The 53,744-nt window shown below is 68.2% G+C and carries 45 protein-coding genes; 26 read left to right on the forward strand and 19 right to left on the reverse strand.

From position 1 onward, the window contains the following. The 5 genes from F3J15_RS23265 to F3J15_RS23285 form a co-directional block, all read left to right on the forward strand. The coding region (locus F3J15_RS23265; protein ID WP_166894289.1) for a DUF3108 domain-containing protein at positions 1-935 on the forward strand (935 nt) is incomplete at its 5' end. Positions 936-1,189: 254 nt separating this feature from the next. Continuing rightward, positions 1,190-1,447 carry a DUF3567 domain-containing protein gene (locus F3J15_RS23270; RefSeq protein WP_006477667.1) on the forward strand — a complete coding sequence of 86 codons (258 nt, stop codon included), beginning with the start codon at positions 1,190-1,192 and terminating at the stop codon, positions 1,445-1,447. Positions 1,448-1,648: 201 nt separating this feature from the next. Next, positions 1,649-2,716: a homocysteine S-methyltransferase family protein gene (locus tag F3J15_RS23275; RefSeq protein WP_089446708.1), complete on the forward strand. Its 1,068-nt coding sequence runs from the start codon at positions 1,649-1,651 to the stop codon at positions 2,714-2,716. A gap of 42 nt (positions 2,717-2,758) precedes the next feature. After that, positions 2,759-5,476 (forward strand): methionine synthase, encoded by a 2,718-nt coding sequence (gene metH, locus F3J15_RS23280; RefSeq protein WP_166894291.1) that lies wholly within the window; start codon positions 2,759-2,761, stop codon positions 5,474-5,476. Between the two features lie 187 nt (positions 5,477-5,663). After that, positions 5,664-6,251, forward strand: a complete 588-nt coding sequence (locus tag F3J15_RS23285) for a hypothetical protein (protein WP_166894294.1) — start codon at positions 5,664-5,666, stop codon at positions 6,249-6,251. A 306-nt stretch (positions 6,252-6,557) separates the two neighbouring features. Here the strand turns inward: F3J15_RS23285 and F3J15_RS23290 are convergent, their stop codons facing one another. Beyond that, a complete protein-coding gene (locus F3J15_RS23290) occupies positions 6,558-6,881 on the reverse strand; it encodes a DUF1840 domain-containing protein (RefSeq protein WP_166894296.1) in 324 nt (107 codons plus the stop codon). A gap of 200 nt (positions 6,882-7,081) precedes the next feature. Between F3J15_RS23290 and argS the strand changes: the two genes are divergently transcribed. The 6 genes from argS to F3J15_RS23320 all read left to right on the forward strand — a co-directional run bounded on the left by argS (position 7,082) and on the right by F3J15_RS23320 (position 15,215). Then, positions 7,082-8,863, forward strand: coding sequence for an arginine--tRNA ligase (argS, locus tag F3J15_RS23295; protein WP_069248984.1), 1,782 nt, complete (start codon positions 7,082-7,084; stop codon positions 8,861-8,863). Between the two features lie 134 nt (positions 8,864-8,997). Beyond that, complete coding sequence (locus tag F3J15_RS23300) at positions 8,998-9,900, forward strand: SPOR domain-containing protein (RefSeq protein WP_166894298.1); 903 nt, start codon at positions 8,998-9,000, stop codon at positions 9,898-9,900. A gap of 69 nt (positions 9,901-9,969) precedes the next feature. Continuing rightward, entirely contained in the window at positions 9,970-10,608 is a 639-nt protein-coding gene (locus F3J15_RS23305; RefSeq protein WP_039346369.1) for a thiol:disulfide interchange protein DsbA/DsbL, read from the forward strand. A 19-nt stretch (positions 10,609-10,627) separates the two neighbouring features. Next, entirely contained in the window at positions 10,628-11,401 is a 774-nt protein-coding gene (locus tag F3J15_RS23310) for an SDR family oxidoreductase (RefSeq protein ID WP_089446520.1), read from the forward strand. 375 nt (positions 11,402-11,776) lie between these two features. Beyond that, on the forward strand, positions 11,777-13,372 hold the full coding sequence (locus F3J15_RS23315) for an ABC transporter substrate-binding protein (protein WP_069248988.1): 1,596 nt from the start codon (positions 11,777-11,779) through the stop codon (positions 13,370-13,372). Between the two features lie 199 nt (positions 13,373-13,571). Then, a complete protein-coding gene (locus tag F3J15_RS23320) occupies positions 13,572-15,215 on the forward strand; it encodes an ABC-F family ATP-binding cassette domain-containing protein (protein ID WP_166894300.1) in 1,644 nt (547 codons plus the stop codon). Between the two features lie 16 nt (positions 15,216-15,231). On the opposite strand, the gene F3J15_RS23325 is transcribed toward F3J15_RS23320, so the two are convergent. After that, positions 15,232-16,311 carry an MBL fold metallo-hydrolase gene (locus tag F3J15_RS23325; protein ID WP_166894302.1) on the reverse strand — a complete coding sequence of 360 codons (1,080 nt, stop codon included), beginning with the start codon at positions 16,309-16,311 and terminating at the stop codon, positions 15,232-15,234. A 304-nt stretch (positions 16,312-16,615) separates the two neighbouring features. Here F3J15_RS23325 and aceK point away from each other — a divergent pair, with 304 nt between their 5' ends. From aceK to bioB, 9 genes are all read left to right on the forward strand, one after another. Then, a complete protein-coding gene (gene aceK / locus F3J15_RS23330; protein ID WP_166894305.1) occupies positions 16,616-18,433 on the forward strand; it encodes a bifunctional isocitrate dehydrogenase kinase/phosphatase in 1,818 nt (605 codons plus the stop codon). Between the two features lie 55 nt (positions 18,434-18,488). Then, on the forward strand, positions 18,489-19,256 hold the full coding sequence (gene can / locus F3J15_RS23335) for a carbonate dehydratase (RefSeq protein WP_069248994.1): 768 nt from the start codon (positions 18,489-18,491) through the stop codon (positions 19,254-19,256). 111 nt (positions 19,257-19,367) lie between these two features. Next, positions 19,368-20,045: an SDR family oxidoreductase gene (locus tag F3J15_RS23340; RefSeq protein ID WP_069248995.1), complete on the forward strand. Its 678-nt coding sequence runs from the start codon at positions 19,368-19,370 to the stop codon at positions 20,043-20,045. Between the two features lie 37 nt (positions 20,046-20,082). Continuing rightward, entirely contained in the window at positions 20,083-20,520 is a 438-nt protein-coding gene (locus F3J15_RS23345; RefSeq protein WP_069248996.1) for a YchJ family protein, read from the forward strand. A gap of 106 nt (positions 20,521-20,626) precedes the next feature. Next, complete coding sequence (locus F3J15_RS23350; RefSeq protein WP_166894307.1) at positions 20,627-21,901, forward strand: CocE/NonD family hydrolase; 1,275 nt, start codon at positions 20,627-20,629, stop codon at positions 21,899-21,901. A 508-nt stretch (positions 21,902-22,409) separates the two neighbouring features. Beyond that, entirely contained in the window at positions 22,410-23,756 is a 1,347-nt protein-coding gene (bioA, locus tag F3J15_RS23355; RefSeq protein WP_166894309.1) for an adenosylmethionine--8-amino-7-oxononanoate transaminase, read from the forward strand. Further along, entirely contained in the window at positions 23,753-24,961 is a 1,209-nt protein-coding gene (gene bioF, locus F3J15_RS23360; protein ID WP_166894311.1) for an 8-amino-7-oxononanoate synthase, read from the forward strand. Before bioA ends, bioF begins: the two co-directional genes overlap by 4 nt. Further along, positions 24,958-25,677 carry a dethiobiotin synthase gene (gene bioD, locus F3J15_RS23365; RefSeq protein WP_166894313.1) on the forward strand — a complete coding sequence of 240 codons (720 nt, stop codon included), beginning with the start codon at positions 24,958-24,960 and terminating at the stop codon, positions 25,675-25,677. Before bioF ends, bioD begins: the two co-directional genes overlap by 4 nt. A gap of 55 nt (positions 25,678-25,732) precedes the next feature. Next, positions 25,733-26,752 carry a biotin synthase BioB gene (gene bioB, locus F3J15_RS23370; protein ID WP_069249002.1) on the forward strand — a complete coding sequence of 340 codons (1,020 nt, stop codon included), beginning with the start codon at positions 25,733-25,735 and terminating at the stop codon, positions 26,750-26,752. A gap of 50 nt (positions 26,753-26,802) precedes the next feature. Here the strand turns inward: bioB and F3J15_RS23375 are convergent, their stop codons facing one another. The 5 genes from F3J15_RS23375 to F3J15_RS23395 form a co-directional block, all read right to left on the reverse strand. Next, a complete protein-coding gene (locus F3J15_RS23375; protein ID WP_166894315.1) occupies positions 26,803-27,891 on the reverse strand; it encodes a suppressor of fused domain protein in 1,089 nt (362 codons plus the stop codon). A gap of 77 nt (positions 27,892-27,968) precedes the next feature. Further along, entirely contained in the window at positions 27,969-28,694 is a 726-nt protein-coding gene (locus tag F3J15_RS23380) for a copper homeostasis protein CutC (protein ID WP_166894317.1), read from the reverse strand. 122 nt (positions 28,695-28,816) lie between these two features. Beyond that, positions 28,817-29,221 (reverse strand): hypothetical protein, encoded by a 405-nt coding sequence (locus tag F3J15_RS23385; protein ID WP_166894319.1) that lies wholly within the window; start codon positions 29,219-29,221, stop codon positions 28,817-28,819. Continuing rightward, positions 29,218-29,601, reverse strand: coding sequence for a hypothetical protein (locus F3J15_RS23390; RefSeq protein WP_166894321.1), 384 nt, complete (start codon positions 29,599-29,601; stop codon positions 29,218-29,220). The genes F3J15_RS23385 and F3J15_RS23390 overlap by 4 nt, the downstream gene beginning before the upstream one ends. A 160-nt stretch (positions 29,602-29,761) precedes the next feature. Beyond that, entirely contained in the window at positions 29,762-31,048 is a 1,287-nt protein-coding gene (locus tag F3J15_RS23395) for an EAL domain-containing protein (protein ID WP_166894323.1), read from the reverse strand. A gap of 300 nt (positions 31,049-31,348) precedes the next feature. On the opposite strand from F3J15_RS23395, the gene F3J15_RS23400 reads away from it, so the two are divergent. After that, positions 31,349-33,016, forward strand: a complete 1,668-nt coding sequence (locus F3J15_RS23400; RefSeq protein ID WP_089446535.1) for a Na+/H+ antiporter — start codon at positions 31,349-31,351, stop codon at positions 33,014-33,016. A 92-nt stretch (positions 33,017-33,108) separates the two neighbouring features. Here F3J15_RS23400 and F3J15_RS23405 read toward each other — a convergent pair whose 3' ends face one another. From F3J15_RS23405 to F3J15_RS23415, 3 genes are all read right to left on the reverse strand, one after another. Then, positions 33,109-36,681 carry an indolepyruvate ferredoxin oxidoreductase family protein gene (locus F3J15_RS23405; protein ID WP_166894325.1) on the reverse strand — a complete coding sequence of 1,191 codons (3,573 nt, stop codon included), beginning with the start codon at positions 36,679-36,681 and terminating at the stop codon, positions 33,109-33,111. A gap of 960 nt (positions 36,682-37,641) precedes the next feature. Next, positions 37,642-37,866, reverse strand: coding sequence for a hypothetical protein (locus F3J15_RS23410; RefSeq protein WP_166894327.1), 225 nt, complete (start codon positions 37,864-37,866; stop codon positions 37,642-37,644). A gap of 819 nt (positions 37,867-38,685) precedes the next feature. Beyond that, positions 38,686-39,243, reverse strand: coding sequence for a sugar O-acetyltransferase (locus F3J15_RS23415; RefSeq protein ID WP_166894345.1), 558 nt, complete (start codon positions 39,241-39,243; stop codon positions 38,686-38,688). A 371-nt stretch (positions 39,244-39,614) separates the two neighbouring features. Here F3J15_RS23415 and F3J15_RS23420 point away from each other — a divergent pair, with 371 nt between their 5' ends. Then, complete coding sequence (locus F3J15_RS23420) at positions 39,615-40,229, forward strand: glutathione S-transferase (protein ID WP_089446538.1); 615 nt, start codon at positions 39,615-39,617, stop codon at positions 40,227-40,229. A 51-nt stretch (positions 40,230-40,280) separates the two neighbouring features. Here F3J15_RS23420 and F3J15_RS23425 read toward each other — a convergent pair whose 3' ends face one another. Together F3J15_RS23425 and F3J15_RS23430 are read right to left on the reverse strand one after the other, a co-directional pair. Beyond that, entirely contained in the window at positions 40,281-41,243 is a 963-nt protein-coding gene (locus F3J15_RS23425) for an ion channel (RefSeq protein WP_089446539.1), read from the reverse strand. Between the two features lie 204 nt (positions 41,244-41,447). Beyond that, on the reverse strand, positions 41,448-42,467 hold the full coding sequence (locus tag F3J15_RS23430; protein ID WP_069249019.1) for a sulfate ABC transporter substrate-binding protein: 1,020 nt from the start codon (positions 42,465-42,467) through the stop codon (positions 41,448-41,450). A gap of 452 nt (positions 42,468-42,919) precedes the next feature. Here F3J15_RS23430 and dapA point away from each other — a divergent pair, with 452 nt between their 5' ends. Next, positions 42,920-43,813, forward strand: coding sequence for a 4-hydroxy-tetrahydrodipicolinate synthase (gene dapA / locus F3J15_RS23440; RefSeq protein WP_166894329.1), 894 nt, complete (start codon positions 42,920-42,922; stop codon positions 43,811-43,813). Between the two features lie 21 nt (positions 43,814-43,834). Here dapA and F3J15_RS23445 read toward each other — a convergent pair whose 3' ends face one another. The 3 genes from F3J15_RS23445 to F3J15_RS23455 form a co-directional block, all read right to left on the reverse strand. Beyond that, complete coding sequence (locus tag F3J15_RS23445) at positions 43,835-44,215, reverse strand: type II toxin-antitoxin system VapC family toxin (RefSeq protein WP_166894331.1); 381 nt, start codon at positions 44,213-44,215, stop codon at positions 43,835-43,837. Further along, positions 44,215-44,442 (reverse strand): prevent-host-death protein, encoded by a 228-nt coding sequence (locus F3J15_RS23450; protein ID WP_240159248.1) that lies wholly within the window; start codon positions 44,440-44,442, stop codon positions 44,215-44,217. Before F3J15_RS23450 ends, F3J15_RS23445 begins: the two co-directional genes overlap by 1 nt. 96 nt (positions 44,443-44,538) lie before the next feature. Continuing rightward, positions 44,539-45,591, reverse strand: a complete 1,053-nt coding sequence (locus tag F3J15_RS23455; RefSeq protein ID WP_166894335.1) for a LysR substrate-binding domain-containing protein — start codon at positions 45,589-45,591, stop codon at positions 44,539-44,541. Between the two features lie 106 nt (positions 45,592-45,697). Here F3J15_RS23455 and F3J15_RS23460 point away from each other — a divergent pair, with 106 nt between their 5' ends. Next, entirely contained in the window at positions 45,698-46,969 is a 1,272-nt protein-coding gene (locus F3J15_RS23460; RefSeq protein ID WP_166894337.1) for an MFS transporter, read from the forward strand. Positions 46,970-47,023: 54 nt separating this feature from the next. Here the strand turns inward: F3J15_RS23460 and F3J15_RS23465 are convergent, their stop codons facing one another. After that, positions 47,024-47,662 carry a glutathione S-transferase N-terminal domain-containing protein gene (locus tag F3J15_RS23465; RefSeq protein ID WP_166894339.1) on the reverse strand — a complete coding sequence of 213 codons (639 nt, stop codon included), beginning with the start codon at positions 47,660-47,662 and terminating at the stop codon, positions 47,024-47,026. 112 nt (positions 47,663-47,774) lie between these two features. Here F3J15_RS23465 and F3J15_RS23470 point away from each other — a divergent pair, with 112 nt between their 5' ends. Then, positions 47,775-48,695: a LysR substrate-binding domain-containing protein gene (locus F3J15_RS23470; RefSeq protein WP_069249025.1), complete on the forward strand. Its 921-nt coding sequence runs from the start codon at positions 47,775-47,777 to the stop codon at positions 48,693-48,695. A gap of 9 nt (positions 48,696-48,704) precedes the next feature. On the opposite strand, the gene F3J15_RS23475 is transcribed toward F3J15_RS23470, so the two are convergent. The 3 genes from F3J15_RS23475 to F3J15_RS23485 are packed head-to-tail and all read right to left on the reverse strand — an operon-like array spanning position 48,705 to position 52,702. Beyond that, positions 48,705-50,930 carry a xanthine dehydrogenase family protein molybdopterin-binding subunit gene (locus F3J15_RS23475; RefSeq protein WP_166894340.1) on the reverse strand — a complete coding sequence of 742 codons (2,226 nt, stop codon included), beginning with the start codon at positions 50,928-50,930 and terminating at the stop codon, positions 48,705-48,707. Further along, a complete protein-coding gene (locus F3J15_RS23480; protein ID WP_166894342.1) occupies positions 50,927-51,928 on the reverse strand; it encodes a xanthine dehydrogenase family protein subunit M in 1,002 nt (333 codons plus the stop codon). The genes F3J15_RS23475 and F3J15_RS23480 overlap by 4 nt, the downstream gene beginning before the upstream one ends. Before the next feature lie 18 nt (positions 51,929-51,946). Next, positions 51,947-52,702, reverse strand: a complete 756-nt coding sequence (locus tag F3J15_RS23485) for a 2Fe-2S iron-sulfur cluster-binding protein (RefSeq protein WP_166894344.1) — start codon at positions 52,700-52,702, stop codon at positions 51,947-51,949. Between the two features lie 554 nt (positions 52,703-53,256). Here F3J15_RS23485 and F3J15_RS23490 point away from each other — a divergent pair. Further along, a complete protein-coding gene (locus F3J15_RS23490; protein ID WP_089446550.1) occupies positions 53,257-53,544 on the forward strand; it encodes a hypothetical protein in 288 nt (95 codons plus the stop codon). Positions 53,545-53,744 lie beyond the last annotated feature (200 nt).

Raw genomic sequence — 53,744 nt, forward strand, 5'->3', positions numbered from 1 at the left:
CCGCGTCCGCGGCAAGTGGCGTGCCGGCCGCATCGGGCGCACATGCCGCGTCGGCCGCCGGCGCCGCCAGCGCCGCGACGCCGGGCCCCGCGACGAACGGTGTGAAGTTCATCGCGCCGCCGTCCGGCGATCTCCAGTACGACACGTTCTACAACGGCATGCAGAACATGATCGGCACGATCCACTGGCGCACCGACGGGCACACCTACGACCTGTCGGTGGCGATGCCCGTGCCGTTCGTCGGCCCGTTCACCTATCGCAGCGAAGGCCGCATCGACGCGTTCGGCGTCGCACCCGACCGCTATGTCGAGAAGCGCGGCAAGCGGCCGGAAGACATCGCGATCTTCAACCGCGAGATCCGGCAGGTCGTGTTCACGCGCACGCCGAACAACGCGCCGCTGTCCGACGGCGTGCAGGACCGCTTCAGCATGCTGATGCAGCTGTCGGGGCTCGTGCGCGGCAATCCGTCCGCGTACAAGCCGGGCGTCACGCAGCAGTTCTTCGTGATCGACAACAACAGCGGCGAAACCTGGCCGATCACCGTGATCGGCGACGAGCAGGTGCAGACGCAGGCCGGCATCATCGGGGCGCGGCACTTCATGCGCCTGCCGCGGCGCGACGGCGACACGCGCCGCATCGACATGTGGCTCGCACCGTCGCTCGGCTGGCTGCCCGCGCGGCTCGTGCAGACCGAACCGAACGGCGCGCAGATCGAGCTGTTGTGGCATGGCCGGCTCGCGGCGCCGGGCGTGCCGTCCGACGAAGCACCGGCAAGCGGCGCAACGCATGCGCCCGCCGGTGCACCGACGCCCGACGCATCGGCCGCTCCCGCCGCGGAACCGGCACAACCCGCGCCGCCGGCCACCGTGCAACCGCCGGCACAACCGGCTGCACCGCCCGCGCCCTCGCCTGTCACATCGCCTGTCACACAGTGAACTCGCGCGCGAATGCACGCGATTCGGCAATTTCGACCGATTACAGATTTCCGTGAAATGGCCGATGACACTCTTTAACAACTATTTCCGTCCACCGGCAGACAATGGGAAACGTTTCATAGACATCGGCTTCTAACCGATACACCCCATGCAGACGGGAACGGGGTGTGCAGCGCAAGCCCCTTGAAACCGGCAAGGCTCGCCCCACCTAGGGGACAACAAGGCCAGATGCCACTGCGAAGAGGAGTGCCGCCATGCAAATGATCTACAACAGCCCCAACTACTGCGTCGTCGAATTCGCGCCGCAGGCCGGCCACCACCTGATGAATGCCGGCGGATATGAAATCGTCGACAAGAACGCGCAGCGCGAAATCTTCATCGACGGCGAACTTGCCGAACGATTCCGCGCGCACGTGAAGCAGTTGATCGAGGATGAACCGTCGCTCGATGAAGTCGACGAATTCCTCGGACAATTCGACAGCCTGATGATGATGCCCGTCGTGCTGCACTGACGACCGCGGCCCGGCGCCTCGTGCGCCCGGGCCATTCGCCGCGCATCGACGCGGCGCCGCGAGCACTCCGATCATGCCCCCGCCCGGTTCGCCGGCGGGGGTTTTTCATTTGGCGGCCCGGCCGGCGCGGCGCAAGGCCGGGCGGCGCCCATGCGCACCGGCTACAATGACGGTTTTCCCGTCTTCGCCGGTCTTTCGCCCATGTCTGCGACTCCTCTCGCCGCTTCCGTCCCGCTCGACGCGCCCTACACGCGCGGCGCCGCACTGCCTGCGCTGCTCAAATCGCGCATCCTGATCCTCGACGGCGCGATGGGCACGATGATCCAGCGCTACAAGCTCGACGAAGCCGCGTATCGCGGCGAGCGCTTCAAGGATTTCCCGCGCGACATCAAGGGCAACAACGAACTGCTGTCGATCACGCAGCCGCAGATCATCCGCGAGATCCACGACCAGTACTTCGCGGCCGGCGCCGACATCGTCGAGACCAACACGTTCGGCGCGACGACCGTCGCGCAGTCCGACTACGAAATGGAAGATCTCGTCGTCGAGATGAACATCGAATCGGCGAAGCTCGCGCGCGAAGCGGCCGAGAAATACGCGACGCCCGACAAGCCGCGCTTCGTCGCGGGCGCGATCGGGCCGACGCCGAAGACGGCCAGCATCTCGCCGGACGTCAACGATCCGGGCGCGCGCAACGTCACGTTCGACGAGCTGCGCGCGTCGTACTACCAGCAGGCGAAGGCGCTGCTCGACGGCGGCGTCGACCTGTTCCTCGTCGAGACGATCTTCGACACGCTGAACGCAAAGGCCGCGCTGTTCGCGCTCGACGAGCTGTTCGAGGACACCGGCGAGCGCCTGCCGATCATGATCTCGGGCACCGTCACCGATGCGTCGGGCCGGATCCTGTCGGGCCAGACGGTCGAGGCGTTCTGGAATTCGCTGCGTCATGCGAAGCCGCTCACGTTCGGCCTGAACTGCGCGCTCGGCGCGGCGCTCATGCGCCCGTACATCGCCGAGCTCGCGAAGCTGTGCGACACGTACGTGTCGTGCTACCCGAACGCGGGCCTGCCGAACCCGATGGCCGAGACGGGCTTCGACGAGACGCCGGACGTCACGTCGGGCCTCCTGAAGGAATTCGCGCAAGCCGGGCTCGTGAACCTCGCGGGCGGCTGCTGCGGCACGACGCCCGAACACATCGCCGAGATCGCGAAGGCGCTCGCCGACGTGAAGCCGCGCCGCTGGCCGAACCAGTACAGCGACAACGCCTGACCCGACCGCCCCACGTCCTTCATCACCAGAATTCGCACCGCCATGACCGATCACATGATGCGCCTTGCCGGCCTCGAGCCGTTCAACGTCACGCCCGGGACGCTCTTCATCAACGTCGGTGAACGCACCAACGTCACCGGCTCGAAGGCGTTCGCACGGATGATCCTCAACGGCCAGTTCGACGAGGCGCTCGCGGTCGCGCGCCAGCAGGTCGAGAACGGCGCGCAGGTGATCGACATCAACATGGACGAGGCGATGCTCGATTCGAAGGCGGCGATGGTGCGCTTCCTGAACCTGATCGCATCGGAGCCGGACATCGCGCGCGTGCCGATCATGATCGACTCGTCGAAGTGGGAAGTGATCGAGGCGGGCCTGAAGTGCGTGCAGGGCAAGGCGATCGTCAACTCGATCTCGCTGAAGGAAGGCGAGGACGCGTTCCGCCACCACGCGCACCTGATCCGCCGCTACGGCGCGGCGGCCGTGGTGATGGCATTCGACGAGCAAGGCCAGGCCGATACGTTCGCGCGCAAGACCGAGATCTGCAAGCGCTCGTATGACTTCCTCGTGAACGAAGTCGGCTTCCCGCCGGAAGACATCATCTTCGACCCGAACATCTTCGCGGTCGCGACCGGCATCGAGGAGCACAACAACTACGCGGTCGACTTCATCGAGGCGACCCGCTGGATCAAGCAGAACCTGCCGTACGCGAAGGTGAGCGGCGGCGTGTCGAACGTGTCGTTCTCGTTCCGCGGCAACGACCCGGTGCGCGAGGCGATCCACACCGTGTTCCTGTACCACGCGATCCAGGCGGGGATGGACATGGGCATCGTCAACGCGGGCCAGCTCGGCGTGTACGCCGATCTCGACGCGGAGCTGCGCGAGCGTGTCGAGGACGTGATCCTGAACCGCCGCGACGATTCGACCGACCGCCTGCTCGAGATCGCCGACAAGTTCAAGGCGGGGGGCGCGAAGAAGGAAGAGAACCTCGAGTGGCGCAACCAGCCGGTCGAGAAACGGCTCTCGCATGCGCTGGTGCACGGCATCACGAACTTCATCGTCGAGGATACCGAAGAAGTGCGCGCGAAGATCGCCGCGGCCGGCGGCCGCCCGATCAACGTGATCGAAGGGCCGCTGATGGACGGGATGAACATCGTCGGCGACCTGTTCGGCCAGGGCAAGATGTTCCTGCCGCAGGTCGTGAAATCGGCGCGCGTGATGAAGCAGGCGGTCGCGCACCTGATCCCGTTCATCGAGGAAGAAAAGCGCCTGCTCGCGGAAGCGGGCGGCGACGTGCGCGCGAAGGGCAAGATCGTCATCGCGACCGTGAAGGGCGACGTGCACGACATCGGCAAGAACATCGTGTCGGTCGTGCTCCAGTGCAACAACTTCGAAGTCGTCAACATGGGCGTGATGGTCCCGTGCAACGAGATCCTCGCGAAGGCGAAGGTCGAGGGCGCGGACATCATCGGGCTGTCGGGCCTCATCACGCCGAGCCTCGAGGAAATGGCGTACGTCGCGTCCGAAATGCAGCGCGACGACTACTTCCGCGTGAAGAAGATCCCGCTGCTGATCGGCGGCGCGACGACCTCGCGCGTGCACACGGCCGTGAAGATCGCGCCGCACTACGAAGGCCCGGTGGTCTACGTGCCGGACGCGTCGCGCTCGGTGTCGGTCGCGTCCAGCCTGCTGTCCGACGAAGGCGCGACGAAGTACCTCGACGAGCTGAAGTCCGACTACGAACGCATCCGCGACCAGCATGCGAACCGCAAGGCGCAGCCGATGGTCACTCTCGCCGAGGCGCGCGCGAACAAGACCAAGGTCGACTGGGCGGGCTACCAGCCGGTGAAGCCGAAGTTCATCGGCCGCCGCGTGTTCAAGAACTACGACCTGAACGAGCTCGCGCAGTACATCGACTGGGGCCCGTTCTTCCAGACCTGGGATCTCGCGGGCCCGTACCCGGCGATCCTGAACGACGAGATCGTCGGCGAATCGGCGCGACGCGTGTTCTCCGACGCGAAATCGATGCTCGCGCGCCTGATCCAGGGCCGCTGGCTGACCGCGAGCGGCGTGATCTCGCTGTTGCCGGCGAACACCGTCAACGACGACGACATCGAAATCTACAGCGACGAGTCGCGCTCGGAAGTGCTGCTCACGTGGCGCAACCTGCGCCAGCAAAGCGTGCGTCCGGTGGTCGACGGCGTGATGCGGCCGAACCGCTCGCTCGCCGACTTCATCGCGCCGAAGGAATCGGGCGTCGCCGACTACATCGGGATGTTCGCGGTGACGGCCGGCCTCGGCGTCGACGCGAAGGAAAAGCAGTTCGAAGCCGACCACGACGACTACAGCGCGATCATGCTGAAGGCGCTCGCCGACCGCTTCGCGGAAGCTTTCGCGGAAGCGATGCACGCGCGCGTGCGGCGCGAGCTGTGGGGCTACGCGAGCGGCGAGACGCTCGACAACGATGCGCTGATCGCGGAAAAGTACGCGGGCATCCGCCCGGCGCCCGGCTATCCGGCCTGCCCCGACCACCTGGTGAAGCGCGACATGTTCGACGTGCTGCGCGCGGACGAGATCGGCATGAGCGTGACCGACTCGCTGGCGATGCTGCCGGCCGCGAGCGTGTCGGGCTTCTATCTCGCGCATCCGGACAGCACGTATTTCTCGGTCGGCAAAATCGGGCAGGATCAGCTCGAGGACTATGCGCAGCGCATGGCGCTGTCGCTCGACGACGCGCGCCGCGCGCTCGCGCCTCAGCTGTAACCGCGTCGACTGCGGCAACGCGCCGCTTCCATCGCCACGCGCCCCGATCCAGGGGCGCGTCGCACAACGGCATGATTCATCAGGATACCTAATCTCAATAATCGAGATCGAAGTCCGTGCAACGCCGAGCTTTCGGCCAACGCGCGCGGGCGACATGACACGCCCTTCTCCCTAAATCATTCCCGCCATGTCGACCTTCGAGATCCGGATCACCGAAACGCCAGTGGACAGCGCGAGTCCGTTCCCGCCGACGATCTACCGCGGCGAGCGCTGGGATCTGAGCCATCTGCGTCCGTTGACATTCACCTGCGATCTGGAAACCGGCTTCGACGTGACGGTTCTGGTCCTGTTCTCCTGTCACTGCTTCACACGCAGCTTCAAATGGGACGGACGCACCCGCGACGCCATTCCGGACGACGAGATCTACGACGACGGCCGCGAGACACGCGTGCTCTGTGCGGACCGGTATCGCGCGTCACGGCAGCTGCTGCGCGGCGTGATCGTCGGGCTGGCGACGCGCCGGATCGTCGTCGCGGATGAACGGCAACCCAATTTCGTCACGGTGGAAGCGGTCGCATCGGACGGCACGCACCGCGTGTATGCCGTGTTCTTCGAGGTTGCGAAGGACAGGATCAGGAAACGCCGGCTCATCCTGCGCGTGCAGTCGGCCTACATGCTGGATGGCGGCCTGAACCGGCGCCAGCGGGAAGCCCGGAAAGTCGCGTTGCGCACGTTGCTGCGCGCAAGCCTGGAAGGCCGCAAGATCCGGGCGTAGAAAAACCAACGGCCGCCTTTCGGCAGCCGTCGCATGCGGGACTCTCTTTCCGTCTTTCGACGAAATACCCACTCCAGGTGGGACCCGATTGCTCGGGCGGCGCTATGTTTTCGCACCCGCTTTCACATAGTCTTGCATTGAATTATAAGGAATTTCACTTTTCGGTCAAGGCAGGCGCCGCGCTCCCACCCCGATTTCGTGGCCGCCGTCCGGTCGGCGCGAATTTAATCAGACAAATGAAAAAGCCCGCTCGAACGCGGGCCTTTTGCTGTCCGGCGAACCGTTCGATCCGCCAGGCAACGAAGCTCAGAAGCCCCAGTGCACGTCGGCCTGACCGGCCTTCGCTTCGCGCAGCATCGTGAGGAACGGCGCAACGCGCTGTGCCAGGCTCGCCGGCACTTCGTGGTGCGCGTGGTCGGCTTCGTCCTCGTGGAAATGGCCGGCGTGCTCGGCGCGCTCCTGCTTCGCCTGCGCGACCGCGCCTTCCAGCTTGGCGATCGCGTGGTCCAGCTCGTCGTGCGTAATCACACCGCGCTCGCCCAGCTGCTTGCCGACGAGACCCAGCACATACACGGCGAAATCCTTCAGCACGTCGAGATCCTGTGCCGCCTTGCTCTTGAACGTAATCATGACAATTCCCTTTTCATCTTGTTGTGCCTGCGCGGCGCGGTTGGGGAACGCCGGCAGACCGGCGTCCGGCCTCGCGGACGCGGGCCGCCTGAGCGGCATATTAGCACCTGTTAAAATTCTGCGATCCCTGAAACGCGCGCTTAAAAAGCGCGCCGGCGGACCGGCGTTTCCGGCCGCCACCAACGAAGCCTTCTACCAGCATGCTGCCAGCACACAAACAGACCCTCGAAGCCCTGCTCGCGGATAGCGTCAAGCAGGTCGCACACGCGCTGAAAGGCGCCGACGCGGCATCCGTCGCCCCCGTCATCACGCTGGAGCGCCCGAAGGTCGCCGCGCACGGCGACGTCGCGTGCAACGTCGCAATGCAGCTCGCGAAGCCGCTCGGCACGAACCCGCGCCAGCTCGCCGAGCAGATCGTCGCCGCCCTCACCGCCCAGCCGGGCGCGCAAGGCCTCGTCGAAGCCGCCGAGATCGCCGGCCCCGGCTTCATCAACCTGCGCCTGTCGGCCGCCGCGAAGCAGGCGGTGATCGCCGCCGTATTCGACCAGGGCCGCGCGTTCGGCACGTCGGATCGCGAGAAAGGCAAACAAGTGTTGCTCGAATTCGTGTCGGCGAACCCGACCGGCCCGCTGCACGTCGGCCACGGCCGCCAGGCCGCGCTCGGCGACGTGCTCGCGAACGTGATCGCGAGCCAGGGCTACGCCGTGCACCGCGAGTTCTACTACAACGACGCGGGCGTGCAGATCGGCAACCTCGCGATCTCGACGCAGGCGCGCGCACGCGGCCTGAAGCCGGGCGACGCGGGCTGGCCGGAAGCCGCGTACAACGGCGAATACATCGCCGACATCGCACGCGACTTCCTGAACGGCGAAACGGTCGCCGCGTCGGACGGCGAGCCGGTCAAGGGCACGGGCGACGTCGAGGATCTCGACGCGATCCGCAAGTTCGCGGTCACGTACCTGCGTCGCGAGCAGGACATGGACCTGCAGGCATTCGGCGTGAAGTTCGACCAGTACTACCTCGAGTCGTCGCTGTACAGCGAAGGCCGTGTCGAGAAGACGGTCGACGCGCTGATCAAGGCCGGCATGACCTACGAGCAGGACGGCGCGCTGTGGCTGCGCACGACCGACGAAGGCGACGACAAGGATCGCGTGATGCGCAAGTCGGACGGCACGTACACGTACTTCGTGCCGGACGTCGCGTACCACGTGACGAAGTGGGAGCGCGGCTTCACGAAGGTGATCAACATCCAGGGTTCGGACCACCACGGCACGATCGCGCGCGTGCGCGCCGGCCTGCAGGGCCTGCACATCGGGATCCCGAAGGGCTACCCCGACTACGTGCTGCACAAGATGGTCACCGTGATGCGCGACGGCCAGGAAGTGAAGATCTCGAAGCGCGCGGGCAGCTACGTGACGGTGCGCGACCTGATCGAATGGTCGGGTGGCGCGGCGGCAGGCCAGGAAGCGGCGCCCGACCTGATCGACGAAGCGACCATCACGCGCGGCCGTGACGCGGTGCGGTTCTTCCTGATCTCGCGCAAGGCCGATACCGAGTTCGTGTTCGACATCGACCTCGCGCTGAAACAGAACGACGAAAACCCGGTCTACTACGTCCAGTACGCGCACGCGCGGATCTGCTCGGTGCTCAACGAGCTGAAATCGCGCTACAACGTCGACGTCGCGCAACTGCCGGGCGCCGACCTGTCGCAGCTGACGAGCGCGCAAGCGGCGTCGCTGATGCAGAAGCTGGCCGAGTACCCGGACATGCTCACGCACGCGGCCAACGAACTGGCACCGCACGCCGTTGCGTTCTACCTGCGCGACCTCGCTGGCGAATTCCACTCGTTCTACAATGCGGAGCGCGTGCTGGTCGACGACGAAGCGCCGCGCAATGCGCGCGCCGCACTCCTCGCCGCGACGCGGCAGGTGCTCGAGAATGGTCTGGCGGTGCTCGGCGTGTCCGCGCCCGCCAAGATGTAAGGCAGCAAGCGGCCCGAACCGGGCAGCGAATGGCTGCGGCTGGAGCGCCCGCCGTCGGATGCCCGCCGTCGGATGCCCGCCGTCGGGTGCCCACCGCAGCCTTTTCACGATTCTTTTTGCAGGTGACTCAAGCAATGGCACAACCACGCCGAACTTCGAAGCAATCGAAACAAGCCGGAGGGACATTTCTTGGAATCGTGCTGGGCCTGATCGTCGGCCTCGCGATCGCCGTGGTGGTGGCGCTCTACATCACGCGTTCCCCGTCGCCGTTCGTATCGAAGGTCGCGCCGCCGCCGGCCGACAACGGCGCGAGCCAGCCGCAGCAGTTCGATCCGAACCGCGCGCTGCAGGGCAAGACGCCGGGCCAGCCGGTGCCGCAGGCCGCGCAGCCCGCACCGCCGAACACCGCGCCCGGCCAGGCCGCGAACCAGACCCAGGGCGGCCTGCTGCCCGAACCGCAGATCGTCGAAGTGCCGCCGCAGGCCAACGGGTCGAGCGGCTCGAACAACGCCGGCAGCTCGAACAACACGACCGCGTCGAACAATACGTCGTCGAGTAACGGCGTCGCCGTCGCGCCGAAGCCGGCCGACACCACGCCGCCGCCGAAGAAGACGCAGCAAGCGCAGCAGCAGCAGCAAGGTGGCGAGGACGACCTCGCCCGCTTCGCCGCGCAGAAGCAGGCGCAGCAAGCCGCCGCGCAAAAGCAGCAACAGCAGCAACTGGCCGCGAACACGCCGAAGCCGAACTCGTCGGCCACGGCCGCCGCGGCAGCGAAGCCGCCGACCGCGAACGACGCGAATACCGGCTACTTCCTGCAGGTGGGCGCGTACAAGACGGAAGGCGACGCCGAGCAGCAGCGCGCGCGCCTCGGCTTCCAGGGCTTCGAGTCGAAGGTGTCGAAGCGCGATGTCAGCGGCGTGACGTATTTCCGCGTGCGCGTCGGCCCGTTCTCGAAGTTCGAGGATATGAACTCGGCCCGCCAGCGCCTGTCCGATGCAGGTGTCGACACGGCGGTGATCCGTTTCACGAAGCAGTAAGCAACCGGCCGAGCCCACTCAGAACCCGTTACGTCCCGTAACCCGAGCAACTGATTCGACGTTCACAACATGAAAAAACTGCTTAGCACGCTCCTTCTTTCCCTGGGCCTGGCCGCCGGCCTCGCGCAGGCTTCGCCCGCCGCGCCGGTCGCCGGCAAGGACTTCGAGGTGATGAAGTCGCCGCAGCCGGTGTCCGCACCGGCCGGCAAGGTCGAGGTGATCGAGTTCTTCTGGTACGGCTGCCCGCACTGCTACGAATTCGAGCCGACGATCGAGGCCTGGGTGAAGAAGCAAGGCAACAACATCGACTTCAAGCGTGTCCCGGTCGCATTCCGTGACGATTTCGTCCCGCACTCGAAGCTGTTCTACGCGGTGTCCGCGCTCGGCATCTCCGAGAAGGTCACGCCGGCGATCTTCAACGCGATCCACAAGCAGAAGAACTACCTGCTGACGCCGCAGGCGCAGGCCGACTTCCTGGCCACGCAAGGCGTCGACAAGAAGAAGTTCACGGACGCGTACAACTCGTTCAGCGTGCAGGGCGAAGTGAACCAGTCGGCCAAGCTGCTGAAGGACTACGCGATCGACGGCGTACCGACGGTCGTCATCCAGGGCAAGTACAAGACGGGCCCCGCTTACACGAACAGCATCCCGGGTACCGCCCAGGTGCTCGACTTCCTCGTGAAGCAGGTTCAGGACAAGAAGCTCTGATCCCCGCCCGCGCGCCGGCATGACTACTCCGCTGAAGGTCTTCATCACCGGCGCATCGAGCGGCCTCGGCCTCGCGATGGCCGAGGAATACGCCCGCCAGGGCGCCACGCTCGCACTCGTCGCGCGCCGCACCGATGCCCTCGATGCGTTCGCGCGGCGCTTCCCGACGCTATCCATCTCCGTCTATTCCGCCGACGTGCGCGACGCCGATGCGCTCGCGGCGGCCGCCACGTCGTTCATCGCGACGCACGGCTGCCCCGACGTCGTGATCGCGAACGCAGGCATCAGCCAGGGCGCCGTCACGGGCCAGGGCGATCTCGCGACGTTCCGCGACGTGATGGACATCAATTACTACGGGATGGTCGCGACGTTCGAGCCGTTCGTCGGCCCGATGACGGCCACGCGCCACGGCACGCTGGTCGGTGTCGCGAGCGTGGCCGGCGTGCGCGGGTTGCCCGGTTCCGGTGCATACAGCGCGTCGAAATCGGCCGCGATCAAATACCTCGAGGCGCTGCGCGTCGAGCTGCGGCCGGCCGGCGTCGGCGTCGTGACGATCGCGCCCGGCTACATCCGCACGCCGATGACCGCGCACAACCCGTACCGGATGCCGTTCCTGATGGACGCCGACCGCTTCGCGGCGCGTGCGGCCCAGGCGATCGCGCGGCAGCACGCGTTCCGCGTGATTCCGTGGCAGATGGGCGTCGTCGCGAAGGTGCTGCACGTGCTGCCACGCTGGCTGTACGACCGCCTGTTCGAGAAGGCGCCACGCAAGCCGAAGGCCGGGGCGCACTGACGCTCCGGTGAGCGCCGGCCCGCGTGAAGCTTCGCGGGCCTTCTCTCCGTCTCTCCGTCTCTCCACACCGACGCCTGGCGGCTTCGACGCTTGGATTCACCGCACGCCCGCGCCGTCCCCGACGCGCTGCCGTCCCGCCTCCCCGGCCCCAGCGCTCTTCCGCCCGCAGCCTCCTTCGCCCTGCTCGCCGCCCCAACACCCGTTCCGTCGCGAACGCAGCCGTTTTTCGGTCAATTCGCCGCGTTCAGGCGCCTTTTTTCACGCGTCGCACGCTTTGACGGTATGCTATTCGCCAGCCGCGCCGGCCCTGTCCGCTTCCGGGCCGCGCCCGCATCCCGTCACCCAGCAAAAAACACAAGCCACGTGGGAGATCCTATGCAGGTCAAGCTGTTCGCCGCGGCCACGCTCGCCGCCGCCCTTGCCGCCCCCGGCCTCGCCGCCGCCAAGCCGCTCACCGTCTGCACGGAATCGAGCCCGGACGGCTTCGACGTCGTGCAGTACAACTCGCTCGTCACGACCAACGCCTCGGCCGACGTGATCTTCAATACGCTCGTGTCGTACGACGAAGCCGCGAAGAAAGTCGTGCCCGCGCTCGCCGACAAATGGGACGCGAGCGCCGACGGCCTCACGTACACGTTCCACCTGCGCCCGAACGTCGCGTTCCAGACCACCGACTATTTCAAGCCGACCCGCGCGCTCGACGCGGACGACGTCGTGTTCACGTTCTCGCGGATGCTCGACGATGCGAACCCGTGGCACAAGGTTGCCGGCGCGAGCGGCTTCCCGCACGCGCAGTCGATGGGCCTCGTGAAGCTCGTGAAGTCGGTCACGAAGGTCGACGACAGCACCGTGAAGTTCGTGCTGAACGAGCCGAACGCGACGTTCGTGCCGATCCTGACGATGGGCTTCGCGTCGATCTACTCGGCCGAATACGCGGACCAGTTGCTGAAGGCCGGCAAGCAGGCCGACCTGAATGCGAAGCCGGTCGGCACCGGCCCGTTCGTGCTGAAGAGCTACACGAAGGACGCGCTGATCCGCTACGACGTGAACCCGACCTATTGGGGCACGAAGCCGAAGGTCGACCGGCTGATCTACGCGATCACGCCCGATCCGTCGGTGCGCCTGCAGAAGGTGAAGGCCGGCGAATGCCAGATCGCGCTGTCGCCGAAGCCGCAGGACGTGCTCGCCGCGAAGGGCGAAAGCGCGCTGAAGGTCGCGCAGACGCCCGCGTTCATGACCGCGTTCGTTGCACTGAACACGCAGAAGAAGCCGCTCGACAACGACAAGGTGCGCGAAGCGCTGAACCTCGCGTTCGACCGCGCGACCTACCTGAAGGTCGTGTTCGACAACACCGCGACGGCCGCGAACAACCCGTATCCGCCGAATACGTGGAGCTACGCGAAGGACGTCGCGCCGTATGCGTACGATCCCGCGAAGGCGAAGCAGTTGCTCGCGCAGGCCGGCTTCCCGAACGGCTTCTCGACGACGATCTGGACGCGCCCGACCGGCAGCGTGCTGAACCCGAACCCGAAGGTCGGCGCGGAGCTGCTGCAGGCCGACCTCGCGAAGATCGGCGTGAAGGCCGAGGTCAAGGTGATCGAATGGGGCGAGCTGATCAAGCAGGCGAAGCTCGGCCAGCATGACATGCTGTTCATGGGCTGGGCCGGCGACAACGGCGATCCGGACAACTACCTGTCGCCGCTGTTCAGCTGCAATGCGGTGAAGTCGGGCATCAACTTCGCGCGCTTCTGCGACACGCAGCTCGACAAGCTGATCGCCGACGGCAAGTCGACCGCCGACCAGGCCAAGCGCGCGAAGCTGTACGAAGCCGCGCAGAAGATCATCCACGACCAGGCACTGTGGATTCCGCTCGGCTACCCGACCGCGGCCGCGCTCACGCGCACGAACGTGAGCGGCTATCACGTGAGCCCGTTCGGACGGCAGAACTTCACGTCCGTCGCCGTGCAGTAACGCGACCCTCGCGCGTGGCGCGCAAGCGACGGTGCGTCGGGCCGTCGCTTGCGGCCCGCGCGCCGCGCTTGCTACACTGCGCGCCTATTCCTCATACCGGACGCCAGCCAAAGTGAACAACTAAGCCTTCCCGAAATGTTTTCGCCGCCGTGCCACGCACGCCGCGCGCGAAGGTCTTCACGCATTTTCGGAGGTGCTTATGGCTGCTGCCACGCCCACCGGCGCGCTCGTCGCGCTTCATCACGTTTCCTTCCGCTTCGACGACGGCTTCACGCTGTTCGATTCGCTCGACCTTTCCATCGATCGCACGCCGACCGGCCTCGTCGGCCGCAACGGCATCGGCAAGAGCCAGCTCGCGCAATTGATCGCGGGCCGCTGCGCACCGAGTTCGGGGACGATCACCCGGAATACGCCAGTCGTCTACGTCGCACAGCAGCACGACGACGACGTCGCGACCGGCCCGCGAACCGTCGCGCAGATCGCCGCGCTCGATGCACCGCTCGGCGCGCTCGAGCGTCTCGCCGACGGCCGCGCGGAACCGCACGACTTCGACCTGATCGGCGATCGCTGGGATCTCGCGGAGCGGCTGCGCACCGCGCTCGACGCAGCCGGCCTGCACGACGTGCAACCCGACACGCCCGCGCAGGCCCTGAGCGGCGGGCAGTTCGCGCGCGTCGCGCTGATCGGCGCGCTGCTGTCCGGCGCGGGCCTGCTCGTGCTCGACGAACCGACCAACCACCTCGACGCGCCCGGCCGCGCGTGGCTGCGCGCGGCGCTCGACGGCTGGCGCGGCGGCCTCGTCATCGTGAGCCACGACCGTGCGCTGCTCGCCGGCGTGCAGCGCATCGTCGAGCTGACGCCACAAGGCGTGCGCGCGTATGGCGGCAACTACGCGCTCTACCGCGCGCAGCGTGACGCGGAACAGGATGCCGCGCAGTCCGCGCTCGACAACGCGCGTGCCGAACGCGGACGCGTCAGGCGCAGGCTCGAACAGGAACACGACACGATCCAGCGCCACGCGGCTACGTCGCTGCGCGACGCGAAGACAGCCAACCTGTCGTCGATGGCAAAACAGAGTCGCAAGGGTACGGCGCGCAGCATCATGGGCACGGTGCGGCGCCACCAGAACGAATTCAAGGCGACACTCGACGAACGGGTACAGGAAGCAGCCGCGCGCGTCGAAGCCGATGCGCCCGTGCTCGTATCGCTGCCGGGCACCGAGGTCAGCGCGCGCCGCCAGCTGTTCACGTTCGAACGCGCGCGACTGCCGTGGCGCATCGCCGGCGATGCCGACGCGATCACGTGGTCGGCGAGCGGCCCCGTGCGCATCGCATTGACCGGCCCGAACGGCTGCGGCAAATCGACGTTGCTGCGCATGCTCGCGGGCGAGCTTTCGCCGCGTTCGGGCGTATGCACGACGCACGTGAGCGCCGCGTATCTCGACCAGCGGCTCGCGCTGCTCGATCCCGAGCGTTCGATCGTCGAGCAACTGGGGCTGCTCGATACGCCGCTCGCCGAAGGCGACCTGCGCAGCCGGCTCGCGCTGCTGCAGCTCGACGCGGTGCGCGCAACGCAGCCGGCGCGGCAGCTGAGCGGCGGCGAACGGCTGAAGGCCGCGCTCGCGTGCGCGTTGTGGCGCGGCACGCCCGCGCAACTGCTGCTGCTCGACGAGCCGACCAATCACCTCGATCTCGAATCGGTGCGGGCGATCGAAGCCGCACTGGCCGGCTTCCCCGGCGCGATCGTGGTCGCGTCGCACGACACCGCGTTTCTCGCGGCGCTCGACCCGACGCACACGATGCAATGGCATCGCGACGGGTGGCGCTACGAACCCGTCGCATGAGGAGAACGCAGGGGTGTCAGCCGGCGGTGCGGAACCGCAGCACGCCGTCGTCGCCCTGCTCGCGCACGAGTTCGCCCGCGAGCCACAGCAGGTTCAGGTGCGCGAGCGCCTCGCCGAGCGCGAACGTCATCTGGTGGATGTCGAGCTCGCGGCGGCGGAACATGATCGGCACGATGTCGGCTGCGCTCATCGGCTTTTCCGCGCACGCGACGCGCACTTCGGCCAGGCGCGCGTCGTGGTGTTCGCGCAGCTGCGTGATGCGCGTGCGCACGCCGCGGAACGGCTTGCCGTGCGACGGCAGTACCAGCGTCTCGGGCGCGATCGTCTCGTAGCGGCCGAGCGACTGCAGGTACAGCGCGAGCGGATTCGCTTCCGGCTCGAGGTCGAACACGGACACGTTCGTCGAGATGCGCGGCAGCACCATGTCGCCGGAGATCAGCACGCCGTCCGCTTCGCTGTGCAGCGCGCAATGTTCAGGCGAATGGCCGAAGCCGGTCACGACGCGCCACGTGCGCGCGCCGATCGTCACCGCATCGCCTTCGCGCAGGCGCCGGTAGCGCGGCGGCACGGCCGGCACGAGATCCGAGTAGTAGTTGCGACGGTTGCGCAGCTTGTCGAGCGCGGCCGGATCGGTCAGCCCATGGCGCGCGAAGTGGTCGGCGGCGGCCGCGCCGCCCGCGTTCGAGCCGTTGCCGGCCGCCATCAGGCAGCCGAACATGTACTCGCCGAGCGTCATCCACAACCGCACGTTCCAGCGGCCCTTGTCGCCGCCTTCGCACAGCCAGTTCGCGAGGCCGAAGTGATCGGGATGGCAGTGCGTGACGAGCACGCGCAGCACGGGCAGGCCGTCGAGATGCGTATCGAAGATCTGCTCCCAGTGCGTGCGGATCGCCTCCGACGAGATCCCGCAATCGACGATCGTCCAGCCGGCCTGCCCGTCGATCTCGTCGCGCAGCAGCCAGAGGTTGATGTGATCGAGCGAGAACGGCAGCGGCATGCGCAGCCAGCGCACGCCGGGTGCGACCTCGAACGTGTCGCCCGCGGCGGGCAGCGTGTCGGCGAAGGGATAGTCGAGTTGGTGTTCCAGTGCGTTCATCGGTGGGGCGTCTCGTCGTTATCGGTGCGATTGCGCGCCGGCGGCAGGCCGCGGCGGGCGTTCCGCCGATTCTATCGCCGTCCCGAGGAACGCGTGTCCGGCGGCTTTCCGCCCGTCAAAAAAAGTTCGTGCCAGAATCGGTTCCGTACCCGTATCTTTACGCGAAGATGCACCGAACGGCACCCAACGGCGGACAACCCGCCGCCTGCCGGCCGGCCGCGCCTCGCCGCAAAGCCATTGAACCGCCCGCTTGGGCGCTAAAATGGCGAGTGCTTACAGCCCCTCCCGAACGAGCCTGCACGCGATGAATCACTTCCCTAAACTGCTGTCCTCGCAGATCGGTTTCGACGTCGCACAGACGATGCTCGAAAACTTCGACCGCCACTACCGGATCTTCCGCGAGGCGGCCGTCGAGGCGAAGACGCTGTTCGAGCGCGGCGACTGGCACGGGCTGCAGCGGCTCGCGCGCGAGCGGATCACGTCGTACGACGATCGCGTGAAGGAATGCGTCGAGGTGCTGGAAGACGAATACGACGCGGAGAACATCGACGACGAAGTGTGGCAGCAGATCAAGCTGCACTACATCGGCCTGCTCACGTCGCACCGCCAGCCGGAGTGCGCGGAGACCTTCTTCAATTCGGTGTGCTGCAAGATCCTGCACCGCTCGTACTTCAGCAACGATTTCATCTTCGTGCGCCCGGCGATCTCGACCGAGTATCTGGAGAACGACGAGCCGGCCGCGAAGCCGACCTACCGCGCGTACTATCCGGGCACCGACGGGCTCGCGGCCACGCTCGAGCGGATCGTCACGAACTTCCAGCTCGAGCCGGCGTTCGACGATCTCCCGCGCGACATCGCATGCGTGATGGACGCGATCCACGACGAATTCGGCCATTTCGACGAAGCGCCGAATTTCCAGATCCACGTGCTGTCGTCGCTGTTCTTCCGCAACAAGAGCGCGTACATCGTCGGCCGCATCATCAACGCCGACCGCGTGCTGCCGTTCGCGGTGCCGATCCGCCACGTGCGTCCGGGCGTGCTCGCGCTCGACACCGTGCTGCTGCGCCGCGACCAGCTGATGATCATCTTCGGCTTCTCGCACTCGTATTTCCTCGTCGACATGGGCGTGCCGTCCGCGTACGTCGACTTCCTGTGCACGATCATGCCCGGTAAGCCGAAGGCGGAGATCTACACGTCGGTCGGCCTGCAGAAGCAGGGCAAGAACCTGTTCTATCGCGACCTGCTGCACCATCTGTCGCATTCGAGCGACCGCTTCATCATCGCGCCCGGGATCAAGGGCCTCGTGATGCTCGTGTTCACGCTGCCGTCGTTCCCATACGTGTTCAAGATCATCAAGGATCAGTTCCCGCCGCCGAAGGAAACGACGCGCGCGCAGATCATGGAGAAGTACCAGCTCGTGAAGCGCCACGACCGCCTCGGGCGGATGGCCGACACGCTCGAGTATTCGAGCGTCGCGCTGCCGCTCGCGCGGCTCGACCACGCGCTCGTGCGCGAGCTGGAAAAGGAAGTGCCGTCGCTGCTCGAATACGAGGACGGCAATCTCGTGATCGAGCACCTGTACATCGAGCGCCGGATGACGCCGCTCAACCTTTATCTGCAGAACGGCTCCGATACCGACGTCGAGCACGGCGTGAAGGAGTACGGCAACGCGGTGAAGGAGCTGATGAAGGCGAACATCTTCCCCGGCGACATGCTGTACAAGAACTTCGGCGTCACGCGCCACGGCCGCGTCGTGTTCTACGACTACGACGAGATCGAGTACCTGACCGACTGCAACGTGCGCCGCGTGCCGGCGCCGCGCAACGAGGAAGACGAGATGTCCGGCGAACCGTGGTATACCGTCGGCCCGCACGACATCTTTCCGGAGACCTACGGGCCGTTCCTGCTCGGCGACCCGCGCGTGCGCGACGTCTTCATGAAGCATCACGCGGACTTTTTCGATCCCGCGCTGTGGCAGGCCAGCAAGGACAAGCTGATCCAGGGCGAATTGCCCGACTTTTATCCGTACGACACCGCGCTGCGCTTTTGCCTGCGCTACCCCGCGCGCTTCGGCGCGACGGACCAGAACGAGGGCGCAGGCGACGCGCAGCGCGCCGCCTGACGCCCGCTATACCGCACCGATTGCGACCCGATTTCCGTCAACGGAATCCACACCGATGAACCCCCAAGACAATCCGCTTTCACACCTGTTCGACAACAACGACGCCTGGGTCAAGCAAAAGCTCGAGGACGACCCGCAATTCTTCGCGCGTCTGGCCCACCAGCAGGCGCCGGAATATCTGTGGATCGGCTGCTCGGATTCGCGCGTGCCCGCGAACGAGATCATCGGGCTGCCGCCGGGCGAAGTGTTCGTCCACCGCAATATCGCGAACGTGGTCGTGCACAGCGACCTGAACTGCCTGTCGGTGATCCAGTTCGCGGTCGACATCCTGCGCGTGAAGCACATCATGGTCGTCGGCCACTACGGCTGCTCGGGCGTGAACGCCGCCCTGCTCAACCGCCGCGTCGGCCTCGCCGACAACTGGCTGCATCACGTGCAGGACGTGCGCGAACGCCACACGGCGCTGCTCGACGCATGGCCGGTGGGCGAAGCGCGCTATCGCCGCCTGATCGAGCTGAACGCGATCGAGCAGGTGGTCAACGTGTGCCGCACGACGATCGTCAACGACGCGTGGGCGCGCGGCCAGTCGCTCACCGTGCACGGGCTCGTGTACGGCGTGCACGACGGCCGGATGCGCAACCTCGGGATGGCCGTGTCGAACTTCGAAGCGCTCGACGAGACCTACAAGCGCTGCGTGGCCGCGCTCGTCGCCGGCGGCGAGCACGCCCCGGACAACGACATGATCGCGGCGGATGCCGCGCGGCTCGAAGGCATCGCGCAGGCAGTCGCCGCCACGCTGAAGCCGTGCGACGACGCGAAGTAACGCCACGGCCTGCGCGGCGGTCGCTACGCAGGCGCGCAGCCGTGCCACCCATCGAACGGATCTGACACCGGCGCTGCCGCCACGGCGGCGCCAAGCAAAGGAGCGACGGGCATGAAAACCGCATTGATCGTCGGTGCATCGCGCGGCCTCGGCCGCGAATTCGTCCGCCAATACCGGCGCGACGGCTGGAACGTGATCGCCACCGCGCGCGACGACGCGTCGCTCGACGCGCTGCGCGCGCTCGGCGCGCAGGCCCATGCGCTCGACATCACGCAGCCCGAGCAGATCGCGGCGCTCGGCTGGAAGCTCGACGGCGAGCGGCTCGATGCGGCCGTGCTGGTGTCGGGCGTGTACGGGCCGCGCACCGAGGGGGTCGAGACGGTCACCGCCGAGGATTTCGACGCGGTGATGCATACGAACGTGCGCGGGCCGATGCAGTTGCTGCCGATCGTGCTGCCGCTCGTCGAGGACGCGCGCGGCGTGCTGGCCGTCGTGTCGAGCCGGATGGGCAGCATCGCCGAGGCGACCGGCACGACCGGCTGGCTGTACCGCGCGAGCAAGGCCGCGCTGAACGACGCGCTGCGCATCGCGTCGCTGCAGACGCGCCACGCCGCGTGCATTTCGCTCCACCCCGGCTGGGTGCGCACCGACATGGGCGGCGCGCAGGCCGCGATCGATCCGGAAACCAGCGTGACCGGCATGCGCCGCGTGATCGCCGAATCCGCCGCGGACGTGTCGCAGGCAAACGGCCGTTTCTTCCAGTACGACGGTATCGAGCTGAGCTGGTAGGCCACCGACAACTTTGCGTCGTTAATTCACGTTTCGCATGATTTTGAACCGACCTGACGCGTGCCCGTGCGGCGGCGCGTCCCCCGCTCCCGCCGGCAAAGCGCCGGCGCCCCGCTATGCGGCCTGCTGCGGCCGCTTCATCGACGGCGGCGAAGCCGCGCCGACCGCACTCGAGTTGATGCGCTCGCGGTACAGCGCATACGTGCTCGGCGCGACCGACTACCTGCGCGCGACCTGGGCCGCGCGCACCTGCCCGCCCGATCTCGACACCGACCCCGAAGCGCCCGACGCGCCGCGCTGGCTCGGGCTCGCGGTCAAACGCCACGCGCCGCTCGACGAGCGGCACGCGGAGGTCGAGTTCGTGGCCCGCTACAAGGTCGGCGGACGCGCTTACCGGCTCCACGAGACGAGCCGTTTCGAGCGCGACGAACAGGGTTTCTGGCGCTACGTCGACGGCGAAGTCAGTGAACGCTGACAAATAGTTGCTGTGTCAGACGCCGGGTAATTCCCGCATTGCACAACCCCATTTTGTCCGGCTACGATGACCTCGAATTGGTCATGTTGCATGGCAGGGCTTACGAATGGCGTTCAGCAAGGTATTGGTGGGATGGATGGCGGCGTGTGCGCTGTCGGCCGCTCAGGCCGGTACGCTGCCGAGCGCCAATACGGGGTCAGGTGCCGGCGCCAGCGGGTCGCTCGCCCATGCCGAACGCTTCGACTACGCCGATTCGAACCTGCCGCAGGTCGCCGCCGACCTGAACGAGCAGATCCTCCGCATTCCGGCCGACGCCTCGGGCACCGTCACGCTCGAGGCCACGCTCTTCAAGCCGAACGGGCCCGGCCCGTTCCCGCTCGTCGTCTTCAACCACGGCAAGAACACCGGCGATCTCCATCAGCAGCCGCGCAGCCGGCCGCTCGCGTTCGCGCGCGAATTCGTGCGCCGCGGCTATGCGGTGATCGCGCCGAACCGCCAGGGCTTCGCGGGGTCGGACGGTTCGTACCAGCAGGAAGGCTGCAACGTCGGCAAGAACGGCCTCGCGCAGGCAGCCGACGTCGACGCGACGGTGCGCTACATGTCGCACCAGTCGTACGTCGATGCGTCGCGCATCGTCGTCGCCGGCACGTCGCACGGCGGCCTCGTATCGGTCGCGTACGGCACCGAAGCCGCACCGGGCGTGCGCGGCATCATCAACTTCTCCGGCGGGCTGCGCCAGGACCTCTGCGACGGCTGGCAGAAAAACCTCGTCGACGCGTTCGACCAGTACGGCGCGCACACGGCCGTGCGGTCGCTGTGGCTGTACGGCGACAACGATTCGGTGTGGACGCCCGGGCTCGTCGCGCAGATGCACGACGCGTACGTTTCGCACGGCACGCAGGCCCAGTTCATCGATTTCGGCCGCTACAAGGACGACGCGCACCGGCTGATCGTCGATCGCGACGGCGTGCCCGTGTGGTGGCCGGCGGTCACCGCATTCCTCGCGCAGCTGAACCTGCCGACGTCGGTGCGCTATGCGGTCGCGAACCCGCACGAACCGAAGGCGAGCGGCTATGCGTCGATCGACTCGGTCAACGCGGTGCCGTATGTCGACGATGCCGGCCGTGAAGGCTATCGCCGCTTCCTGAACCAGCATCCGAGCCGCGCGTTCGCGGTGTCGTCGGAAGGCGCGTGGTCGTGGGCCGAAGGCGGCGACGATCCGATGGCGCTCGCGCTCGACAACTGCTCGAAGCAGGGCGCAGGTTCGTGCCGGCTGTATGCAGTCAACGACCGGGTCGTGTGGAACGGCGCGACGCAGACGGCCGACAACGACGACGGCAACGCACGCGACACCGGCACGCCGGCGCTGGCTTCGCGCTGACCAGCGGCGGCACTCGCCGCCGCTTTTTGTTTTCCTCCCCCCTCCTCCCTTTCGTTGCTTCGCGCGCGTGCAGCGTTCGCGACGGACGTCGCACATGCGGCACACAACGCATGTCGACATGAATGCGCCGTCTCGCAACCCCGCGCCCGAATTCTCCTCGTCACCGCTCGCCGTCAAGCGCGCGCCGATCAGCCGGGGCCGCATCATTCCGCACCACCGACTCCCCCTTCGCACCCCGTTTTTTCGCCCCGCCGCACCATCCGGCCCACGATTTTTTTCGGTTGGGGGGTCCCACTCGAACGTCGTCATCTGCGGTCATTTCGGGACATCTGAACCGTACCGTCCCGAGCCGCCCCGATCTGCGCCGAACTCCCGCCCGGCAAGGCTTTGCGGTGTTTGTAACCGGTAGTGCAACGGCTCGCGGAACACGCTAATCTCAGCGCGATTCGTATCTCGCCGCGCGGCATCCCGTCGATGCCGCGCGGCCGTTTTATCCCCCGGAGCCGCCTTGAGTACGCCAGCCACCGACGACTGGGTCGCGCGCAGCCTGCGCGCGGTCTGGCATCCCTGCACCCAGATGAAGCATCACGAGCGCCTGCCGCTGATCCCCGTCGCGCGCGGCGCGGGCCTGTGGTTGTACGACCGTGACGGCCGCCGCTACTTCGATGCGGTCAGCTCGTGGTGGGTCAACCTGTTCGGCCATGCGAACCCGGACATCAACGCGGCGCTGAAGGACCAGCTCGACACGCTCGAGCACGCGATGCTCGCCGGCTGCACGCACGAGCCCGCGATCGAGCTCGCGGAGCGGCTGCACGCGCTCACCGCGCGCACGCTCGGCCATGCGTTCTTCGCGTCGGACGGCGCGTCGGCGGTCGAGATCGCGCTGAAGATGAGCTTCCACGCGTGGCGCAACCGCGGCCGCGCGAACAAGCAGGAATTCGTCTGCGTCGCGAACAGCTATCACGGCGAGACGATCGGCGCGCTCGGCGTGACCGACGTCGCGCTGTTCAAGGACGCGTACGATCCGCTGATCCGCAATGCGCATGTCGTCGCGTCACCCGACGCACGCGGCGCGCTGCCGGGCGAAACGGCCGCCGACGTCGCGGGCCGAGCGCTCGCGGACGTGCGGCGCCTGTTCCTCGAACGCGGCGACCGGATCGCCGCGCTGATCGTCGAGCCGCTCGTGCAGTGCGCGGCCGGCATGGCGATGCATGATCCGTCGTACGTCCGCGGGCTGCGCGCGCTGTGCGACGAATTCGGCGTGCACCTGATCGCCGACGAGATCGCGGTCGGCTGCGGCCGCACCGGCACCTTCTTCGCGTGCGAGCAGGCCGGCGTCTGGCCCGATTTCCTGTGCCTGTCGAAAGGCATCAGCGGCGGCTACCTGCCGCTGTCGCTCGTGCTCACGCGCGACGACGTGTTCGCCGCGTTCTACGACGACGACACGACGCGCGGCTTCCTGCACTCGCATTCGTACACCGGCAACCCGCTCGCGTGCCGCGCGGCGGTCGCGACGCTCGACCTGTTCGAGCGCGACGACGTGCTCGCGGCCAATGCCCGCAAGTCGGCGACGATGCGCGCGGCGCTCGCGCCGCTCGATGCGCACCCGCAAGTACGGCACCTGCGCGAGCGCGGCACGCTGTTCGCGTTCGACGTCGCGCTCGACGGCGACGCGGCGCGCGGCTTCTCGCGTCGCTTCTTCGAACGCGCACTGGAACGCGAGCTGCTGCTGCGCCCGATCGGCACGACCGTGTACCTGATGCCGCCGTACGTGATGAGCGACGACGACATCGCGTGGCTCGCACAACGCACGCGCGACACGCTCGATGCAACGCTCGCGGAGATCGCTGGATGACGAACCCCCTCCTCGATACCCTGCAACGCGGTCTCGCCGAGCTCGACGCGCAAGGGCTGCGCCGCGCGCGCCGCACCGCCGACACCGCGTGCGATGCGCGCATGACCGTCGACGGCCGCGAGATCGTCGGCTTCGCGAGCAACGACTATCTCGGCCTCGCCGCGCATCCGGCGCTCGTCGCCGCGTTCGCCGAAGGCGCGCAGCGCTACGGCTCCGGCAGCGGCGGCTCGCACCTGCTCGGCGGCCATTCGCGTGCGCACGCGACGCTCGAAGACGAACTCGCGGCCTTCTCGGGCGGCTTCTCCGACGCGCCGCGCGCGCTGTACTTCAGCACCGGCTACATGGCGAACCTCGCCGCGATGACGGCGCTGACGGCCAAGGGCGCGACGATCTTTTCCGACGCGCTGAACCACGCGTCGCTGATCGACGGCATGCGGCTGTCGCGCGCGAACGTCCAGGTCTATCCGCATGCGGACACGGCCGCGCTCGCCGCGTTGCTCGATGCATCGGATGCCGAAACGAAGCTGATCGTCAGCGACACGGTGTTCAGCATGGATGGCGACATCGCGCCGCTCGCCGCACTCGTCGCGCTGGCCGAACGCCACGGCGCGTGGCTCGTCGTCGACGATGCGCACGGCTTCGGCGTGCTCGGCCCGCAAGGCCGCGGCGCGCTCGCGGCCGCCGCGCTGCGCTCGCCGCATCTCGTGTACGTCGGCACGCTCGGCAAGGCCGCCGGCGTCGCGGGCGCGTTCGTGATCGCGCACGAGACCGTGATCGAATGGATGATCCAGCGCGCGCGCAGCTATATCTTCACGACGGCCGCGCCGCCGGCCGTCGCGCACGCGGTATCGGCCAGCCTGAAGGTGATCGCGGGCGACGAAGGCGACGCGCGACGCGCGCATCTCGCCGCGCTGATCGACCGCACGCGCGCGCTGCTGCGCAACACGCGCTGGCAGCCGGTCGATTCGCACACGGCCGTGCAGCCGCTCGTGATCGGCAGCAACGACGCGACGCTCACGGCGATGCGCGCGCTCGACGCGCACGGCCTGTGGGTGCCCGCGATCCGGCCGCCGACGGTGCCCGTCGGCACGTCGCGGCTGCGTGTGTCGCTGTCGGCCGCGCATTCGTTCGACGATCTCGCCCGGCTCGAGGCCGCGCTGATCGAAGCCAGCGAGGCGCAGGCCGTGCAGGAGGCCGCGGCATGACCGCCCCGCTCTCGCTGTTCGTTACCGGCACCGACACCGAAATCGGCAAAACCTTCGTGTCGGCCGCGCTGCTGCACGGCTTCGCGCGACATGGCCTGCGCGCGGCCGCACTGAAACCCGTCGCGGCCGGCGCGTATGAACGCGACGGCGTATGGCGCAACGAGGACGCCGACCAGCTCGACGCGGCCGCGAACGTCGTGCTGCCGCCCGAGCTGCGCACGCCGTTCCTGCTGAAGGCACCGGCCGCGCCGCATATCGTCGCCGCGCAGGAAGGCGTGACGCTCGACATCGACACGATCGTCGCGTGCCATCGCGAAGCGCTGACGCGCGCGGAGATCGTCGTCGTCGAAGGCGCCGGCGGCTTCCGCGTGCCGATGAACGACACGCAGGACATGGCCGATCTCGCGGTCGCGCTCGGCGTGCCGGTCGTACTCGTGGTCGGCGTGCGGCTCGGCTGCATCAACCACGCGCTGCTCACCGCCGACGCGATCGCCGCGCGCGGCCTCAAGCTCGCCGGCTGGGTTGCGAACCACGTCGACCCGGCGATGTCGTTCCCCGACGAGAACATCGCGACGATGCGCGACTGGCTCGCCCGCGAGCACGGCGCATCGCTGCTCGGCCGCATTCCGCACCTGAACCCGGCCGCCCCCGAATCCGCCGCGGCGATGCTCGACATCGCCGCGCTCGTCGAGACGCTGCGCACCGCGCAGCATTGACTCAACCGAAACAGATCCCCCGATCCCTCATCCCCGACCAGGACAGGAAAACGATATGACTCAAGCCCAGACCACCACCGTGCAACCCGACGCGATTCCCGTGGCCGCTCCGGTCTCGCAGCGCTGGCGCGTCGCCGACGTCGTCGCGCTGTTCGAGCTGCCGTTCAACGACCTGCTCTTCCGCGCGCAGCAGGTGCACCGCGAGCACTTCGACGCGAACGCGGTGCAGCTGTCGACGCTGCTGTCGATCAAGACGGGCGGCTGCGAGGAAGACTGCGGCTACTGCTCGCAGTCGTCGCACCACGACACGGGCCTGAAGGCCGAGAAGCTGATGGACGTCGACGCGGTGCTCGACGCCGCACGCGCGGCGAAGGCGAACGGCGCGAGCCGCTTCTGCATGGGCGCCGCGTGGCGCAACCCAAAGGAGCGCCACATGCCGGCGCTGACCGAGATGGTGCGCGGCGTGAAGGAGCTCGGCCTCGAGACCTGCATGACGCTCGGCATGCTGGAAGACGAGCAGGCGCAGGAACTCGCGAGCGCGGGCCTCGACTACTACAACCACAACCTCGACACGTCGCCGGAGTTCTACGGCCAGGTGATCTCGACGCGCACCTACCAGGATCGCCTCGACACGCTCGACCGCGTGCGTGACGCGGGCATCAACGTGTGCTGCGGCGGCATCATCGGCATGGGTGAATCGCGTCGCGAACGCGCGGGCCTGATCTCGCAGCTCGCGAACCTGAACCCGTATCCGGATTCGGTGCCGATCAACAACCTCGTCGCGATCGAAGGCACGCCGCTCGAAGGCACCGCACCGCTCGACCCGTTCGAATTCGTGCGCACGATCGCGGTTGCGCGGATCACGATGCCGAAGGCCGTGGTGCGCCTGTCGGCCGGCCGCGAGCAGCTCGACGACGGCCTGCAGGCGATGTGCTTCCTCGCCGGCGCGAACTCGATGTTCTACGGCGACCAGCTGCTGACGACGAGCAACCCGCAGTCGCAAAAGGACCGTGCGCTGTTCGAGCGCCTCGGAATCCGTTCGAGCGATGCGGACGCGATGACGGCGAACGCGTAAGCGGCAGCACCGCGTACCCACGAAAAAGCCGGGGCATGCCCCGGCTTTTTTCATCCGATCGTCTGCACCGCGCTGCCCTGCGCGTCGCGGATCACGGTCTTCTCGACCCGCCAGCGCACGCCGTCGAGCCCTTCGACCGCATACTCGCCGGCGCGCGGCTGCAGCGTGCGCGCCAGCGCCTGCACGGTCGCATCGGTAAGCCGCAGCGTCAGCGTGCCGTCCTCGTCGGTCACGTCGTTCGCGTCACCGTGCACGAACCGCACCGCGCCGTCGTGACCGACCAGACGGAACGGCCGGTCGAACGGCAACCGCAGCGGCAGCAGCGTGACGAGTTCGTCGACCTGCCGTGCGCCGACGGTGATCTCGATCACCGGCGCGCGCAGCAACCGCTTGCGCGTTTCCCATCCAAGCACGTCCGTAAACAGCGAGCCGCTCGACGAGCCGTCGCGCCGGGTACCTTCGTCGACCTGCGCGCGCACGTCCGCGCGCTCGAGCAGCGACGCGCGGCCGAGATCGGTCACCCACAGCGGCATATGCGGCAGCAGCGTGTCGAGCAGTGCGCGCGTGCGCCAGCGCTTCGCGGCGCGCTCCTCGTCGAGCGTCAGCCCGACGATCTGCAGGAACGCCAGGTGGCCGTGCGGCGTATCGATCGCCGGCAGCTCCGGATCGAACACGAAACCCATCGAGCAGAGCTGCGTATCGGTATCAAGCGCGATCGGGCCGTTGGCCGTCATCCAGTGACCGTCGTCGAACGCGTTGCCGCTCTGGAACACGTAGCGCGCAAGATTCTGCAGAAAGCTGAACACCCAGTTCGGCGGCTCTTCGTCGGTGGCGCCGCAGGCGACGCGCATCGTCAGCTCGAAGCCGAAGCCGCTGACGGCCGGATCGTCCGACTCCTTCGCATACAGCTCGGAGAGCCCGTACGTGACGAAATGCCAGTGCGGTACGGGTTCCGCGCGCTTCCACACGCTGATGCCGTCGAGCGGATCGCGGCCGCCGAGCCGCCACTTGAGCAGCGTGCCGTAATGCTTCGGCTCCTGGCCCGGATAGACGCGCGCGAGCGCGCCGTCGATCGCGTCCCAGCCCGGCGCGCTGTCGTCGTCGGCGCTGTCCTGCGTGTCGTGTGATGCGTCCGTCATGCGGCCCTCTCTTCCCGTTGGTGTCCCGGTGTGTGGTGTCGGTGCGCGCGGCGGCGGCCTGCAGGCCGCCGTGTACATCACACGTGTGCCGCCGCGCCGTCGATCGCCGCGCGCACGCGCTCGACGAGTGGTTGATCGACCGGCGCCAGCACCTCGCCGCGCGGCCGTACGCCCGAGCCGAAATGCACCGCGCGCACGCCGGTCGCGCGGACGAAATCGCCGACCGCGTCGACCGTGAGCCCCGAGCCGGCCAGCACCGTGCAGGTCGAGCCCGCCGCCTGCCGCACCAGCCGCGTGATCGTACCGACCGCGTCGAGCACCGACGGATGGCCGCCCGACGTCAGCACCGACGTGACGGCCGGCACGCGCAGCAGCGCGTCGAAGGCGGCGTTGAGGTCGCGCGACACGTCGAACGCGCGGTGGAAGGTCAGCGCGCGGCCGTCCGCCGCGGCCGCAATGCGGGCCAGCGCGTCGAGATCGACGTCGCCGCGTGCGTCGAGCGCGCCGAACACGACGCCGTTCGCACCGGCCACGACGGCTGCACGCACGTCGCGTTCGATCACGCGGAGATCGTCGGCGTCATAGACGAACGAACGGCTGTGCGGGCGCACGATCACGTTGACGGGAATCGGCACGGCGGCCACGACGGCTTCGATCAGGCCGACGCTCGGCGTCAGCCCGCCTTCGGTGATCGCGGTCACGAGTTCGAGGCGGTCGGCGCCCGCGCGGGCGGCGGCCTTTGCATCGCCGACGGTCGTGGCGATCACTTCGAGGAGAACGGAGGAAGCGGCGTTTCGGTTCATGGGCGGCCCGCGAATCGTCAGGACAATTCGCGCATCCTAGCCGAGCCGCGTGACGGACGCCAGCGTGCCGGCCGCCGCGTACTTCAGCGGCGTCCTTCAGCGGCGCAATTCAGCCGGGGACGTCAGCCGCGCCGCATGAGCCAGACGCCGACGAGCGCGGACAACGCCGTCACGCCGGTGCCGGGCACGAAGCGGAACATGCGCGCGTTGAAGTACGCGCCCTGCTGCTGCATCACGTCGACGATCGCCGGTGTGAGCACGAGCATCCCCCAGCCCACCATCCCGAGCGCGGTGGTCGCGGCCGCGACGAGCAGCACGATGCCCGCGCCGCGCGCACGCGGCCGGAATGCGCCTGCAAACGCGCCCGCGGCGAGCAGCACGGCCGACACCGAGAACAGCACGGTGACGAATATGGCGGTCGCGCCCGCGTGGCCGACTTTCATGAACGCCGCCATCTGCGCGGCGATCACGCAGAAGCCGGCGATCGAGAACAGCACGATCGCCAGCGCGTTACGCACGACGCTCATGCGTTTGCCTGGAAATACGCGGTCGCGGGGCGCCGGAACAGCAGGTAGACGAACAGCGCGAACAGCAGGACGCCGGGGATCAGCACCGCGAGCATCGACGCCGGCATGTTGACGAACGAGAACGCAATGCCGATCACGAACGTCACGATGTAGGCCTTGCGCGACCACTCGCGGCCCTTCAGGATCGCGATGCCGATCACGACGTTCACGACTTCGAGGATCATGCTGATGCCGAACGTCGCCCAGACGGGCAGCAGGTAGTGCGACAGCAGCGCCTGGGTGGTCGGCATGCCGATCGAGAATGGCGTATAGACGCACGTGATCGCGTTGGTCACGATGATGATCCACGCGAGGATGGTCAGCGAAATCGGTCGTTTCATGGTGTTTTCCTTTTTATATTCGCCGCCATGGTGGCCCCCGGGACGGCGCGCTCGCGGTCACGACGGCCGCGGTCGCGCCATTGTCGGGGAAGCGCGCGGCGAACGCAACGACCGCCCCCGCGCGCCGCGCCACCGATCGCCGCATGCAGGCCGTGCGTCGCTACGCGGCTTCGGCCTCGTCGTCGGCCCAGTCGATATCGCCGCACAGCACGCGCTGCGCATCGCCGACGCGCACCGCCACCGACAGCGTCACGCACGGCTGCGCCTCGTTGATCGACAGGTACGGCCGCGTGACCTGCACGCGCCCCGGCTCGGCAATCGCCGAGCGGAAATACGGCCGACGCAGCCAGTTCGCGCCCTGCGCGTCCGCCAGCGGCGAGAAGCGCGCCTCGGCGAGCGCGCGGTCGGCGCGCAGCACGACGTTGCGGCCCGACTGGCGGCCGTGCGCGTCGAGCAGGAAGCAGCGCGCGGCCGCGTCGAGCGCGAGGAAGTTCCAGCACACCTCGTCGAGCGGCTCGCCGGCCGCGAGACGCTCGGCCGCCCGTTCGAACGCACGAAGGTACGGCGCGAGCCGCTGCGCATCGCGCCGCTCGCGCGCGTCGGTCTGCTGCCGGAAGCGCTCGGTCAGCTCGCCGATGCAGCCCGTCGCGGCCGCGCTGTCCGGCAGCCCCGGCGCCGGCCGGCCGAAGTAGTAGCCCTGCACGAAATCGGCCTCGCACGACAACGCGATCTGCGCCTCGTGCTCGGTCTCGATGCCCTCGACGAGCACCAGCTTGCCGGCCTCGTGCAGCAGCGTCACCAGCCCGTGCAGGATCGCGGTGAGCCCCGTGCGGTGCGCCGCGTGCGACAGCATGATGCGATCGAGCTTCACGATGTCCGGGTTCAGCTGCCAGATCCGCTCGAGGTTCGAATGACCCGCGCCGAAATCGTCGAGCGCGATCAGGAAGCCGTGCGTGCGGAATTCGCGCACGGCCTCGGCAAGCCGCTCGACGTCTTCCGCACGCTGTTCGAGCACTTCGAGCACGATGCGGCGCGGCGGCATGCCGAGCCGCTTCAGGTTCGCGAGCAGCGCGGCCGCCTGGAACGGGTCGGTGAGCACGCCCGGATGCACGTTGAGGAACAGCCACTCACGCTCGGCGCCGAGCAGCGCGAAGTTCTCGAGATGCAGCGCCTGCGCGAGCCGGTCGAGCTGCAGCAGTTCACCCTGGCGCGCGGCTTCGCCGAACACGTCGAGCGGCGACACGGCGCGATCGAGCGCATCGTGCGCGCGCAGCAGCGCCTCGTAGCCCACCGCGCGCTGGTGCGACAGGCTGAAAATCGGCTGGAATACGGTCGTGAGCGTCAGGTCGCGGTGCTGCGTCGCCAGACGTTCGAAGCCGGAACTCACCTCCCGCTCGAACCGGTACGGCGACGCGGCGGCCGGACGCTCCTGTTGCACGATCGTCATGCTGCCTTCCTCCTGGTATTGCCTTCGAACGCGGCGCCCGACGAAGCGAGCGGCGCGTGCAATGTCATGGTTGGACCCTCGGTTGTCCGGTCGACGCCGGACGGCTGCCGAACCTCAAGCAAGCTCCGTGCAAGGCGCCGACCGCCCGTGTGCCGCACGGCTCACGCCGGGCTGCCGCACCATCCCGGCGCAGGTTGCGCGCACCGTTTTCGTGCATGCGCACCGGTCGCTCGAAGGCAACCGTTACGCCAGCACGCTACACTCCGTACGATCGTTTCATTCCCCGTATTCGCCGTATCGATGGAAATCGTCTTCACCGTCCTGATCCTGCTGCTGACCGTCGCGCTGTCCGGCGCCGTCACACGCAACCTGCCCTTCCAACTACCGTTGCCGCTGATGCAGATCGCGTTCGGCGCGATGCTCGCGTGGCCGAAGCTGAACCTGCACGTCACGTTCGATCCCGAAATCTTCATGCTGCTGTTCATTCCGCCGCTGCTGTTCGCGGACGGCTGGCGAATTCCGAAGCGCGAGCTGTACCTGCAGCGCCGCGCGATCCTGATGCTCGCATTCGGGCTCGTGTTCATGACGGTACTCGCAGTGGGCTACTTCGCGCACTGGCTGATACCCGAGTTGCCGCTGCCGATCGCGTTCGCGCTCGCGGCCGTGCTGTCGCCGACCGACGCGGTCGCGCTGTCGGGCATCGCCGGCAAGGGCCGGATCCCGCCGCAACTGATGCACATCCTCGAGGGCGAGGCGCTGATGAACGACGCGTCCGGCCTCGTCGCCCTGAAATTCGCGATCGCGGCCGCGCTGACGGGCATGTTCTCGCTGCGCGACGCGTCGGTCACGTTCGTGATCGTCGCCGCCGGCGGGCTCGCGACGGGCGCGATCGTGTCATGGGCGTTCAGCGCGCTGTCGACGCGCTTCCTGAATGCCGAGCAGGAAGGCGATCCGGCCCCCGGCATCGTGATGACGCTGCTGGTGCCGTTCGCGGCCTACCTGTTCGCCGAGCACCTCGACCTGTCGGGCGTGCTGGCGGCCGTATCGGCCGGGATGATGATGAACTACACGAGCTTCTCGCGCAAAAGCACCGTCGCGTCGCGCGTGCGCGCCGAAAGCACGTGGGCGATGATCGAGTTCGTGTTCAACGGCATGGTGTTCATCATGCTCGGGCTGCAGCTGCCGCACATCATCGGCCGCACGCTCGTCGACGCGCACCACACGAGCGACGCGCTCGTCGGCCGGATGATCTTCAACGTCTGCGCGATGATGCTCGCGCTGTATGCGATCCGCTTCCTGTGGGTCTGGCTGCTGCGCTGGTTCGCCAGCCGTCGCGCCGCGCGCCGGGGCCTCGCGGGCACGATGGCCGGCGTGCGCACGATCGCGGTGATGACGGTCGGCGGCGTGCGCGGCGCGGTCACGCTCGCCGGTGTGCTGTCGATTCCGGTCGCGCTGTCCGACGGCGTACCACTGCCCGGCCGCGACACGGCGATCTTCGTCGCGTCGGCCGTGATCCTCGGCTCGCTCGTCGTCGCAGTGATCGGCCTGCCGCTGCTGCTGCGCGGTGTGCGTTCGTCACGCAGCCCGCTCGGCGACGAGGAGCGCGCCGCGCGCGCGGCCGCCGCGCAGGCCGCGATCCGCGCGATCGATACGTCGCACGACGCGATCTCGGTCGATCTCGACGAATCGGGCGCCGCACGCTGCGCAGACATCTCCGCACGCGTGATGGACCAGTACCGCCGCCGCCTCGCGACGCTCGCCGAGGACGGCCCCACGCCGCGCGCGGAAGCGAAGCAGGCCGAAACGATGGAACTGCAGATGCGGATCGCGGCCGTGCGCGCGGAACGCTCCGCGCTGTACCGGCTGCGCAGCGAGAGCAAGATCTCCGACGAAACGCTGACGAAGCTGCTCCGCGAGATCGACCTGTCGGAAACCGCGCTGTCGACGCGCAAGAAAGGCATTCTCTAAAGGGCCGGCCGCTGCCTGTACGCAGCAGCCGGGGCCCAGGAAAAAACGGCGACGCACGCGCGTCGCCGTTTTCACATCCGCCCGCGTTCGCGTTACTTCGCGACGACGACCGGAATCCCCTTCAGCATCCCCGCGCCCTTCATCTCGTCGAGCGCGTGCTGCACGGCCGCGCTCGTCGCCGCTTCGATGCCGAGCTGCAGCGCGAGCTCGCGCTCCGCGCGCTTCACGCCGGCAAGATTGCGCACCTTCACGTGACCGAAGCCGCGCACGCGTGCATGCAGGTCGGCCAGCTGCGTGACCTGCGCCGCATTGCCGGCCGTCGTCGCGGCGAGCGCACGCGTGAGCGTCGTCTCGTAGTCGTCGGCGAGCGCACGCTCCATCTTGCGCTCGACGGTGCGGCCGAACGGATCGAGCCACGTGCCGCGCAGGCTGCGCACGCGCGCCAGCATGCCGAACACCGGCCACATCCACTGGCCGAACACGCGCTTCTTCGGCGCGCTGCCGTCGCTGCCGGCCTTTGCGACCGTCGGCGGCGCCAGGTTGAACTTCACGCGATAGGCCTGCCCCGGCACGCCTTCGAACTGCGCTTCGAGCGCCGTGCGGAATGCGTCGTCCGTGTACAGCCGCGCGACCTCGTATTCGTCCTTCACCGCGAGCAGCCGGTAGAACGTCGTCGCGACCGCGCGCGTCAGTGCGTCGTCGCCCTTCGCGCGCGCCGCGTTCACCAGTGCGCGGTAGCGCTCGACGTAACGCGCGCCGCCGTATGCGTCGAGGCGCGCTTCACGATCGGCGATCAGTTCGGCGAGCGTCTCCGGCGCGGCCTGCGCGGCCACCGTGTGACGCGCGTTCCACAACGCATCGAGGCCCGCCGCGTCGCCGGCCGCCATCCGGCCGATCGAGAACGCGAGCTTGTTCATCGGCACCGCGACGTTGTTCAGCTCGATCGCGCGCATCATCGCCGCGAGCGACACCGGCACGAGGCCGAGCTGCCATGCGTAGCCGAGCATCAGGATGTTCGCGCCGATCGAGTCGCCGAGGAACTTCGCGGCGAGCGCCTGCGCGTCGCAGCTCGACAGGTAGCCGTCGCCGGCCGCGTGGCGCATCTTCTCGAGCAGCGCGTCCGCATGCAGGTTCGCGTCGGGGTTCTGCACGAACGACGCGTTCGGAATCCGGTGCGTGTTGACGACGATCCGCGAACGCTCGTGACGCACCGTCTGCAGCGCCTCGGCGCTCGCGCCGACCACCATGTCGCACGCGAGCAGCACGTCCGCCTGCTGCGTGTCGATGCGCACCTGGTTCAGCCACCGGTCGCTCGATGCGATCCGCACGAACGACAGCACCGAGCCGCCCTTCTGCGCGAAGCCCATGAAGTCGAGCACCGACGCGCTCTTGCCTTCGAGGTGCGCGGCCATGCTGATCAGCGCGCCGACCGTCACGACACCCGTGCCGCCGACGCCCGTCACGAGCATGTCGAACGGCGCCGCGTCGAGATGCGTCGCCGGCACCGGCAGCGCATCGACCCGCACGGCGAGCGCGGCTTCGTCGAATGCGGCACCGGCCGCCTTCTTCAGCGCCGCGCCTTCGACCGTCACGAAGCTCGGGCAGAAGCCGTTCACGCACGAATAGTCCTTGTTGCACGACGACTGGTCGATGCGGCGCTTGCGGCCGAGCGGTGTTTCAAGCGGCTCGACCGACAGGCAGTTCGACTGCACACCGCAATCGCCGCAGCCTTCGCACACTGCGTCGTTGATGAACAGGCGCTTGTCCGGGTCGGGGAATTCGCCCTTCTTGCGGCGGCGGCGCTTCTCGGCCGCGCAGGTCTGGTCGTAGATCAGCACGGTGACGCCCGGCGTCTCGCGCAATTCGCGCTGCACGGTGTCGAGTTCGCTGCGGTGATGGAACGTCGTGCCCGGCGGGAACTGGCCGTGATGACCGTCGTACTTCTCCGGCTCGTCGGACACGACCACGAAGCGCGACACGCCTTCCGCCTCGACCTGCCGCGCGATCTGCGGCACCGAGATGCTGCCGTCGACCGGCTGGCCGCCCGTCATCGCGACCGCGTCGTTGTAGAGGATCTTGTACGTGATGTTCGCTTTCGCGGCCACGGCCTGGCGGATCGCGAGGATGCCCGAGTGGAAGTAGGTGCCGTCGCCGAGGTTCTGGAACACGTGCTTCGTGTTGGTGAACATCGCGTGCGCGGCCCAGTCGACGCCCTCGCCGCCCATCTGGATCAGCCCCGTCGTGTCGCGCTCCATCCACGATGCCATGAAGTGGCAGCCGATGCCGGCCTGCGCGATCGAGCCTTCCGGCACCTTCGTCGACGTGTTGTGCGGGCAGCCCGAGCAGAAGTACGGCGTGCGCTTCACCGCATCGGCCTCGTTCGACAGGATTTGCGGCGCGACGAGATCGACGACGCGTTCGCGGCGGTCGAGCGCCGGCTTGTGGCGCGCGAGCCAGTCGGCGAACACCGGCAGGATGCGCGACGGGCGCAGCTCGCCGAGTTCGGACAGCAGGCAGGCGCCGGCGGCGTCGTGCTTGCCGAGCACGCGCGGGCGCGCGCCTTCCGTGCGGTTGTACAGGTAGTCCTTGATCTGCTGCTCGATGACCGGGCCCTTCTCCTCGATCACGAGCACTTCGGCGAGCCCGTCGACGAAGGTTTCGAGGCGCGTCATTTCGAGCGGATACGACAGGCCGACCTTGTAGATCCGCACGCCGGCCGTATCGAGATCGGCCACCGTCAGGTCGAGGCGGCGCAGCGCTTCCATCAGGTCGAGGTGCGCCTTGCCGCAGGTCACGATGCCGACGTTCGCCTGCGCGCTCGGCGCGATCCACTTGTCGATGCTGTTGGTGCGCGCGAAATGGCGCACCGCGTCGAGCTTCGCGGCGAGGCGCGCCTCGATCGTGAGGCTCGGCAGGTCGGGCCAGCGATTGTGCAGGCCGCCCGCCGGCGGCGTGAAGCCTTCCGGCGCGGGCCACTGCGTCTGCAGCGCGTCGAGGTCGACGGTCGAGCCCGATTCGACCGTTTCCGAGATCGCCTTGAAACCGACCCACGCGCCCGAATAGCGCGACAGCGCCCAGCCGTACAGGCCGAATTCGAGCATGTCGGCGATGTTCGCCGGGTTCACGACCGGCATGTGCCACGCGATCATCGCGAAGTCGCTCTGGTGCGGCATCGACGACGACACGCAGCCGTGGTCATCACCCGCCACCACCAGCACGCCGCCGTGCGGCGACGAACCGTACGCGTTGCCGTGCTTCAGCGCGTCGCCGGCGCGATCGACGCCCGGGCCCTTGCCGTACCACATCGCATACACGCCCTCGACCGTGCGCTCGGGATCGGCCTCGACCCGCTGCGTGCCGAGCACGGCCGTGCCGCCGAGTTCCTCGTTGATCGCGGGCAGGAAGCGCACGCCGCCGGCGTCGAGCAGCTTCTTCGCCTTCCACAGCTGCTGGTCGACCATGCCGAGCGGCGAGCCGCGATAGCCGCTGACGAAGCCGGCCGTGTTGAGCCCCTGTTCGGCGTCGACCATGCGCTGCATCAGCAGCAGGCGAACCAGCGCCTGCGTGCCGGTCAGGAAGATCCGGCCGTGCGTCGCGGTCAGGTTGTCGGTCAGGCGGTAGTCGGACAGGGCAGGCGTGCCGTCGACGGGCAGGCGGGCAGTCATGGGGGGAAGTCTCCGGATTGTGCTGTTCTGGGCTGCTCGGCAGGGCGTCGGGCGACGCGTGACTGGCGGCAGCGAATGACTCTATTTTTTCGCGCGCAGCCGAGAATGTTTTTTCTCATCTTGCTCGGGCGAGCCCTCAGTGAGAAAAACTGCGCAGCTTTTTGCCGGGATTTGAGAGAGTTTTCGCGCATGGCGGTCGGGCGGGATCGGCGACGCGTCGGGGCGGGCGGCCCGTTTGCCGGGGAAACGCGTGGCGGTCCGACGGTGGCCCAGGGGAGGTGGCGGGTGGCGCTCGTGCCCCGTGTGACAAGGGTTTCAGCGCGTCGTGGCGGTGACGCTCACCATTGAAATGCACAGCGTTGCGATTGGTCGGCGGCGCGGGATGTCCACAACGCCGCGCCCCTCGGCCGACCGGGCTCGCGCGCTCACCGTTCGATTGCACAGCGTTTCGAGTGGCGTGGAGGCCGGGATGTCCACACCGTTGTCGGCATGCGTTTGGCGCTTGCTTCGACGCTCACCGTTGAAATTCACAGCGCGACAAGTGGGTTTCGGCTGCGGATATCCCCATCGGTGAGGGCGTATTGCGTCGATCGGCGGCTCGCCTTCGGCGTTCGAATGCTCAGGGTCGTGAGTGGGTTTGTCGGCTGGAAAGGCGTGCAGAAACATGCATGCCGGGCAATTGCGGGCTCGCGCTCATCGTGGAAGTACTTTGGGTCGCGAGTGGGTTTATCGGCCGGACATGTACGGCGGAACGCGCATGCTGCACAATCGCGGGCTCTCGCTCATCGTGAAAATACACTGGATCGCGAGCGGGATTATCGACCGGACAGGCGCGCCGGAACCCGCATGCTGCGCAATCGCGGGCGGCCGCTCAACGTGGAAATACTTTGGGTCGCGAGTGGGTTGATCAGCCGGAAAGGCATGCTGGAACCCGCATGCTGCGCAATCGCGGGCCTGCACTCACCGACGAAATTCACAGGGCTTCGAGTGTCTGCAACAGCGGTTATCCACGCCCGATCCGGCATTGCTGACCGGCCAGGCGAGCACCCTCACCGTTGAAAACCACAGCGCTTCGAGTGATTCAGGACGCAGGATATCCACATGCATGCGCATCCGTCGATGCGATAACGGATGCGCGCCGCGGAAGGCGCGACCGGCCGGCAATCCTTGCTGGAAGCGGCTCATCGGCCGATCGGGTACAGACACTCACCGTCGATTTACACAGTGTCGCGAGTCGTTTCGGCTGCAGGATATCCACACGGGTGCCCGAGTTTTCCTCGTTCGCACCCCCGTGTGCGAGCCTGAGACACACGACGCTTCAGACGGCGCCGATGGCCGAATGATCGCATTCCTGGTGCGCTGACCGCCGATCCCGTGTTCACGCTCACCCCTGCATTGCGCAGCGCTTCGAGTCGCTTGCGAACGCGGCGATGCGCAGCGAAATCTGCACGTTGCAGACCACACGCCCGCGCTCGCCGTTAAAATGCACGGCCTTTCGGGTGACAGCCGGAACCGGATCTCCACGTCGCGGCACGCACACGGTTCCGCCACGCATGCGCGCGTTCGGCTAGAATGCGCGACGCTTCGAACCACGCAAAGATCGGAAAACCGCGCCAGGACAGGCGCATCGCCCGATCGGACGCCGACCCTCACCGTAGAATTCCACAGCATTTCGCGTCGTTTCGCGGGCGAGTTGTCCACAACCCGGTTCATGCATTCCGTATCATCCGGTGACCCTCACCTGTGAAATGCACAGGGCGCCGAGTCGTTTCGGCGTGAGGATATCCACAACCGATCGCGCGGTGCGACCTTCGTCGGACCATCGACTGGAACGGCCCGCGCATCCGCCGACGGCTATCGGGCATTGACCGGAAAGCCCCATCCAGACGGCCTCGGCGGCACCCTCACCATTCAAATGCACAGCGTTTCGAGTCGCCTTTGAGGTGGGTTATCCACATCTGTCCAACGAGGCTGCACCGAACAGGCACGCGCCCTCGAGCCGCATTACTCGGCAATCGACCGGATGACCGCCGCCGGATTGCCGCCGACCAGCACATTCGGCGGAACATCCCGCGTGACGACGGCCCCGGCCGCGACCACCGAGTTCTCGCCCACCGTCACACCGCCGATGATCGTCGCACCAGCGCCGATCCAGACGTTCCGTTCGATCACGATCGGCTTCGCGACGACGAAGTCGCGCCGCCGCGAAGGTTCGACGGGGTGACCGGACGTGATGAGGCTGACGTTCGGCCCGATCATCACGTCATCGCCGATCTCGAGCCCGCCGAGATCGTAGAACGTGCAGTTCTGATTGACGAACACGTTGCGCCCGAGCTTCATGCCGGTGCCGCCCGTCGCATGGAACGGCGGGATCAACACGAAGCCGTCGTCCACCGGCATGCCGATCAGTTCTCCGAATAATGTGCGAACCTCGGCGGCATCGTCGAACGTCAGGCGATTGATCCGCGCGGCGATCGACATCGCCCGCTTGACCTCGGCCACCATCGCCGCCGATTCCGGCGTTCTTCTCGGAATGATCGTGATGCGATCGTCGTTTTCCATGCGTGAGTTGTCTCCCATGATTTCCCTGTTTCGCGATGCATCGGCGCTTGCGGAACGATGCCAGTGTGGACGTGTGTGCAGACGCTGCGGGCTCCGTGATGCCGTGCGCGGGATGCCGGCCTGCACCGTGATTTCCATCCCATTTATAACTAGTCTCAATATAACTAGTTATCAATGCACCTCATTGTGCGATAAGGCTTTGCCCGGCTTTCTGCCTGATTCTCGCTCGACACACAACGCGTCTGGCCATCCTATGCAGATAACCGCCGCTGGCTAGACGCCCTTGCCAGGTGCCCTTGTCCGAACCTGCGGCGCTCGGGTACGCTGGAGCATCCACCGGACCGACAGTTGCACCCACACGCGGAGGCACGATGAAGCTCTACTACTGGCCGAAGACCCGGGCATTTCGGGCATTGTGGATGCTTGAAGAACTCGGCGTGGTGTACGAACTCGTGCCGATCGACCTGCGTTCGCACGAACAGGGCAGCGACGCGTTCGTGCAGGTCAACCCGATGGCCAAGCTGCCCGCGCTCGACGACGGCGGCATGCCGTTCGCCGAATCGGGCGCCGTGCTGCTCTATCTTGCCGACCGCTGCCCGGGCGCCGGGCTCGGCGTCGCGCCCGACGATCCGCTGCGCGGCCGTTTCCTCCAATGGATGTTCTTCACGCCGACCTGCCTCGAACCGGCGATGGCCGAAAAATTCACCGGCGCGTCGGGCAATCCGGTCGCGTTCGGCTGGGGCAACATCACCCGCGTGCAGCGCGCACTCGCGCAAGCGCTCGCTCATAGTCCGTGGCTCGTCGGCGACCGCTTCACCGCGGCCGACCTGCTGCTCGCCAGCACGCTGAAGACCGCATTCGACGCGCATCTGCTGCCGCACGAAGGCGTGCTCGGCGACTATGTCGCGCGCGCCGAGGATCGCGACGCATTCCACCGCGCGGTCGCGATCGAACAGCGCGAAGCGGCGCGCCTGCTGCATGCGTGACCCGTAGACGCGTCGCGCGGGAGCGGCACTACCGGCCGGCCGCGAGCGCCACTACGCGGCCGGGCCCGACGTCGCGGCGCCGGTATTGACCACCGCGCCCGGCGAGCCGCGCTCGTCGGTATCGGCGTCGACCGGCACCACCTCATGAAAATGCGTGTAGTCGATGTGCGTGATGCCGTCTTCGTCGTGCATCAGGTCGACATAGCGGTGACGCCAGCGGATCTCGTCATGCTCCCAGGAATGGCGCGCCTGCATCACCTGTGCGGTCGTCTCGTCCGAGCCTTCGATCGTGATCAGCAACGACGCGTCGCGCGCGGCGAGCGATTCGGGCGTCTCGCCGAACAGCGCGCTCGATTCGTCGATCACGTGCATCAGGTTCCAGCCGAGCAGGAAGATTGGATGCTCGCTGCGCACGAGCGCCAAGTCGTGGATCTTGCGCAGCGTGTAGCCCTCGTGCGTGCCTTCTACGCGCATCAGCCGCAGTTTCGCCTGCGCCTCGGCAATCACGTTCTGGCGCGCATTCGCGGCGCGCACCATCAGCGTCATCCTGCCGTTCAACGGCCGGACGATCGCGTAGCGTGCGAACAGGATCTTCGCCTGCGGCCGTGAAAACCGCGCAAACACGAGCCCCGTGGCCATCGCAATGCCCGACATCCCGACGAAGATCTCGAACGTCGCGACCAGGTGCGCATAGACGGTCTGCGGATGCATGTCGCCGTAGCCGACGGTCGCGAGTGTCTCGACGCTGAAGAAGAACGCGCCGCCGAAGCCGGCCGGCGACTGGTTCGCAATCGGCGCATGGCCAAGCAGGTAGAGCGTCGCAAAAGCGCCGTTGAGCAGCAGGAACAGCACGGCGAGCGACAGGAAGAATACGGGCCAGCTCACCGTCAGCGCGCGGTGATAGAGGTCGCGCCAGCCGAGCGGCGGCATCCCGTACGCGATCACCGGGCGGTTGCCCGACCAGAGCTTGCGGCCACGGCCGCGGGAGGCTGGGGAGGACGAATCGACGTTCATCGCGCGGCGCCGGAAACAGGGAGGCGATGAGCGTAGCACGCGCGGCGGCGGCCGGGTATGCGTACCGGTTCGGAATCGAAATCCGTCGCGCCGCCGGCCGCGCGGCGCAAAAAAAGCCGGCTGTGGAAGCGGCCGGCTGCGTCGTCAGCGTGTGGGCAAGCGCGCGGTGCTCACTTGCGCGCGGTGCTCACGTGCGGTCGGCGCTCACTTGCGGTCGACGATCACCTGGTCGAACGTGCCGCCATCCGCGAAGTGTGTCTTCTGCGCGTTCGCCCAGCTGCCGAAGACCTGTTCGACGCTGAACGTCTTCAGCGACTTGAATTCGGCCGCATGCTTCTTCAGCACGTTCGCGTCGCGCGGGCGCAGGTGGTGTTGCGCGATGATTTCCTGCGCCTCCGGCGTGTACAGGTAATCCAGATACGCCTGCGCGACCTTGCGCGTGCCCTTCTTGTCGACGACCTTGTCGACGACGGCGACGGGCGGCTCCGCGAGGATGCTCGCCGACGGATACACGGCGTCGAACTGCGCGCCCGATGCGCCGGTGTCCATCAGCGCGACTTCATTCTCGAACGTGACCAGCACGTCGCCGATGCCGCGCTGCGTGAACGTCGTCGTCGCGCCGCGGCCGCCGGAGTCGAGCACCGGCACGTTGCGGAAGATCGCCTTCTCGAAGTCGATCGCCTGCTGGTCGGTCGCGCCCTTCTGCTTCTGGAAGCCCCACGCGGCGAGATACGCATAGCGGCCGTTGCCCGACGTCTTCGGGTTCGCGATGATCACCTGGACACCCGGCTTCGCGAGATCGCTCCAGTCCTTGATCGCCTTCGGGTTGCCCTTGCGCACCAGGAACACCATCGTGGTCGAGTACGGCGAGCTGTTGTCCGGGAAACGCGCGCGCCAGTCCTTCGGCAGCAGTTGGCCACGCTCGGCGAGCAGGTCGATGTCGTTCGGCTGGTTCATCGTCACGACGTCGGCCTGCAGCCCTTGCAGCACCGACAGCGCCTGCGCGCTCGACGCGCCGTGCGACTGCTTAATCGCGACCGTCTCGCCGGTCTTCTGCTTGTAGGCGGCGGCAAAACCCGCGTTGATGTCCTTGTACAGTTCGCGCGTCACGTCGTACGACACGTTCAGGATCGACGTATCCGCGTGCGCGGCCGTTGCCGCCACGACCAGCGCCGCCGCCGCGCCCGTGTGCAGCCAGCGGCCGATCCCCTTCATGCTTGCCATCGTGATATGCCCCGTTTCCAGTGGTGGTGAATGTGCGTGACGGCACGCGTACGCGCTGTCATCGAAACGTAAGCGGGCATTCTAGCGGCCGGGCGCGGCGCGCTTTCCAATCAGTCGTGGAAAGCAAATCTCGAATCCTGCTAAGCGGCGGCGGACGCTCGCGCGCGGATCGGATCCGGTGTTAAGATCGCCGCTCAGCCCATTTTCCGGTTCTCCCATGTCCGCTGCCCTGCGCTCGCTTCCGATCCTCGCCGCCGTCGCGGCAGGTGCGCGCGCGGCCGGGCTGAAACTGAAAAAACGACTCCTCGACTGACGGGGACGTCACGTCCCGTCAGGCGAATGCCGGACGGGATGCCCGCAGGTCGTTTCTTTCTCCTTGCTCGCACGCCTCGCTCCGGCTCTCCGCCGGCGGAACGGTTCCTTCCCACTCCGTTTCCACCATGAGGCTTTGCATGAACACACGTTTCGAAGGTATCTGGCTGCCGATCATCACGCCGTTCCACCACGGCGAAGTCGACCATGCCGCGCTCGCGCGACTCGCGCGCCACTATGCTGCCGCGGGCATCGCAGGCTTCGTCGCGAGCGCGACGACCGGTGAGGGCGTGCTGCTCGACGCGCGCGAACAGGACGCGGTGATCGCGACGCTGCGCGACGCGGCGCCCGGGCTGCCGATCGTCGTCGGGCTGACCGCGAGCGCGACGCATTTCGCGGCCGCCCGCGCGCGCGAACTCGCGGCGCTGCGGCCCGACGGGCTGCTCGTCACGCCGCCCGTCTACGTGCGGCCGACGCAGGACGGCATCCGCCGCCACGTTGAGGCGATCGTCGAGGCGGCCGACCTGCCGGTGCTCGTCTACAACATCCCGTACCGCACCGGCGTGAACGTCGAACTGGAGACGCTGCAGGCGCTCGCGCGCGACCCGCGCGTCGCGGGCATCAAGGAATGCGGTGGCACGCTCGACCGGATGAGCCGGCTCGTGCACGACACGCCGCTCGCGATCCTGTCCGGCGACGACAATCAGAACTTCGCGGCGATGTGCGCCGGTGCGCACGGCGCGATCGCGAGCAGCGCGCACGTGCTGCCCGAATGGCATGTGCGCATCCATGCGTTGCTGCGCGACGGTCGGCTCGCCGATGCGCGGCGCCTGTCGGTCGCGCTGCAGCCGCTCGTCGCGGCGCTGTTCGCGGAGCCGAACCCGGCGCCGGTGAAGGCCGTACTGGCCGCGCAAGGGTGGTGCGAGGACGGGTTGCGGCTGCCGTTCGTGCCGGCGAGTGAAGGGTTGAGGGAGCGGCTAGCGGCCATTTGTGCGGAACTGGACGCGTCCACGCAAGCTGTCGCGGCAGCGTAGGATTTCGCTTCCGAAACAGTTTCAGACTGTCAAGATTCGGGACGCGCCATACTGCGCGAGATGGCTGTCGGCCGTGACGAGCAACAGCGGTTCACACCACGCTTGCGCAACGAGCAACCGGTCGAACGGGTCGCCATGATGATGTGGCAGATGACGCACGGCAGCACCGTGCGTAGCCCGGACCGGTAGCTCGCGATACTTGCTTGTCTTGATCTCACCGACGAGCCGATCCACGTCGACGTCCAGCTTTCCCCTCCCGGCTTTGATCGCCATCTCCCAGATGCTCGCGCTGCTGACGAACACGGCGTCGGCGCAGGTGATCAGCCTGCGCCCGCGAACGCTCAGTTTCGGATCATCACCCCACATCCACAGAAAGATGTGCGTATCGACCAGCAACCGCATTACTTCCCTTCGAACTCGGCCAATTCTTCCGCGGAGAGGGGCGCATCGAAGTCGTCGGCAATCCATATCTGCCCCTTGAGGGCGCCGAACCGATGGATGGGTTCAAGCGGCACCAGCCGGACCGACTGTTTGCCGTCCTGCGCAATCACGACGCGTTCGCCCGCGATCGCGGCATCGAGCAGCCGCTGCAGGTCGAGCGCGGCTTCAGGGACAGTGGAAACTTGCATGATGGGCTCCATTGAGTGAGCCACCATTGTCACGATCTTCGCTCCATTCCTCCAATAGGCCGATTGTCCAGCCGACTGCGGACGCGTCGATCGATGTCACGCCGCCAGCGCCGCCCCCGTCCCCTCCGTCGCATCCCGCACCGCCTGCTTCACGATCCGCGCGAGCCGATCGACTGTCGGCGTCGCCGACGACGTACGCCGCAGCAAAATCAGCGGCAAACTCGGCAGCGCCGGCAACCCGCACGAAGCCGCATCGAGCACGCGCACCGACGCGGGCAGCCCGTACTGCGAGCGCACCGTCAGCCCGAGGCCGGCCGCCGCCGCGGCCCATAGCCCGGCGAGACTGGGGGTCGTGAACGCAACGCGCCACGGCACGCCCGCGCGATCGAGCGCGCCGGTCGCCGCACCGAAGAACCGGCACGGCCGGTCGAACACGACGAGCGGCAGCGGCTCGCCCGGCGCGCGCACCGCACGGCCGCCCGTTTCCTCTGCGCCGCCTTCCTCCTCAGCGCCACCGCCCGGCATGCCGAAGCCGGTCGCGACCGAACCCGCCGCCCCCACCCACTGCATCGGCACCTGCGCGATCGCTTCGCTCTCGATCCCCGCGCGCGCCACCAGCGCCGCCGACGCCGGATCGCCCCACACCAGCGCGAGATCGAGCTGGTTCGCGTCGAGCCGGTCGAGCAAGTCGGCATTGCGCGCCACGCGCGCCTCGATCCGCACCTTCGGATGCGCACGCGCGAACCGCCCGAGCACGTCGGGCAGAATCGCCTCGCCGAAATCCTCCTGCAGCCCGACACGCACCCAGCCGTCGAGATTCATGCCGCGCACGGCCGCGGCCGCCTCGTCGTTCAGCTCGATCATCCGCCGCGCATAGCGCAGCATCGCGTCGCCGGCGTCGGTCAGCGCCAGCCCGCGCCCGGCCTTCACGAACAGCGGCGTGCCGGCCTGCTCCTCGAGCTTGCGGATCTGCGCACTCACCGCCGACGACGAGCGCGCGACGCGGTCGGCCGCCTTCGCGAAACTGCCGAGATCCACCCCGGCGACAAGGCTGCGCAGCGCCGCCACGTCGAAGTTGGGCCGGGCCAGCGTGGCATCGGCCAGCGCGAGCGACTCGCCGTCGTCGCGGGGAATGTCTTGTCCGGGCATCTCAACCATCCTGTTTTACCGAACGATTCATCAAGAACTTTCCGATTTTCAGGATGAATGTAGGGCGCCAGACTGTGGATGTCAATTTCCAACCGGGCCTGCCGTCATGGATACCTCGTGCATCGCTTCCCCCTCCTCGCCCGCCCGCGACGTGCGCGGCGCGGCTCATCGCTGGCGCGTGCTGGCGGCCGGCGTTGCCGCGAACATGAGCTTTTCGGCCGCGGCGGCCGGCATTCCGACCACGGCCGTGTGGATGCGCACGGCCTATCACCTCGACAACGGCGCGCTCGGCCTCGTGCTCGGCGCGCTCGGCTTCGGCGTCGCGCTGTCCGAGCTGCCGTGGGGGATGGCCGCCGACCGCTTCGGCGACCGGCGCGTGCTGCTCGCCGGGCTCGTCGCGACGGCCGCGATGTTCGCGCTGATGGTGTGCACGATCGTCCCGACCGCGCACGGCGTGCCGCCGCTGATGCGCGTCGTCGTGGCAATGTGCTGTGTCGGCCTGCTCGGCGGCAGCGTGAACGGGTCGAGCGGGCGCGCGGTGATGCGCTGGTTCGGCGAGCGCGAACGCGGGCTCGCGATGAGCATCCGCCAGACGGCCGTGCCGCTCGGCGGCGGCGTCGGCGCGGCGCTGCTGCCGTCGCTCGCGTCGCATATCGGCTTTGCCGCGGTATTCGGCGCGCTGATGCTGCTGTGCGCGGGATCGGCCGCGCTCACCTGGCGCTGGCTGCACGAGCCGCCGGCCGAATCGGCCGTGACGCACCCCGCCACGCATCGCCCCATCGAGCGGCTGCCATCCGCACGGCAGGTGCGCAACCCGCTCGCGAGCGGCCCCGTGTGGCGGATCGTGCTCGGCATCGGCCTGCTGTGCGCGCCGCAGTTCGCGGTGCTCACGTTCGCGACGGTGTTCCTGCACGACTTCGGCCGGCTCGGCCTCGCCGGCATCAGTGCCGCGATGGTCGCGCTGCAGCTCGGCGCGATGGTGATGCGCGTATGGAGCGGCCGTCATACCGACCGGCACGGCAACCGGCGCGCGTATCTGCGCGGTTCCGTTTTCGTCGCGGCCGGATCGTTCACGCTGCTTGCCGCGGCGACGGCCGGCAGCCCGCACGTGCCGCTCGCCGCGATCGTCGCGATTCTCGTCTTCGCCGGCATCTGCGTGTCCGCGTGGCATGGTGTCGCATACACGGAGCTCGCGACGCTCGCGGGCGCGAATCAGGCAGGCACCGCACTCGGCATGGCCAATACGATCGTCTACCTCGGGCTGTTCGCGACGCCACTCGCGATTCCACCGCTGCTCGCGGTCAGCTCGTGGAGTGTCGTGTGGCTCGCGGCCGCGCTGGTCGCCGGCGCGACTTATCCGCTGTTCGCCGCGAAATAGCAGCCGCTCGTCTCACGCGGGCGTCGCAGCGCACGCCGCGATGCCCGCAATCCGTCAGGCTGCTTCGCGCGCCATCGCACGCCGCGACGCCGGCCGCTCGGCCTCGCGCTGCGCGTGGGCAGTCCAAGCCGCATGCCGCGTCATGTCGAGCCCGATCGCGACGCCCCAGCGATACAGCACGAACAGGAACGGATCGACGATCGAATGCGCGCCCGGCTCGGCCCATGTGCGACCGTCGGCGAGCGCGGCTTCGATCGTCTCGTTCGCGGTTTCGATCGTGCGCCGCCCGTGCGCACTGACCTCGCCATGCAGGGCCGGATCGCCGATGAAGCGGCCCGGCCGCCACAGCGCGCCGTAGCCGACGCCGTGCACCCAACCGACCAGCCAGGCGAGCCATTCGTGGCACCGTGCCTCGCGCAGCGGATCGCCGAGCGGCAGCAACTGCGCATCGGGATAACGGCGCGCGAGATACGTGAGGATCGCCGGCGTTTCGGTCAGCACGTGCGGCTCACCCGGAATCGCGAGCACGGGCACGCGCGCTTTCGGGTTGATCGCGAGATAGCGCGCTTCGAGGTTCTGCTGCTCGCGAACGGACACGATCTCGACGTCGAACGGCGCGCCGGTTTCCTCCAGTGCGATGTGGGCGGCAAGCGAGCAGGCGCCCGGCGAAAGATAGAGACGATAGGCGTTCATGGTGGTGTGGCCCGACGGGGATGTGGAAGACGGAACCGAGTGTAGGAACGCGTGCCTGCCCGCCGCAAACGATGAATTGTCGTGCTCGGACATTAGTGTTACTAATACCCGCATGCGACGCATCCACCTTCCTCCGCTGCAGACGCTGCGTGCGTTCGAGACCGCCGTGCGGCTGCAGAGCTTTACGCGCGCCGCCGACGCGCTCGCGCTCACGCAAGGCGCCGTCAGCCAGCACATCCGTGCGCTCGAGGCGCAGCTCGGCTATCCGCTCTTCACGCGCGAGCGTAACGGTGCAACGCCGACGCACGCCGCGCACGCGCTCGCACTGCAGGTACGCCAAGGCCTCAGCGTGCTCGAGCGCGCGTTCGAGCCGGCGCTCGCCGTGCGCAGTCGCCCACGCACCTGCGACGTCACGCTGAACGTCAGCGTGCTGCCGAGCGTCGCCGAGCGCTGGCTCGCACCGCGCCTGCCGCGCTTTACGGCCGCGCATCCGCACATCGCGATCGCGCTGCACCCGGACGTGGCGCTCGCACCGCTGCGCAAGCGCGACCGCATCGACGTCGCGCTGCGCTACGGGCCCGGCACGTGGCCGGGCGTCGTCGCCGAGAAGCTGATGAACGAGACGATCTTTCCGGTTGCGAGCCCCACGTACCGCAATCGCGACGGCGTCGCGCCGCGCGCGCCGGCCGATCTCGTGCGCGCGACGCTGCTGCGCCATCCCGCGCAGCCGTGGGAACCGTGGCTCCAGGCCGCGCGGCTCGACCTCACCGAATCCGCACGCGCGCCGCGTTTCACCGATCCGAATGCGCTGATCGACGCGACGCTGAAAGGCCGCGGCGTCGCCCTCGCGCGCCGCTCGCTGATCGAGCCCGAACTCGCGGACGGCACGCTCGTGCGCGTGTCGACGGTGCGCATCGCCGACGTGTACGCGCACTACGTCGTGTGGCGCCCCGGCCATCCGCACGAAGCGGCGATCCGCACGTGGCTCGACTGGCTGCGCAGCGAGGTGCGGCGCAGGACGCCGCGGCGCTGACGCCGGCGCTCACGCCCGCGTCGGCATCGCCACCTTGTCGAGCGTGATCGGCAGATCGCGCACCCGCACGCCGGTCGCGTGATAGACCGCATTGGCGATCGCGGCCGGCACGCCGGTGATGCCGATCTCGCCGATGCCGCGAATGCCGAGCGGATTGAAATGCGTGTCGCGCTCGTCGACGAAACTCACATCCAGCTCGCCGATGTCCGCGTTCACGGGCACGTGATATTCAGCGAGATTCGCGTTCGTGAAGCGGCCGTGCCGCACGTCGAGATGCGAGCCTTCCTCGAGCGCGGTGCCGAGCCCCCACACCATCCCGCCGATCAACTGGCTGCGTGCCGTTTTCGCGTTGAGCAGGCTGCCGACGCTGTAGACACCGACGATGCGCGGTACGCGAATCGTGCCGAGTTCGGCATCGACGTGCACTTCGGCAAACACCGCGCCGAAGGAATGAGACGCATAGCGCGACTTCTCGTCGCCCGGCTTCGTCGTCGCCTGCGCGTCGATCGGCTGACCGCCCGCACGCGCGATCACCGCCGCGGCCGGATCGCGCCGCGAAGGGTCGCCGCGATGCACGACCCAGCCGTTGTCGACCGTCACGTCGTCGGCCGCGGCGCCTTGCAGTGGCGATCCGGGGGCGGCGACCGCCAGCGCGACCAGCTTCGCGCGCGCCTGCAGCGCGGCCTCGCGCACGGCCGGCGCCACGCTCGCCGCCGACTGCGAGCCGCCCGATACCGGCGCACGCGGCAGGCTGGAATCGCCGAGCACGAAGCGCACGTTCTGCGGCGAGAAACCGAGCGCATCGGCCGCGACCTGCGTCATCACCGTGTAGGTTCCGGTGCCGATGTCCTGCGTGCCCGATGCGACTTCGGCCGTGCCGTCCGGCAAGATGCGCGCCCGCGCCGACGCTTCGCTGCGGTTCGCCGGATATGTGGCGGCCGCCATCCCGAGGCCGATCAGCGTGTCGCCGTCGCGCATCGTGCGCGGCGCGCCGGTGCGGCGCGACCAGCCGAAGCGCCGCGCGCCGACCTCGTAGCATTCGCGCAGCTTGTTGCTCGACCACGGCTTGCCGTCCTGCGGATCGACCGCCGCGTAATTCGCGAGCCGCAGCGCGACCGGGTCCATGCCGAGCCGCCACGCGAGTTCGTCCATCGCCGATTCCAGCGCGAACGAGCCCGACGCCTCGCCGGGCGCGCGCATGAACGTCGGCGTGCCGACGTTCAGCGACACGATCCGGTGCGTGGTCGCGTGGTTCGGCACCGCGTACATGATCCGCGACGGCATCCCGCACATCTCCATCCAGTCCTCGAACGTCGACGTGGTGGCAATCGTGTCGTGGCGCATCGCCGTCAACGTGCCATCCTGGCGGGCGGCCAGCACGATGCGCTGTTCGGTGAACGGCCGCCCGCCGACCGGGCCGAACATCTGCGGCCGCGTCAGCGCGAGACGAACCGGGCGCCCGACCTGCTTCGCGGCCATCGCGCACAGCGACACGTGCGACCACGACGAACCCTTGCAGCCGAAGCCGCCGCCGAGGAACGGTGAAATCACGCGCACGTGGTCCGGCGCGATGCCGAAGATCGCGGCCACCGCCGTGCTCGCGCCCGACACGCCCTGTGTCGCATCGTGCAGCGTGAGCGTCGGGCCGTCCCAGCGCGCCATCGTCGCATGCGGCTCGATCGGGTTGTGATGCTGCATCGGCGTCGTATAGGTCGCGTCGATGCGCACCGCGCCTTCGCGCAGGCCCGCATCGACGTCGCCGCGCTGCGTATCCATCGGGCGGCCCTGCTGCTTCGGCGGCACGCGCGCGCCGCGCTTCGCCTGCGCGAAATCCGCCACGGCATCGCTCGCGCGATAGCGCACGTGCACGGCATGCGCGGCGTCGGTCGCCTGCTCGAGCGTTTCGGCGACGACGACCGCGACAGGTTCGTTGCTGTAGCGCACCGTGTCGTCCTGCAGCAACGTGAGCCGGCGCCCGGCTGGCGGCGATAGCGGCGACCGGCCGCCGTTGGGCAGACGCATCGCGTTCTCGTGCGTGATCACGAGCAGCACGCCCGGCATCGCGCGGGCACGGGCCACATCGATCGATTCGATGCGCCCGGATGCGATCGTGCTCGTCACGAGCACCGCGTGCGCGAGCCGCGCCTCGGGAAACTCGGCCGCGTAATGCGCGCCGCCCGTCACCTTGAGCACGCCATCGACACGGTCGAGCGGCTGTCCGGTCAACGTATTCATGCGACACCTCCCGTCCCGGCGGCTGCCGTTTCGACCGCACGGACGATCGCCCGCTGCGCGAGCGCGACCTTGAAGCCATTACCGTCGAGCGGCCGCGCGTCGCGCAACGCCAGCGCGGCCGCCTCGCGCAACGTCGCGTCGGTCGGTGTGCGGCCCGCGAGATGCGCTTCCGCCTCCATCGCGCGCAACGGCTTGTGCGCGACGCCGCCGAGCGCGATCCGCGCGTCGGCGACGCGCGGGCCGTCCATCCGCAGCGCGGCCGCGACCGACACCAGCGCGAACGCGTAGCTCGCGCGATCGCGCACTTTCAGGTAGTGCGCATGGTCGGCGAAGCGCGGCGGCGGCAAGTCCACCGCGGTGATCAGCTCGCCCGGCTCGAGCGTCGTGTCGAGATCGGGACGATCTCCCGGCAAGCGGTGAAACGATGCGATCGGAATCTGCCGCGCGCCGCGCGGGCCGCTCACCTGCACGACGGCGTCGAGCGCGGCGAGCGCGACGCTCATGTCCGACGGGTTCACCGCCACGCACTGGGGGCTGGCGCCGAGGATCGCGTGCATCCGGTTGTGGCCGCCGATCGCCGCGCAGCCGCTGCCCGGCTCGCGCTTGTTGCATTGCGCGAACGCGGGATCGTAGAAATACGGGCAGCGCGTGCGCTGCATCAGGTTGCCGCCGACGGTCGCCATGTTGCGCAATTGCGCGGACGCGCCGGCGAGCAGCGCCTGCGACAGCAGCGGATAGTCGGCGCGCAGGCGCGGATGATCGGCCGCATCGCTATTGCGCACGAGCGCGCCGATGCGCACGCCGCCGCCGGGCAGCGCATCGACCGTATCCAGGCCCGCGATCCGCGTGATGTCGATGAGCGTGACGGGCCGCGCGACGCCGCCCTTCATCAGGTCCAGCAGGTTCGTGCCGCCGCCGATGAATGCGGCGCCGGGCCGCTGCGCCGCGCGCACGGCGCCGGCGACGTCGGTCGCGCGTTCGTAGGAGATCGCTTCCATTGCGGTGCCCTCCGTCGGTTAGCCGTGCGCCGCGTGCGCGGCGCGCACGGCGGCGACGATGTTCGGGTACGCGCCGCAGCGGCAGAGGTTGCCGCTCATGCGCTCGCGGATCTCGTCGTCCGACAGCTGCGCGGGACGGCGCCGCACATCGTCGGTGGCGGCGCTCCCGGCCCCCGCCGCGAACTCGTCGAGCAGCGCAGTCGCCGAGCAGAGCTGGCCGGACGTGCAGTAGCCGCACTGGAACGCATCGCATTCGACGAATGCGCGCTGCACCGGGCTCAGCACGCCGCCGCGCGCCAGCCCTTCGACGGTCGTGATCCGCGCGCCTTCGTGCATCACCGCGAGCGTCAGGCATGCGTTGATGCGCCGCCCGTCGACGAGCACCGTGCACGCGCCGCACTGCCCGCGATCGCAGCCCTTCTTCGTGCCCGTGAGCTCGGCGTATTCGCGCAGGGCGTCGAGCAGCGTGACGCGCGGCTCGAGCTGCAGCGTGTACGCGCGCCCGTTGATGTCGAGACGCACGGGCTGCGCCGGAACCGTATCGCGGCGGGGCGCGGCCGGCGTGGATGCCGCGTACGACGGCTGCGGATGAACGTGCGATGCGGCGCTGACGGTCGCGGCAGCCGCCGCGGATTGCAGGAAGCGGCGCCGCGCGGCACTGGACGGCGTATCGTGCGGCAACCGCGGCGCCGCTGAATGGCCGGGCCCGAGCGGCGACGGGGCGGCATCGCGCGCCGGTTCGGCAGACGGAGAATCGGATTGATCGCTGGACATGATTTCTGCTCGCTCCATGGTTGATGGACGCAGATGTGCCGCCCCGCGCCCGGATGGCGGCGCGGTCGGCACGCGCATCGGCAACGAGCAATTCCGGTGCCGCGAAACGGCGGGGCAACGCCGATGTGCCGCGCCGGTCGCCCGTGCGCGGCGCGCACCGGGCGGCAGACGGAACACGCTGCCGCTGACCATGCCTTCATGACACCCCGCTGGCGCGCGGCTGGCCGTTCGCTGACGGAGCGGCAATAACGCCCGGTTTTCCGGCGCATCCGGCCACACATCGGTCGCAAGTTGCCGGGTGCATGTGCAACGGCGCGCATGGCGCTCGCGTCGCCGTGGCCGGGTCGCGTCGTGGCGCGCCGTGTAAATGCGCGCAGCATCCGTCTCTGCCGGAAAATTCCGCCACGCATGCCGGCGGATCGCCGCGAAGGCGTTCCGTCGGCCTGACGAAAACAGGTCGCGATCACACTCGCATCGCAAACGATTCACCGAAACGTCGCATCGCGGCGGCATACTCGAAAACGTTTCCCGATCAGCCTGCCAGGAGAGAAGTCATGCGTCGCGTTTTCGTCGCCGTCGTTCTGTGTGCCGCCGTTTTCGTCGCCGCCTGCAGCGACGACGCGCCGCACGACGCCAACGCGACCGACGCCGCGCAGCAGGCCGGCGGCGCATCGAGCGGCGCCGCCAGCGCGTTCAACAGCGACGCGAGCGCGAATACCGCCGCGTCCGATGCCGCGCCGCTCGCGCCGCCCGTCGTGCACTACCCGCCCGATGACGACGACGATGCGAAGCCCGCCGCGAATGCAGCCGCCTCCAGCGCGGCCGCGTCGTCGCCGGGCTGATCCCGTCACCACGTGATATGAGTCGGACCCGCTCGGGGAGAGCGGTGGGCATTCGTTGGGAGGCGTCGCTGACATGACGTCACGGTCGGCGGTGGCGCAAACGGCATGGCGTCGCGCCACCTCGCGGGCCACGCCGAGCCCGGCCGGCCGAGCGATTCGGACTCGGCCGGCGCCAGGCCCGTGCGCGCGTCGCAAGCGCA

The sequence above is a fragment of the Burkholderia sp. Ap-955 genome, from assembly GCF_011753045.1.
Lineage (GTDB): Bacteria > Pseudomonadota > Gammaproteobacteria > Burkholderiales > Burkholderiaceae > Burkholderia > Burkholderia lata_D.

Bases quoted from the DNA above. Each gene is read 5' to 3' on its own strand.
- argS (WP_069248984.1), top strand. From the start codon at position 7,082: ATGCTGCCAGCACACAAACAGACCCTCGAAGCCCTGCTCGCGGATAGC.
- F3J15_RS23275 (WP_089446708.1), top strand. From the start codon at position 1,649: ATGTCTGCGACTCCTCTCGCCGCTTCCGTCCCGCTCGACGCGCCCTAC.
- F3J15_RS23345 (WP_069248996.1), top strand. From the start codon at position 20,083: ATGATTTTGAACCGACCTGACGCGTGCCCGTGCGGCGGCGCGTCCCCC.
- F3J15_RS23395 (WP_166894323.1), bottom strand. From the start codon at position 31,048: ATGACGATCGTGCAACAGGAGCGTCCGGCCGCCGCGTCGCCGTACCGG.
- F3J15_RS23470 (WP_069249025.1), top strand. From the start codon at position 47,775: ATGCGACGCATCCACCTTCCTCCGCTGCAGACGCTGCGTGCGTTCGAG.
- dapA (WP_166894329.1), top strand. From the start codon at position 42,920: ATGAACACACGTTTCGAAGGTATCTGGCTGCCGATCATCACGCCGTTC.
- F3J15_RS23375 (WP_166894315.1), bottom strand. From the start codon at position 27,891: ATGACGGACGCATCACACGACACGCAGGACAGCGCCGACGACGACAGC.
- F3J15_RS23380 (WP_166894317.1), bottom strand. From the start codon at position 28,694: ATGAACCGAAACGCCGCTTCCTCCGTTCTCCTCGAAGTGATCGCCACG.
- F3J15_RS23460 (WP_166894337.1), top strand. From the start codon at position 45,698: ATGGATACCTCGTGCATCGCTTCCCCCTCCTCGCCCGCCCGCGACGTG.
- F3J15_RS23310 (WP_089446520.1), top strand. From the start codon at position 10,628: ATGACTACTCCGCTGAAGGTCTTCATCACCGGCGCATCGAGCGGCCTC.
- F3J15_RS23300 (WP_166894298.1), top strand. From the start codon at position 8,998: ATGGCACAACCACGCCGAACTTCGAAGCAATCGAAACAAGCCGGAGGG.
- F3J15_RS23315 (WP_069248988.1), top strand. From the start codon at position 11,777: ATGCAGGTCAAGCTGTTCGCCGCGGCCACGCTCGCCGCCGCCCTTGCC.
- F3J15_RS23450 (WP_240159248.1), bottom strand. From the start codon at position 44,442: ATGCAAGTTTCCACTGTCCCTGAAGCCGCGCTCGACCTGCAGCGGCTG.
- bioF (WP_166894311.1), top strand. From the start codon at position 23,753: ATGACGAACCCCCTCCTCGATACCCTGCAACGCGGTCTCGCCGAGCTC.
- aceK (WP_166894305.1), top strand. From the start codon at position 16,616: ATGAATCACTTCCCTAAACTGCTGTCCTCGCAGATCGGTTTCGACGTC.
- F3J15_RS23485 (WP_166894344.1), bottom strand. From the start codon at position 52,702: ATGTCCAGCGATCAATCCGATTCTCCGTCTGCCGAACCGGCGCGCGAT.
- metH (WP_166894291.1), top strand. From the start codon at position 2,759: ATGACCGATCACATGATGCGCCTTGCCGGCCTCGAGCCGTTCAACGTC.
- F3J15_RS23320 (WP_166894300.1), top strand. From the start codon at position 13,572: ATGGCTGCTGCCACGCCCACCGGCGCGCTCGTCGCGCTTCATCACGTT.
- F3J15_RS23455 (WP_166894335.1), bottom strand. From the start codon at position 45,591: ATGCCCGGACAAGACATTCCCCGCGACGACGGCGAGTCGCTCGCGCTG.
- bioD (WP_166894313.1), top strand. From the start codon at position 24,958: ATGACCGCCCCGCTCTCGCTGTTCGTTACCGGCACCGACACCGAAATC.
- F3J15_RS23445 (WP_166894331.1), bottom strand. From the start codon at position 44,215: ATGCGGTTGCTGGTCGATACGCACATCTTTCTGTGGATGTGGGGTGAT.
- F3J15_RS23475 (WP_166894340.1), bottom strand. From the start codon at position 50,930: ATGAATACGTTGACCGGACAGCCGCTCGACCGTGTCGATGGCGTGCTC.
- F3J15_RS23305 (WP_039346369.1), top strand. From the start codon at position 9,970: ATGAAAAAACTGCTTAGCACGCTCCTTCTTTCCCTGGGCCTGGCCGCC.
- F3J15_RS23400 (WP_089446535.1), top strand. From the start codon at position 31,349: ATGGAAATCGTCTTCACCGTCCTGATCCTGCTGCTGACCGTCGCGCTG.
- can (WP_069248994.1), top strand. From the start codon at position 18,489: ATGAACCCCCAAGACAATCCGCTTTCACACCTGTTCGACAACAACGAC.
- F3J15_RS23480 (WP_166894342.1), bottom strand. From the start codon at position 51,928: ATGGAAGCGATCTCCTACGAACGCGCGACCGACGTCGCCGGCGCCGTG.
- F3J15_RS23430 (WP_069249019.1), bottom strand. From the start codon at position 42,467: ATGGCAAGCATGAAGGGGATCGGCCGCTGGCTGCACACGGGCGCGGCG.
- F3J15_RS23490 (WP_089446550.1), top strand. From the start codon at position 53,257: ATGCGTCGCGTTTTCGTCGCCGTCGTTCTGTGTGCCGCCGTTTTCGTC.
- F3J15_RS23390 (WP_166894321.1), bottom strand. From the start codon at position 29,601: ATGAAACGACCGATTTCGCTGACCATCCTCGCGTGGATCATCATCGTG.
- F3J15_RS23425 (WP_089446539.1), bottom strand. From the start codon at position 41,243: ATGAACGTCGATTCGTCCTCCCCAGCCTCCCGCGGCCGTGGCCGCAAG.
- F3J15_RS23325 (WP_166894302.1), bottom strand. From the start codon at position 16,311: ATGAACGCACTGGAACACCAACTCGACTATCCCTTCGCCGACACGCTG.
- F3J15_RS23420 (WP_089446538.1), top strand. From the start codon at position 39,615: ATGAAGCTCTACTACTGGCCGAAGACCCGGGCATTTCGGGCATTGTGG.
- F3J15_RS23290 (WP_166894296.1), bottom strand. From the start codon at position 6,881: ATGATTACGTTCAAGAGCAAGGCGGCACAGGATCTCGACGTGCTGAAG.
- F3J15_RS23405 (WP_166894325.1), bottom strand. From the start codon at position 36,681: ATGACTGCCCGCCTGCCCGTCGACGGCACGCCTGCCCTGTCCGACTAC.
- F3J15_RS23270 (WP_006477667.1), top strand. From the start codon at position 1,190: ATGCAAATGATCTACAACAGCCCCAACTACTGCGTCGTCGAATTCGCG.
- F3J15_RS23340 (WP_069248995.1), top strand. From the start codon at position 19,368: ATGAAAACCGCATTGATCGTCGGTGCATCGCGCGGCCTCGGCCGCGAA.
- F3J15_RS23410 (WP_166894327.1), bottom strand. From the start codon at position 37,866: ATGAGCCGCTTCCAGCAAGGATTGCCGGCCGGTCGCGCCTTCCGCGGC.
- bioB (WP_069249002.1), top strand. From the start codon at position 25,733: ATGACTCAAGCCCAGACCACCACCGTGCAACCCGACGCGATTCCCGTG.
- F3J15_RS23385 (WP_166894319.1), bottom strand. From the start codon at position 29,221: ATGAGCGTCGTGCGTAACGCGCTGGCGATCGTGCTGTTCTCGATCGCC.
- F3J15_RS23465 (WP_166894339.1), bottom strand. From the start codon at position 47,662: ATGAACGCCTATCGTCTCTATCTTTCGCCGGGCGCCTGCTCGCTTGCC.
- F3J15_RS23350 (WP_166894307.1), top strand. From the start codon at position 20,627: ATGGCGTTCAGCAAGGTATTGGTGGGATGGATGGCGGCGTGTGCGCTG.
- F3J15_RS23415 (WP_166894345.1), bottom strand. From the start codon at position 39,243: ATGGAAAACGACGATCGCATCACGATCATTCCGAGAAGAACGCCGGAA.
- F3J15_RS23285 (WP_166894294.1), top strand. From the start codon at position 5,664: ATGTCGACCTTCGAGATCCGGATCACCGAAACGCCAGTGGACAGCGCG.